Source organism: Stutzerimonas chloritidismutans (genome assembly GCF_051486945.1).
Lineage (GTDB): Bacteria > Pseudomonadota > Gammaproteobacteria > Pseudomonadales > Pseudomonadaceae > Stutzerimonas > Stutzerimonas chloritidismutans_B.
The window spans coordinates 574,714-631,885 of sequence record NZ_JAHVDX010000001.1 but is presented as its reverse complement, the minus strand read 5'-3'; the positions used below and the strand labels follow the sequence as shown (position 1 = coordinate 631,885).

Below are 57,172 nucleotides of genomic sequence, written 5' to 3'. Positions count from 1 at the left end.
GGTCTTGCCCTTGACCGCTTCCTTGGCGCCGGCAATGTCGTCTGCGGTGTACGGCACGCCTACGCTGCGCAGGGCTTCCATTTTCTTGGCAGTGTCCTGGCCGTCGAGCGTTTGCTCGACCAGCCACGGATAGGAAGGCATCTTCGACTCGGGTACCACGTTGCGCGGGTTGTACAGGTGTGCGCGGTGCCAGTCGTCGGAGTAACGGCCGCCGACGCGAGCCAGGTCCGGGCCGGTACGCTTGGAGCCCCATAGGAACGGATGGTCGTACACGCTCTCACCAGCGACCGAATAGTGGCCGTAGCGCTCGGTTTCGGCGCGGAAGGGGCGGATCATCTGCGAGTGACAACCGACGCAGCCCTCACGGATATAGAGGTCGCGGCCTTCGAGCTGCAGCGCGGTGTAGGGCTTCATGCCCTCGACCGGCTCGTTGACGGTGTCCTGGAAGAACAGCGGAACGATCTGCGTCAGGCCGCCGATGCTCACCGCCAGGATCATGAACAGGGTCAGCAGGCCGACGTTCTTTTCGAGTATTTCGTGCTTCTTCATCTCTCGGCTCCTCAGGCGATCTGCGCAGCGGCGTCATATTCGGCCGGCTTGGAGGCCTGCACGGTGCGCCAGGTGTTGTAGGCCATCAGCAGCATGCCGGTGAAGAACACCGCACCACCGATCATGCGCACCACGAAACCGGGGTGGCTGGCTTCCAGCGCCTCGACGAAGGAGTAGGTGAGGGTGCCGTCTTCGTTGATCGCGCGCCACATCAGGCCCTGGGCGATCCCGTTGACCCACATCGAGGCGATGTAGAGAACGGTGCCGATGGTCGCCAGCCAGAAGTGAGCGTTGATCAGGCCGATGCTGTGCATCTGCTCGCGACCGAATACTTTCGGGATGAGGTGGTACAGGGCGCCGATGGACACCATGGCAACCCAGCCGAGGGCGCCAGCGTGTACGTGGCCGATGGTCCAATCGGTGTAGTGGGACAGGGCGTTGACGGTCTTGATCGCCATCATCGGACCTTCGAAGGTCGACATGCCGTAGAACGCGAGGGAGACGACCAGGAACCGCAGGATGGGGTCGCTGCGCAGCTTATGCCAGGCGCCAGAGAGGGTCATCATGCCGTTGATCATGCCGCCCCAGCTCGGTGCCAGCAGGATCAAGGACATCACCATGCCCAGGCTTTGCGCCCAATCCGGCAGCGCCGTGTAGTGCAGATGGTGCGGGCCGGCCCAGATGTACACCGTGATCAGCGCCCAGAAGTGCACGATCGACAGGCGATAGGAGTAGACCGGACGCTCGGCTTGTTTGGGCACGAAGTAGTACATGATCCCGAGGAAACCGGCGGTGAGGAAGAAGCCCACCGCGTTATGGCCGTACCACCACTGGACCATGGCGTCGGTCGCACCGGCATACAGCGAGTAGGACTTCATCGCGGTCACCGGCACTTCCAGGTTGTTGACGATATGCAGGATCGCGACGGTCAGGATGAAACCCCCGAAGAACCAGTTGCCTACATAGATGTGCTTGACCTTGCGGGTCGCCAGGGTGCCGAAGAACACCACCGCATAGGCGACCCAGACGATGGTGATCAGGATGTCGATCGGCCATTCCAGCTCGGCGTATTCCTTGGAGCTGGTGAAGCCCAGCGGTAGGCTGATCGCGGCCAGCAGGATCACCAATTGCCAGCCCCAGAAGGTGAACGCGGCCAGCTTCGGCGCGAACAGGGTGGTCTGGCAGGTGCGCTGGACCGAATAGTAAGAGGTCGCGAACAATGCACAGCCGCCAAAGGCGAAGATCACGGCGTTGGTGTGCAAGGGCCGCAAACGACCGAAACTGGTCCACGGCAGGTCGAAGTTGAGTACGGGCCAGGCGAGCTGTGCTGCGATGAAAACGCCGAGCCCCATCCCGACGATTCCCCACACCACCGTCATGATGGCGAATTGGCGAACCACCTTGTAGTCATAGGCGGCACTGGTTGCTGTGTTCATGTATGGGCTTCCATCCACGGGTTAAGTGCAGTTTTTTGTAGCGTTGAAGCAGTCGGATCTTTCACTTGAAAGCGGGGGCAAGCATGGGGAAAGGGCAAATGGCCGGTATTGACGCTGATCAATGCGCGCAACCCGGTGAAAATCCATTCGTCCGCGTCGATCGGCCCGAGGGCGAGGCACGTGCGACCCTGATCCTGGCGCACGGTGCCGGTGCGCCGATGGACAGCCCGTTCATGCAAGACATGGCAGAACGCCTTGTGGCGCGGGACATTGCGGTGGTGCGCTTCGAGTTCGCCTACATGGCCGAACGCCGGGCGACGGGGCGCAAGCGGCCGCCGAATCCGCAGGCGCAACTGCTCGAGCGGTGGCGCGAGGTGTATGCCGACGTGCGACAGCAGACCGCAGGGCGGTTGGCCATCGGCGGCAAGTCGATGGGCGGGCGGATGGCGAGCCTGCTGGCCGATGAGCTCGGTGCCGATGCGCTGATCTGCCTGGGCTACCCGTTTTACGCAGCAGGCAAGCCGGAAAAGCCGAGGGTCGCGCACCTGGCCGCCATTCAGACGCCGACCTTGATCCTTCAGGGCGAGCGCGACGCTCTGGGTGATCGCGACAGCGTCGCCGCCTACGACCTCGCACCGGCGATCAGGCTCGAATGGCTGGCCGCTGCGGACCACGACCTCAAGCCGCTGAAACGCTCAGGACTGACGCATCAGCAGCATCTGGACGCTGCGGCCGATGCGATTGCGGCGTTCCTTGCTGAGGTCAACGGTTGAAGCGTTCCACCAACGCGTATTGGGTGTGCGCCGTGGCCGTCAGTTCTTCGGACAACAGCGCCGAGCTCTCGGCATCGCCTGCGGTCTGGTCGGCGAGCCGGGCGATGTTGCCCACGTTCTGGCTGATTTCCTCGGCGACGGCGCTTTGCTGCTCGGTTGCCGAGGCGATCTGCGTGCTCATGTCGATGATGCGCGCGACCGCTTCGCCAATACCGCAGAGCGCCCGGTCCGCATCAACGACCCGCTCGACGCCGGCGCTGGCATGCCTGCGGCCCGCTTCGGTGGTCTCGACCGCTTGCCGTGCCTGCTGTTGCAAGGTCTCGATGAGCCGGTGGATCTGCCCGGTGGCGTCGGCGGTTCGCTGTGCCAGCTGCCGCACCTCGTCGGCCACGACGGCAAAGCCGCGGCCGCTTTCCCCAGCGCGCGCGGCCTCGATCGCCGCGTTCAACGCCAGCAGGTTGGTCTGGTCGGCGATGCTCTTAATCACGTCCACCACCGTACCGATTTCGTTGCTGTTGTGTGCCAATGCCGATACGGCAGCGCCGGTTTCGGTGACGGCCTCGGCCAGTTGTTCGATGGCCTTGCGTGTATCTGAACTGATTTGCCGCCCTTGGGTGGCGAGTTGGTTGGCCTGTTCGGTGGCGTCTGCGGCAAGCGCGACGTTGCCAGCAACTTCCTGTGTAGTCGCGGCCATCTGCGTGATTGCCGCGGCAACCTGTTCAGTCTCGTGGTGCTGTCGCGACAGGCCGTCGGAACAGCTGTGAGCGAGCGAATCTGCCCGCTTGGCTTGTTGTTGCAGCTGCACGGCGCTGTCCTGCAGGCGCGTCAGGCAGGTTTTCAACCGTGCGTGCTCGCTGAGCATCGCCATCTCCAGTTGAGCTTCGACACCGTGGCTGTCGGTGTACATTCGGGCGATAAGCGGGTCGCTGGTGGATTGCTGCGCCAGGCGTAGCAGGCGGTTCATGCCGCGCATCTGCCAGTGGCGGCCGGCCAGGCCGAGCGGCACTGAGAGCAGTGCTGCCAGGGCGAAGCCCCAGCCGTGATCGAACCAGGCGCCGATCAGAAAACCGATCTGGCTGATAATGATGAAGGGTAACCAATTGAAGGCGACGGGCAGCCAGGTGTCGCGCCGAGGCACGCCGCTTTTGCCGGCATTCAGGCGCGCATAGAGCGCCTCGGCACGGCTGACCTGCTCACGGGTGGGCTTGGTGCGCACCGATTCATAGCCCACTACGTTGCGCTGGGCATCGAGCACCGGCGTGACGTAGGCGTTTACCCAGTAATGGTCGCCATCGATGCGACGGTTTTTGACGATGCCCATCCAGGGCCTGCCACTTTTCAGGGTGGCCCACATATGGCCAAACACCGCTGCAGGCACGTCCGGATGGCGAATCAGATTGTGCGGGGCGCCGATCAAGTCGTTGCGGTCGTAGCCGCTGACCTCGACGAAACTATCGTTGCAATAGGTGATCTTGCCGGTCAGGTCGGTAGTAGATATCAAACGCTGCTGGTCGGGGAACGCATACTCGCGCTGGGTGACGGGCTGGTTGTTTCGCATGTCGGACGCCTGGCGGGTGAAGGTGGCTCTGGCCACTTATCGAAAGTCGGTCACGTCTGCGCGACGTCCTCGGTAGGGGAGCACTGGCGCCCGCCGTGACCTTTTATATGTGCACCTTAACGGCCGCTTCGCGCTGGGCTGAAGGGTTGCATATGGCCATCCGGCCAATAAAAAAGCCCGTGGAAGCGGCGCTGCCACGGGCCGAAAAGGCTGCAGGGGTTGCCTGATCAGCCGTCGATCAACTGGCGCAGCACATAGTGCAGAATGCCGCCGGCCTTGAAGTACTCGACCTCGTTGAGCGTGTCGATGCGGCACAGCACCTGGAAGCTGTCCTGCGAGCCGTCAGCGCGCTCGACGTCGACCGTCAGCAACTGGCGGGGCTTGATGTCCGCGCTCATTCCGCGAATCGACAGCCGTTCGTTGCCGGTCAGACCGAGGGACTTGCGATTTTGGTCCCCGACGAATTGCAGCGCCAAGACACCCATGCCGATCAGGTTGGAGCGGTGGATTCGCTCGAAACTCTCGGCGATGACCGCCTTGACGCCGAGCAGGTTGGTGCCCTTGGCCGCCCAGTCGCGGCTCGAGCCGGTGCCATATTCCTTGCCGGCCACGACGACCAGCGGCACGCCTTCGCGCTGGTAACGCATCGCCGCGTCATAGATCGACATGCGCTCGCCGCTGGGCTGGTGCAGTGTGTCGCCACCTTCTTCGCCGCCAAGCATTTCGTTCTTGATACGGATGTTGGCGAAGGTGCCACGCATCATCACCTCGTGGTTGCCGCGGCGCGAACCATAGGAGTTGAAGTCCTCCGGCGGTACGCCCAGCTGCTGCAGGTAGACGCCCGCCGGTGAGCTTGCCTTGATGTTGCCCGCCGGCGAGATGTGGTCAGTGGTGATGGAGTCGCCAAACAGCGCGAGCACACGGGCGTGCTCGACATCTGCCGGGGGCTGCGGCGCCTGGCCGATGTCCTCGAAGAAGGGCGGGTTCTGCACATAGCTGGAGTTGCCGTTCCACTGGTAGGTGTCGCCCGGCGTGACGCGAATGGCCTGCCATTTTTCCTCACCGGTAAACACGTCGGCGTAGCGCCTGCGGAACATGTCGCCATCGATCAGCGAAACCGCCTCGTTGACTTCCTGGCTGGTGGGCCAGATGTCGCGCAAGTACACCGGCTGCCCGTCGTTGCCCGTGCCCAGCGGCTCGGAGGACAGGTCGATACGTGTCGTCCCGGCCAACGCATAGGCCACGACGAGCGGCGGCGAGGCGAGCCAGTTCGCCTTGACCAGCGGATGCACGCGGCCCTCGAAGTTGCGATTGCCGGACAGCACCGAGGACACCACCAGGTCGTTGTCCACGATGGTTTTGCCGATGGCGTCGGGCAGGGGGCCTGAGTTGCCGATACAGGTGGAGCAACCGTAGCCGGTGAGGTAAAAGCCCAGTTCATTCAGATAATTCGTAAGGCCAGCCGTCTTCAGGTAGTCGGTCACGACCTTTGAGCCTGGCGACAGCGATGTTTTCACCCAAGGTTTGCGCGCCAATCCGCGTTCGACCGCTTTTTTCGCTACCAGGCCGGCGGCCATCAACACGTTGGGGTTGGAGGTGTTGGTGCAGGAGGTGATAGCGGCAATCACCACCGAGCCATGCTTGAGTTCGAAGCTCTCGCCGGCAACGGGATAAGTCGCGTCGGCTTCGCTTTTCTTGCCGCCGGTTTCCAGCAACAGGTCGAAATTGCTGCCGATGTCGCTCAGCGCGACCCGATCCTGAGGTCGCTTTGGCCCAGCCAGCGAGGGCACGACATCGCCCAGGTCCAACTCAAGGGTGTCGGTGAAGATCGGGTCGGGCGAGCCGCTGTCGCGCCACATGCCCTGAGCCTTGTAATAGGCCTCGACCAACGCGATGCGATCCGGATCGCGTCCGGAGAGGCGCAGGTAGTCCAGCGTCACTTCGTCGACAGGGAAAAAGCCGCAGGTCGCGCCGTATTCAGGCGCCATGTTGCCGATGGTGGCGCGGTCGGCCAGGGGCAGCTTGTCGAGGCCGGGCCCGAAGAATTCGACGAACTTGCCGACTACCCCGTGCTTGCGCAGCATCTGCGTGACGGTCAGCACCAGGTCGGTCGCGGTAACGCCTTCGTTCAGCTTTCCGGTCAGGCGGAAGCCGACCACTTCGGGGATCAGCATCGACACCGGCTGGCCAAGCATGGCGGCCTCGGCCTCGATACCCCCGACACCCCAGCCCAGCACGCCGAGGCCATTGACCATGGTGGTGTGCGAGTCGGTGCCGACGAGGGTGTCCGGATAAACAAACGTCTCGCCGCCTTCGTCGCGCGTCCAGGCGACCTGGGCGAGGTATTCCAGATTGACCTGGTGGCAGATGCCGGTGCCCGGCGGCACGACCTGGAAGTTGTCGAAGGCCTGCTGGCCCCAGCGCAGGAACTCGTACCGCTCGCCGTTTCGCTGGAATTCGATGTCGACGTTCTGCTCGTAGGCGTGCTCGTTACCGAAGCGGTCAACCATGACCGAGTGATCGATCACCAGATCGACCGGCGACAGCGGGTTAATCCGTTGCGGATCGCCGCCGGCGCGGGACACGGCATCGCGCATGGCGGCCAGGTCGACCACGGCGGGCACGCCAGTGAAATCCTGCATCAGCACACGTGCGGGTCGGTACTGTATTTCTTGCTCGGAGGTGCGCGTCTTGAGCCACACGGCGAGCGAGGTAAAGTCATCGGCGCGCACTGTCACGTCGTCTTCCCAGCGCAGCAGATTTTCCAGCAGCACCTTGAGCGACGCCGGCAAGCGGCTGATGTCACCGAGCTGCTTGGCGGCTTCCGGCAGGCTGAAGTAGTGGTAGGTCTTGCCGTTTACCTCGAGGCTGCGACGGCATTTCAGGCTATCCAGGGATGGCATTCGTCTCTCCTTGGCCCGCACGGCCGGGCTAAATGGATCGGGAGCGTGTTCTTGAACCTAGCCCCTGGGGAACGGGTCCGCCAGGTGGCTGGCCGCCAGTCGGATGGCGCAGAGGTGGAGGCCGCGATGCATCTGGGCCGGCGAGGCGAGGGCTGGCCGGCGAGGCGCAGCGGAATCCAGCAACTGTTTAACTGGACCGGAGCAGCGAGCCTGGGGTTCCCCGCTCGGCTATCATGTGCGGCTTTTGTCGCAGGGCGTTTCGGCGCCCATCGCAGGATCCATTTGATGAACATACTTTTGCTGCACTGCCGCCCGGGATTCGAAAACGAGGCCTGTGCCGAGATTAGCGATCAGGCCGCGCGGCTTGGCGTGGCCGGCTACGCCAAGGCCAAGCCGGACAGTGCGTATGCAGAGTTCGTCTGCCAGGACGGGGGTGAAGCCGAGCGGTTGATGCGCGGCGCCCGCTTCGCCCGGCTGATCTTTCCACGCCAGTGGTCACGCGGCGAATGGCTCGTGCTGCCGGAGAGCGACCGCATCGGTGTGCTGCTGGAGCATCTTGATTCGCGTATGACCTTTGGCAGCCTGTGGCTTGAAGTCTTCGACACCAATGAAGGCAAGGAACTGTCGACCTTCTGCCGTAAGTTCGAGGCGCCGCTGCGCAAGGCGTTGGGGCAGGGTGGCCGGCTCGCGGCGGCAGAGGCTGGGCCCCGATTGTTGCTGGCATTCAAGAGCAGCCGGGAGGTTTTCGTCGGTATCGCCGAGGCGGGCAACAGCGCCATGTGGCCGATGGGTATCCCGCGGCTGAAGTTTCCACGTCAGGCACCCAGCCGCTCCACGCTCAAGCTGGAGGAGGCCTGGCATCATTTCATCCCGCGAGAACAGTGGGGCGAACGCCTCGCCGCCGGCATGACGGCCGTCGATCTAGGCGCTTCGCCGGGTGGCTGGACCTGGCAATTGGTCAATCGTGATATCGAGGTCATGGCCGTCGACAACGGGCCGATGAACGCCGAGCTGCTGGATTCCGGCCTGGTCGGGCATTACCGCGCGGACGGCTTCAGCTTCCGCCCCAAGCGCCCGGTGGACTGGATGGTCTGCGACATCGTCGAGAAGCCTGCGAAGAACGCGGCGCTGCTGGAAACATGGATCGGCGAAGGCCTGTGCCGCGAGGCGGTAGTCAACCTCAAGCTGCCGATGAAGCAGCGCTACGCCGAGGTCAAGCGCCTGTTGGAACGCATTGCCGACGGGCTTGCCGAACGTGGGGTCAAGGCGAGCATCGGCTGCAAGCAGCTCTATCACGACCGCGAGGAAGTGACCTGCCACCTGCGCCGCCTTTGACGCCGTGAGATGACCCGGACGCGTATCTGCGCGACAATCCCGCCCCTAATTGCTGGAGCCTGCAATGCCTGAAACAGCCGAAATGCCCGCCGATGCGGTGCTCGATGCCACCGGCCTGAACTGCCCTGAACCGGTCATGATGTTGCACAACAAGGTTCGCGCGCTAGCCGGCGGCGAGCTGCTAAAGGTCATCGCTACCGATCCGTCGACCCAACGCGATATTCCCAAGTTCTGCGTTTTTCTCGGCCATGAGCTGGTCGATCAGCAGGCTGACGGCGACACCTATCTGTACTGGATTCGCAAGAAAGCTGAGTAGGTCAGACGCAGGGCGGCAGGAAGGCCAGCTGCAGCCCGACAAACACCGTCGCCAGCGCCGCAATGAAGTGGATGCCCGAGGCGACCTTGGTCACGAAGATCTGGCGCTCGTTCAGGTCGTGCGGCGGGCGCGACAGTTTCCACGAGCGGTGGCCGAGAAACAGCAACAACGCCACCACGACCAAGGTCGCGACACCGAAGCTCGCGTTCAGCCAATTGAAGATGCCTTGCTCTGGGTTTGGCGGCGCAAATTCGCAGACCACCGCATGCGAGCCATACATGGCGGCGAACCACAGGCTCCAGATGGTCAGCCCGAACGGAATCTGGACGGGATGGAAGACTGAGGTGCGGTTGTACTTCATCAGGCACCTCCCCATGCCGACGGAAACAGGACGATGGCGGCATACGCGGCCCAGACGACGCCCAGGTTGTAGTACCAGAGCTGCTCCACCACGATCACCTCATAGGGTGCCTTGTCCCCGACATAGCCGTACATCACCCGCAGCGCCTGCAGGATGGTCAGGATGGTGGCGAGGCCGCAATGGATCAGGCTGTAAGCGAGGATGACGAAGATCACCGCGTCGTGCGCTGTTTCGGTCACCTCCAAGCCTGCTGAGAGCAGCACCCAGAGCAACAATGCGAACTGCACCAGCCCGATAGCTGCGATGGCACTCAGGTTCAGCATCAGACGCCCACCATTCCCGCGGCGCAGGCGGCCGGGCACCAAGCGCATCCACAGAGTGCCGCCGGTCAGCACGACGGCACTGGCCAGCATCAGCCAGCCGTTCAGGCTGGATGTTTCTGGCACCCGCCAACCTGGCGAAACGGTCCACAGGTAAAACCAGCCAAACAGCAGCGACAGGTACATGGTGCCGTTTGCCAGCAATGTGACGCCCATGCCCCAGAGCCCAGGGCCGTCGAATGTGCGCGAGTGCAAGGGAGGCTCGTCCGGTTGGGTCTGGGCATCGGGCGCGGCGGCGGGGTGCGCGCCGTTCTCCCAAGACCAGCGGAACAGCACCGCCAGCGTCGCCACGGTCGCCACCAGCGCGAGCCAGTAAACCTTATTCAGCAGGCTCAGGCAGAGCACGGCCAGGAACACCGACGCAATGAAGGGCAACCAGCTGTTGCCGGGCAAATGGATCACCTCGCGCACCTCGCCGGACAGCGGGTCCGAGCCCCAGGTCTCGCGTCGCCCATGGTCGATGGTCTTCAGCGCATGCTCGGCGCGGGCGATGCTGTGGGGCAGGTCAGGGTCTTTCCAGAGCGGATGGCGGTCGGTGACGTCCGGCAGGCTGACGAAGTTGTAGGGGCTGGGCGGCAGGCTGGTCGCCCACTCCAGCGTGTCGGCGTTCCACGGATTGGTCTTGGCGGGCTGGCCGAAACGGAAGTGCAGCACGACGTCCAGCAGGATGGTGCCGATCCCGATTGCCATGATGAAGCTGCCGATCGAAGAGATCAGGTTTGGAATGTCCCAGCCTAGCCCCGTGTCGTAGGTGTAGACGCGCCGTGGCATACCGATCAGCCCGGTCCAGTGCATGATCAGGAAGGTCATGTTGAAGCCGATGAAGACCAGCCAGAACCCCCAGCGGCCCAGTCGCACCGAAGGCATCCGACCTGAGAAATGCGGCAGCCAGTAATACAGCCCAGCCATCAGCGGGAAGAACATTCCGCCGACGAGTACGTAGTGCATGTGCGCGACGACGAAGTGAGTGTCGTGCACCTGCCAGTCGAAAGGCACCAGCGCAACCATCACGCCGGTCAGGCCGCCGCAGACGAAGACGATCAAAAAGCCCACCAGCCACAGCATCGGCACGTGATACACCGGCTTGCCCAGCCAGAGCGTGGCGATCCAGGCAAAAATCTGTACGCCAGTGGGGATCGCGACCAGCATGCTCGCCGCCGAGAAAAAGCCCAGCGCGAGCGCCGGAATGCCGACCGTGAACATGTGGTGTACCCAGAGCCCGAAGCTTAGGAAACCGGTGGTCAGCACCCCGAGCACGACCCAGCGATACCCCACCAAAGGCCGTTGGCAGAACACCGGCAGCAACGTCGACACGATGCCGGCGCCGGGCAGAAAGATGATGTACACCTCGGGATGGCCGAACAGCCAGAACAGGTGCTGCCAAAGCACCGGGTCGCCACCACGGGCGGTATCGAAGAAGGGCAAGCCGCCGGCGCGTTCCAGTTCCAGCAGGATGCTGCCCAGGATCAGCGGCGGGAAACCGAACACGATCATCAACGCCATCACCAGGATGTACCAGGCGTACAACGGCATCTTGTGCAGCGCCATGCCGTTGGTGCGGGTGCGCAGGATCGAGACGACCAGCTCGACGCCGGCGCTGACGGCGGAAATTTCGACGAAGGTGATACCCAGCAACCAGAAGTCCGAGTTCACGCCCGGCATGTGCGACGAGCTCGACAGCGGCGTGTACATGAACCAGCCGGCCTTGGGCGCGACGCCAAAGAACACGCTGGAAAGCAGGATGATGCCGCCGAACAGGTAGCAGAAGTAGCCGAGCGATGAGAGTCGCGGGAAGATCAGGTCGCGTGCGCCGATCATCTTCGGGATCAGGTACACCGCCAGGCCTTCCATCATCGGCACGGCGAACAGGAACATCATCACCGAGCCGTGCATGGTGAAGACCTGGTTGTAGACTTCCGGCTCCATCAGCACGTAGCCCGGCAGGGCAAGCTGGGTGCGGATCAGCATCGCCATCAGGCCGCCGATGAGGAAGAAGATGGCGCCGGTCACCAGGAAGCGCAGGCCGATGCTGGTGTGGTTGACGATGGTCAGCGCGCGCCAGCCGCGCGGGTTACCCCAGACGTCGTTGAACTGGTCGTGCAGCTGATCCGGGTCGGTGCAGGGAGCGGAATCCCTGAAGGATGAATTCATGGAGCGAGCGTCTCCAGCCAGTCGGCCATCTGGTCGAGTGTTTGGGGGGGAATGTCGTCGTGCGCGGGCATGGCATTGCCGAACTTGAGCGTCTTGTGCTCGCTCAGCCAGCGGCGCAGGCCTTCGCTGTCGTTCTCGATCACACCAGCGCCCAGGCTGGGGCGAGTCGCCAGATCGGTGAGGTCCGGCGCGCGATCACCTTCGCTGATGCCGGCCACGCGGTGGCATTGCCCGCAGCGGTCGCTGAACACCTGGCCCGCCTCGCCTGGCGGGCCATTGCTGAAACGCAGGTTTTCACGTGCGGTTATCCAGCCCTCGAAGTCGGCTTGCTCCATCGCCTCGACGTGCAGCTTCATGTGGGTGTGTTGCAAACCGCAGAACTCGGAGCACTGGCCATGGAAGACCCCGGCATGCCCGGCCTGGATGCGGATGACATTGGTGCGCCCGGGCAGCATGTCCATCTTGCCGCCAAGCCGCGGAATCCAGAATGAATGGATGACGTCAGCACTGGTCACCTGCACGTCGATCAGCCGCCCGGCAGGAATGATCAGCTGGTTGGCAGTCACCACTCCGCTGTCCGGGTAGCGCACCTCCCACCACCATTGGTGGCCCGTGACCTCAACCTTGAGCGGCTGCTCGCCCTCGACCGGTAACGGCATCATGCTGCGCCCGGTTGGAATGCCGAAAATGAGCAACACGATGATGCTCAGGCTGGGCAGTACGAGGCCGCCACCAATGACCCAGCGCCGGTTGATCCGTATCGCCTCGTCGGGGCTAGTCTCGCGTGGCTTGCGGGCCAGGGCATAGATCCAGATCGTACTGACCGCGACCAACACCAGCGTGGCGAAGGCGAACATCCCCCACCAGACGTTCGCCACCTGGCGCGCCATTGGACTAGCCGGGTCCAGTGCCGACAGCGGGCCCCCGCAGCCCGCCAGCAAAGGAACTGCCAGCGCCAGTGTGGTCCATTTCTGAAAGCGGCCGACTCGTTTAGCGAGGCGTCGCTTCTTCCCCGACCCCTGCTGGAGCGCCGAATGGCCCGTTACCGAGACTCCATCCATAGCCGTGCCGCAATCGCCGGCCACCCGCTGCACCCGATGCTCATTCATTTCCCTGTCGCCGCGCTGACCGGCTTGCTGCCAGTCGACCTGGCGCATATCTGGACCCTTGACGACTTCTGGTGGCGTGCGGGGCTTTGGCTGGCTGGCGTCGGTGCGCTGGGCGGTTGGGTGGCCAGTATCTTCGGGTTGATCGACCTCGTCAGCGTCCGCGAAATTCGGCAGAAGATCACCGCCTGGTGCCATGCGATCCTCGCCGTGATGATGCTCTCGCTGGCCTCGCTCAATTGGCTGCTGCGCTTTCAGAACGATGCGCAGAGCATGCAGTTCTGGGCGTTGTACCTGTCGGCGATCACGGCGCTGCTGATCTCCCTTGCTGCGTATCTCGGCGGCCGGTTGGTCTATGAGCATGCTGTCGGGGTCGACCTGGACAAGGCGTAAGCGCGGGACTAGAGGCGGCTGTCGTTCATTCATGGGCGGCATCGTCTCGGTCTAGAAGGGTTTGGCCAGTACCAGCCAGAGCGTCGCGGCAATGAACGTTGCCGCCACGACGCCCAGCAGGCGGCAGCGGATGCTCACGCTCTGCTCCGGCGCTCGCTCGATATGCAATACGAGCACCCCGCACAGCGCATGGCAAAGAACCATGCCCGCGACCGTGCTGAGCTTGACGATCAACCAACCGGCGACGATGCCGTCCTTGAGAAACAGCGCTGTGCCTGAGCCGATCGCAATGAGTGCCGCCGGCGTTCCGATGAGGTTGAACACCATGCGCGTCAGGTGCGCATGGTCTCGGTAAAAGAGAGGGTCACTGCGTCGGGTGCCCGCGGCTATCAGCGCTGGCAGATAGAGCAGCGTGCCGCACCAGCAGAGCAGTGCCGCGAAGTGCAGCAGTTTGAGCAAGGGCATTCATGTCTCCGTCCCGCCCGTGGCAAGTCAGAGTTGTGACACCCCGGTATCGGTGCGGTTCGAAGCAATTGGCGTAGCGCTGGCCAGGCGGCGCAGCGCTACGCGACAGAGGCGTCAGGCCTGGGCGTCGCGATCGGCTTGCCTGAACAGCTGGCTGCCGCAGCGGCTGCAGAACGCAGCGTTCGGTTCATGGGTGAGCTTTTCGCAGGTTGGGCAGCGATGCTGCAGGCTGTCGGCGCGCATCGCCGTGGCGAGCTCGGCCGTGAAAATGCCCGTGGGGACCGCGATGATCGAATAACCGGTGATCATCACGAGCGTCGCTACCGCCTTGCCGAGCGGCGTAAGCGGGACGATATCCCCAAAACCCACGGTGGTGATCGTCACGACCGCCCAGTAAATGCTCATCGGAATACTGGTAAAGCCGTTCGCCGGCCCTTCGATTACGTACATCAGCGTCCCGTACACCAGCACCATGGTCGTAACGCTGAGCAGGAACACGATGATTTTCTGTTTACTGCCGCGCAGCGCGACAAGCAGGAAATTGGCCTGGCTGAGGTACTGGGTCAACTTGAGCACCCTGAACACCCGCAGCATGCGGATCGCGCGGACCACCAGTAGATATTCGGCATCTGGCAGGAGCAGGGCGATGAATGCCGGCACCACGGACAGCAGGTCGATCGCCCCGTAAAAGCTGAACACGTATTTACGCGGCTCTGGGTGGCAATAGATACGCAACAGGTATTCGATGAGGAAGATGCCCGTGAACAGCCATTCCAGGCCGTCGAGCAACAGCCCGTAGCGCTCGCTGTAAAGGGCAATGCTGTCGAACATCACCACCACCAGGCTGGCGAAGATGACGACGAGCAACCAAGTGTCGAAGCGCCGGCCGGCCGGGGTGTTGGTGAAGAAAATGATGATGTACAGGCGCTCTCGCCAATGCATGGATCGGAGGGCGTCGTTGTCCATATGAGGCTCCCAGGAAATGTGCGGCCAGTATCCCCGACTTCGATAAGGGCGCAAGCGTATGGTTGCAGCAAAGCGCTCGCGCTGCTCTGGCTCAAGGCACGGGGAATTCATCCGGCTTGCGTCGGGTCAACCCTTCAGGCGGCAAGTTTTGCCACTCTTGATTTTCAGGAATAGTCTTAGCCTTGCGCATCAAGCCGTTGGAGAGCGACATGTCAGATTCGAAGTTGGTCGACCCGTTCGGCCGACGCATCACCTACCTGCGACTCTCGGTTACCGACCGCTGCGATTTTCGCTGCACCTACTGCATGAGCGAGGACATGGTCTTCGCCCCGCGTGCGCAGATTCTGACGTTGGAAGAACTCTACGCCGTCGCCGATGCCTTCATCAGCCTGGGTGTCAAGCGCATCCGCGTGACCGGTGGCGAGCCGCTGGTGCGCAAGGGCCTGACTGGCCTGCTCGCGCGCCTCGGTGCTCGCGATGAGCTTGAAGACTTGTCCATCACCACCAACGGCTCGCAGCTGCCTACGCTCGCACCGGCATTGAAAGCGGCCGGCGTGACCCGGCTAAACGTCAGCTTGGACTCGCTGCGCCCCGAGCGCTTCGCCGAACTGACCCGTCGCGACAAGCTTGCCCAGGTGCTCGAAGGCATTGAGGCCGCCCGTCATGCGGGTTTCCGCCGGATAAAGCTGAACAGCGTTATCCAGAAAGGGCGTAATGATGACGAAGTGCTGGACTTGGTGCGCTTTGCCGTTGAGCAAGGTCTGGACATCAGTTTCATTGAGGAAATGCCGCTAGGCCGGGTGTCGAGTCACGAGCGGGAAATCACCTTTTGCTCAAGCGACGAGGTGCGCGAGCGCATCGAGTCAGGCTATTCGCTTGTGCGCAGCAGCCACACCACTGGCGGGCCCTCACGTTACTGGCAGGTCGCGGGCAGTGAAACCCAGGTCGGCTTCATCTCCCCACATAGCAACAACTTCTGCGGCAGCTGCAATCGGGTACGTGTCACGGCTGAAGGTAAGTTGGTGCTGTGTCTAGGGCATGACGGCGCGCTGGATCTCAAAGGACTGATGCGGCGTTACCCCGGTGACAGTGATCGTCTGCGCCAGGCGTTGGTTGATGCCTTACAGCTCAAGCCGGAAAAGCATGAGTTCCGCACTGACGAGCAGGTTCAGGTGGTGCGCTTCATGAGCATGACTGGCGGCTAACGGCGCTATCGCGGCGGTGGTGAGCCCACTGCTCAATTGGCCGCCAGAGCTTGACAGCCTGTGCGTCAGCGCTGCTGGCAATCAGCAGGCACATGCTAGACTTCGCGGCTTTCTCCACGACGCGCCCCGATTTCATGCAGCCACAGGCGACTACCCATTTCCAGCCCGCGAGCCGATAGCCAGGAAGGCCCTCATGCGTCTGAAAAGCATCAAGCTCGCCGGTTTCAAATCCTTCGTCGACCCGACCACGGTCAGCTTCCCAAGCAATATGGCAGCGGTAGTTGGGCCCAACGGCTGCGGCAAGTCCAATATCATCGATGCGGTGCGCTGGGTCATGGGCGAGAGCTCGGCGAAAAACCTGCGCGGCGAATCAATGACCGATGTCATCTTCAACGGCTCGAACACGCGCAAACCTGTCACCCAGGCCAGCATCGAGCTGATCTTCGACAATTCCGATGGCACCTTGACCGGCGAGTACGCCGCCTTCGCCGAAATCTCGATCCGCCGCCGCGTGACTCGCGACGCGCAAAACACCTATTTCCTCAACGGCGTGAAATGTCGGCGGCGGGATATTACCGACATTTTTCTTGGCACCGGCCTCGGCCCGCGCAGCTATTCGATCATCGAGCAGGGGATGATTTCTCGGCTCATCGAAGCCCGCCCGGAAGATCTACGAAATTTCATCGAAGAAGCGGCCGGCATCTCGAAGTACAAGGAGCGACGCCGTGAAACCGAGAACCGCATCCGCCGCACCCATGAAAACCTTGAACGTCTGACTGACCTGCGAGAAGAGTTGGAACGGCAGCTCGAACGTTTGCACCGCCAGGCGCAGTCGGCCGAGAAATACCAGGAATACAAGGCTGAAGAGCGCCAGCTCAAGGCGCAGCTCTCGGCATTGCGCTGGCAGGCGCTGAACGAGCAGGTTGGGCAACGCGAGCAAGTGATCGGCGACCAGGAGGTCGGTTTCGAGGCGCTGGTGGCCGAGCAGCGCAACGCCGATGCGAGCATCGAGCGATTGCGCGATGGCCACCACGAATTGTCCGAGCGATTCAATCTCGTGCAGGGCCGCTTCTATTCGGTAGGCGGCGACATCGCGCGGGTCGAGCAAAGCATCCAGCACGGCCAGCAGCGCCTGCGTCAGTTGCAGGATGACCTGCGCGAAGCCGAACAGGCTCGGCTGGAAACCGAATCCCACCTGGGCCATGACCGCACACTGCTCGCGACGCTCGCCGAAGAGCTTTCCATGCTCGAGCCCGAGCAGGAGCTCGCTGGTGCTGCCGCCGAGGAAACCGCGGCCCAGCTCGAACACGCCGAGGCTGCAATGCAGCGCTGGCAGGAACAGTGGGAAGGCTTCAACCAGCGCAGCGCAGAACCGCGACAGGTGGCTGAGGTGCAGCAGGCGCGTATCCAGCAGCTCGAGCATGGGTTGGAACGGCTGGCCGAGCGTCGGCGCCGCCTCGATGAGGAGCGCGTTACGTTGAGCGCCGATCCGGAAGACGCCGCTATCGTCGAATTGAGCGAGCAACTGGCGACCGGCGACATGACGCTTGAAGGCCTGGCCGAAGCGCAGCAACAGACTGAGCAGCGGCTGGAAGAGCTGCGGCAACGGCTGCATGACGTCGGTCAGGCGCAACAGCAGGCGCAGGGGGAGCTGCAACGCCTGAACGGCCGCATTGCATCCCTTGAAGCCCTGCAGCAGGCGGCGATGGATCCGGGCAAAGGGGTGTCCGAATGGCTGCGCGAGCAGGCGCTGGATCGCTACCCACGACTGGCGGAAAGCCTGCGCGTCGAGCCGGGCTGGGACGTAGCGGTCGAAACGGTGTTGGGCGCTGATCTGCAGGCCATACAGCTCGATGACTTCGATGGTTTGGACCTGGACGGTTTCGAGCAAGGTGACCTGCGCCTGGTCAGCTTCATCAATGACGGCCGGCGTGTTGCTGGCAGTTTGCTGGAAAAGGTCGACTCGACGTTTGACCTGTCGCCCTGGCTCGGGCTCGTGCGCCCAGTGGAAGACCTGGCGCAGGCCTTGGCCGAGCGCGCTGCATTGGCGGATGGCGAAAGCCTGATCAGTCGCGACGGCTACTGGGTCGGTCGGCATTTCCTGCGGGTGCGGCGTGCCGGCGAGGCGGAGTCCGGCCTGCTCGCGCGCGGACAGGAGCTCGAGCGGTTGCAAGCTGAGCGCGAAGCGCGAGAAGAATCGCTCGCGCAGCTTGAAGCAGAACTCGACACCCTGCGCCACGCTCAGCGCGAGCACGAAGAAACACGTGAACGGCAGCGCCGGGAATACCAGGACCAATCGCGTCAGTTGGGTGAGCTGAAGGCTCGGCTTTCGGCAAGCCAGGCGCGTCTCGAGCAGCTCAGCCTGCGCCGGGTGCGGCTGGAAGCTGAACTTGCCGAGTTCTCTGAACAGCGGGACATCGAGACTGAGCAGCTCGGCGAATCGCGGTTGCGTCTGCAGGATGCGCTCGATGCGATGGAGCAGGACACAGAGCAGCGAGAGGTTTTGCTCGCCAGCCGCGACGACATTCGCGAGTCGCTCGACCGGATTCGTCAGGAAGCGCGGCAGCAAAAGGATCGTGCCCATCAGCTCGCCATTCGCATGGGCTCGATCAAAGCCCAGCACGATTCGACACGCCAGGCCCTCGAGCGGCTCGAACAGCAGTTCGAGCGAGCGGTGGAGCGCCGCGAGCAACTCAGCCTGAACTTGGAGGAGGGCGGCGCACCGCTCGAAGAGCTGCGCATGAAGCTCGAGGAATTGCTGGAACGTCGACTTGGCGTTGAGGAAGAACTCAAGCAGGCACGCCTCGCCCTCGAAGATGCCGACCGTGAGTTGCGTGACGCCGAGCGGCGCCGCAGCCAGGCCGAACAGCAGGCGCAACTGTTGCGCGGGCAGCTTGAGCAGCAACGTATGGAATGGCAGGGGCTGACGGTCCGCCGCAAGGCGCTGCAGGAGCAGTTGCAACTGGACGGCTACGACCTGCATGGCGTGTCGGCCACTTTACCCGCGGAGGCAAGCGAGGTGGAGTGGGAAGCCGAGCTGGAGCGCCTTGCCGCACGCATTCAGCGCCTCGGGCCGATCAATCTTGCTGCTATCGACGAATATCAGCAGCAATCCGAGCGCAAGCGCTATCTCGATGCGCAAAACGACGACCTTGCCGAAGCACTGGAAACGCTAGAGAACGTCATCCGCAAAATCGACAAGGAAACCCGCAACCGTTTCAAGGAAACCTTCGACCAAATCAACGGCGGGCTGCAAGCCCTGTTTCCCAAGGTTTTCGGCGGCGGCAACGCTTATCTGGAACTTACTGGGGAAGATTTACTCGATACCGGGGTGGCGATCATGGCGCGCCCACCGGGCAAGAAGAACAGCACCATTCATCTTCTGTCCGGAGGCGAGAAAGCGTTGACTGCGTTGGCGTTGGTGTTTGCGATCTTCCAACTAAACCCCGCGCCGTTCTGCATGCTCGACGAGGTGGACGCTCCGCTGGACGACGCCAACGTTGGGCGCTATGCGCGGCTGGTCAAGGAAATGTCGGAAAAGGTGCAGTTCATTTACATCACTCACAACAAGATTGCGATGGAAATGGCGGACCAGCTCATGGGGGTCACGATGCATGAGCCCGGGTGCTCGCGCCTCGTTGCGGTAGATGTAGAGGAGGCCGTCGCCCTTGCGGAAGCATGAGTGCATTCCCGGAGCGGGACGGCGCAAGCACCGCGTAGAACCTATAAAAGAGCGGGGGCGGGCGGTGCACATCGACCGTTCGTCGTGCTAGTTTAGAGCGCAATTTTTACGATGCGGAGCAGAGCCTGTTCAGCGGCTCGGAAACTGCGTCTTTATCTTCGATTTCAGGGGTTTGAGCATTAATGGATATCGGTCTGCGCGAGTGGCTGATCCTCATCGGCATCATCGTCATCGCTGGCATTCTGTTCGATGGCTGGCGGCGGATGCGCGGTAGCAAGGGCAAGTTGAAATTCAAGCTGGACCGCAACATTGCCAACAGTTTTCCTGACGATGATTCGAATAACGAGGTGCTCGGCCCCCCACGCGTGGTCAGCCGCAATGCCGAACCCTCCTTCGATGAAACTGACTTGCCTACGATGAGCGCTCGTGAACCTTCTCCAGTGCGCGAGTCTTCCAAGCGCCGCACCAGTGAGCCTCGGCAGGGTGATCTGCATTTTGCCGACGAGCCCGTGCCGACTCTGCTCGATCCGGTCATCGATGAGCATGAAGAAGAGGCGGAGCAGGATGAGACCGACCCGTCGCCGGTCGAAGAGGTGCTGGTGATCAATGTGATCTCGCGTGATCCGTCCGGCTTCCGTGGGCCTGCATTGCTACAGAACATTCTCGAAAGCGGGCTGCGGTTCGGCGAGATGGACATCTTCCATCGCCACGAAAGCATGGCTGGCAACGGCGAGGTGCTATTTTCCATGGCCAATGCCGTCAAGCCCGGCACCTTTGACCTCGACGACATCGACCACTTCACTACCCCGGCGGTCAGCTTCTTCCTAGGCCTGCCGGGCCCACGCCATCCGAAGCAAGCGTTCGACGTCATGGTCGCAGCGGCGCGCAAGCTTTCGTCCGAACTCAACGGCGAACTGAAGGATGATCAGCGCAGTGTGCTCACGGCCCAGACCATCGAGCACTACCGGCAGCGTATCGTCGAATACGAGCGCCGGCAGATGACACTCAAACGCTAAGCAGCATTCCACACCGGGCCATCGCGCCCGGTGTCGTTTATCTGGGGTGCCATGACAGTCGGTGTGCCGCAGACTGGTCCGCTCGAATCTCGCAAGACTGCCGTCACGTGCGCAATTCGTTAGAATCCGATGCCTCCCTATCAACCATGGCGCGCTGATGCAGTCCAAATCAGCACAGCCCCAGCTACGGCTCCGACCCATGCCTTCCGCCCAGACTGCTGCCGAGCGCATTGCCGAACTGCGCAGCGAAATCGACGCCCACAACTATCGTTATTACGTACTCGACGAACCCAGCGTTCCCGACGCCGAATACGATCGTCTGTTCAACGAACTCAAGGCGCTCGAGGGTGAGCATCCAGAATTGGTGACACCTGAGTCGCCAACCCAGCGCGTCGGCGGTGAGGCATTGGCCGCATTCGGTCAGGTTCGCCACGAAGTACCAATGCTGAGCTTGGGCAATGCCTTCGAAGAACAGGATTTACTGGACTTCGACCGTCGCGTTCGCGAGGGGCTGGATATGCCGGCCGGCGATCTGCTCGGCGATGGCGTAGCGGTGGAATACAGCTGTGAGCCCAAGCTCGACGGCTTGGCGGTCAGCCTGTTGTACGAAAATGGCCACCTCGTGCGTGGCGCTACACGAGGGGATGGCAGCACGGGCGAAGACATCAGTGCGAACGTGCGTACCGTACGCAACATCCCGCTTAAATTGCACGGCAGTGGCTGGCCGCAGGTCCTTGAAGTACGTGGCGAGATTTACATGCCCAAGGCGGGCTTCGAGGCGCTCAATGCCCGACAGCTCGAAAACGGCGGTAAGACATTCGCCAACCCCCGCAACGCAGCAGCCGGTAGCCTGCGCCAGCTGGATTCCAAGATCACGGCGAGCCGCCCGCTCGAGCTTTGCGCCTACGGCGTAGGGCGCAGCGACGGCGAGTTGCCGGGGACGCATATCGGCATCCTCGAGGCGCTCAAGGGCTGGGGGCTGCCCATCAGCCGCGAGCTGAAGCTCGCCCGTGGCGTGGCGGAGTGCCGTGCCTATTACCAAGCCATCGGCGAAAAGCGCGACGCTTTGCCTTATGAAATCGACGGTGTGGTGTTCAAGGTCAACTCGACCGCACAACAGCGTGAGCTCGGCTTCCGTGCCCGTGAGCCGCGCTGGGCCATCGCACACAAGTTCCCGGCGCGCGAGGAGGTGACTGAACTGCTGGATGTGGAGTTCCAGGTTGGGCGCACTGGCGCGATCACCCCGGTGGCGAGGCTCAAGCCGGTCCAGGTTGCCGGCGTCACTGTGTCCAACGCCACACTGCACAACATGGACGAGGTGGCCCGCCTGGGCGTGATGATCGGCGACAGCGTGATCGTGCGACGCGCAGGCGACGTGATTCCGCAGATTCTCGGAGTCATTGCCGATCGCCGTCCCGCGAATGCACGCGCCGTCTCGGTACCCACCGAATGTCCGGTCTGTGGCTCAGCGGTCGAACGTACCCAGTTGATCAAACGCAGCAAGGGACGGGAGTCGGTCAGCGAGGGCTCGATCTATCGCTGCGTTGGGCGTCTGGCCTGTCAGGCACAACTGAAGCAGGCCATTATCCATTTCGTGTCGCGCCGGGCGATGGACATTGACGGGCTGGGCGACAAGATCGTCGAACAGCTGGTCGATACTGGCCTGGTTTCCTCACCCGCCGATCTCTATTCGCTCACCTATGAGCAGGTGCTCGGGCTCGAGGGGTTCGCCGAGGTGTCCAGCCGTAACCTGATCAAGTCCATCGATGCCAGCCGCACGCCAAGTCTTGCCCGATTCGTTTTCGCCCTCGGCATTCCCGACGTTGGCGAGGGGACGGCCAAGCTTCTGGCGCGCTCACTTGGATCGCTTGACCGAATCAGCCGGGCGCTGCCGGACGTGTTGATCTACCTGCCGGACATCGGCCTGGAAGTCGCGCACGAAATTCACAGCTTCTTTGAAGACGAGCACAACCAGCAGGTCATCCGCCAATTGCGCGAGCGCGGCGTTGAGCTGCAGGAGGAGGGCGAGGTGCACGCCGAGTTTGCCGCCTGTGCGACGCTGGCCGGCCTGCTCGATAACCTGAATATTCCTTTTATCGCCACGACCGGGGCCAAGCGTCTGGCCGAACGGTTCGGCACGCTCGATGGCGTGATCGAGGCCGACTGGCTCGACCTGCGCCAGGTCGAACGCCTGAATGAAAAGGCCGCTCGCGCGCTACGCGATTACTTCGACGACCCCGCCAATGCCGCGCGCGCCCGCGCCGTCGAAGCCCAGCTTCGTGAGTTTGGCATGCACTGGCAAAGCGAACGGAAGGCGGCGGAAGGCCTTCCACTCGCAGGTCAGACCTGGGTACTCACCGGAACGCTGGAAAGCATGAGCCGTGACGAAGCCAAAGCAAAGCTTGAGGCGCTTGGCGCGAAGGTATCGGGGTCGGTGTCAGCTAAGACAACGGTCGTGGTCGCAGGGCCGGGTGCAGGTTCTAAGCTCGCTAAAGCCAACGAGCTGGGCCTCACCGTTGCGGACGAGGACGACTTCCTCCAGCGCCTCTCGAGCCTAGGGGCTTAACGACACCGAAAGGTTGGGCATCTATTGTCCGGCCTTATACCCAGCGATATTCACCGCGAGCCCGCCCGTAGGAGCCAGCTTGCTGGCGATCATGTCGCGTGGTCAGCGACTAGCCTCGCAAGCGGCTCTCCCGCCAGCCCAGCCCTCCCTGCTCCGACTCCTGACTCAAATCGACCAGCGCTACGTCTGCTGCCTTCTCAACATTTCCGTTTAAAGTTTTCCACCACCCGTCCGAAAATCTTCGCAGGCGGGCTCGTTTGCTAGCGCGCTCGCTGGTGTCGTACAGGTTGTTCTCGGGGCTTGCAAAAATTTTTCAACTGCCTCCTAAAGCTCACCGAAACGACGCCGATAAGCTAATCGAATGCGAACTCAATGGGTGCCTGGGCAAACAGCCGGCCCGGAGTCGCAAGCTCAGGCAACCAAAGTAACTAGCGCCCTTGGAGGCTCATCATGGCTCTTACAGTCAACACAAACATTGCGTCGCTCAATACTCAGCGCAACCTGCAATCTTCGTCCAGTGCGCTCAGCACCTCCATGCAGCGCCTGTCCACCGGTAGCCGGATCAACAGCGCGAAAGATGACGCGGCCGGTCTGCAGATCTCCAACCGTATGACGAGCCAAATCAATGGCCTGAATGTGGCTGTCCGTAACGCAAACGACGGCATTTCGCTGGCGCAAACAGCCGAAGGCGCGCTTCAGCAGTCCACAAACATCCTTCAGCGTATGCGGGACCTTTCGTTGCAGTCAGCGAATGGAACGAACGACTCGACCGACCGCAAAGCGCTGCAGAAAGAGGTTAGCGCGCTTCAGGATGAGCTTACCCGCATCGCCGACACCACCACATTTGGTGGGCGTAAGGTGCTTGATGGCTCGTTCACTAACGTGGACTTTCAGGTTGGTGCGAATGCGAATGAAACCATTAGTGTCTCGGTTGGTGCTGCTAGCGCCACCGATCTAGGCACCAATACGGTCAAAGGCCGTGCAGGCGCCGGCACAATGTTCGGGACCGCTACCGCCGCTGCAGCCGCCATTCCAGCCGCAGGTAACGGAATGACTGCAAACACCCTGACGATTACTGGTCCAGAGGGGCAGGCAACAACCGCGTCCGTTGGCGGCGCCGCGGGATCAAGCGCCTCTGCAGTCGCTGCGGCAATCAATGCGAAGGAATCTGAGACTGGAGTCAAGGCCGAAGCCAAGACCAAGGCAGTCCTCTCTGGTCTGGATGGCGTAGGCCAAGTCAGCTTCACATTGGCTGGGAAAGACGGGGCTTCCGCGTCGATATCTGCAAACGTGAGTGATGCTACTGATCTTTCAAGTTTGCGCGACGCAGTGAATGCCAAGTCCTCTACCACTGGCATTACTGCAAAGATTGACGATAAAGGGTCTCTCACTTTCGAGGCGAAAGACGGCAGTAACATTGGCATCTCCGACTTCGCTGTTGGGTCCGCAGGCAACCAGACCGCGACGCTTAAGTCGTACGATTTTGACGATAATGTGGTTAGCACCGAAACGCTGACTGAGGGCTCGACTGATTCCGTGCTCGTGAGTGGTGATGTTCGCCTAACGGCTTCGAGTGGCTTCAGCGTACAAGCCAGCACAGATGCTACGATCTTTGCTGCTACAGCGACTAACTCACTAAAGGAAACCGTTCAGTCGATTGACATTGGCGATGTAAACGGGGCGCAGAAGGCGATTAGCATAATCGACTCAGCACTGGCTCAGATCGACAATACTCGATCCAATCTTGGTGCTGTCCAGAACCGTTTCGATAACACTATCTCGAACCTGCAGAGTATTTCGGAAAACGTCTCGGCTGCCCGCGGCCGTATCCAAGACACCGACTTTGCAGCGGAAACCGCCAACCTGAGCAAGAACCAGATCCTGCAGCAGGCTGGTACCGCGATTCTGGCCCAGGCCAAGCAATTGCCGCAGGCGGTTCTGAGCCTGCTCCAGTAATCGAGCGAGAAAGGCGTTAGCGATGGGGGTAGGGTTAGCTCTGCCCCCATTGATTCATGAGAGGTGAATCAATGGACGTCGGAAAGATACCGGGCGGAGCTACATCGCCCATTACGGCTAGTTCTTCACCCAGCTTCTTAAAGGAAGTTGGGTTTTCTGCGTCTGGAAATCTGGATAAGCCGCAACAACCCGATGAGGCTGACAAACCAGTCGATATGATCGATTTGGTGGAGCGGTTTCGTTCACAAGTGCAAAGCATTCAGCGCGATCTGAATTTCAGTGTCGACGATTCAACCGGCGATGTAATTGTCCAAGTCATCGACGGTGACTCTGGAAGGGTAGTCCGGCAGATACCGTCGGAGGAAATTCTCCGGCTAACCGAGCGGCTGGACGAAATGCGCAGCTTGATGTTTGAAGCCAAAGCATAGTCGGTACGTTTTTTGTATCGAACTGATGGCTAACATTTTCTTGACGAGGTTATGGCTATGGCTGACGTAGGTATTGGTTCCGGTATCAACATCGGGAGTATCGTGTCCAGCATGGTCGCGGCTGAGCGTGCACCGAAAGAAGCGCAGCTCGCCACGCTCGAAAAAAAAACCACTACCCAAATCACCGCTATCGGCGCCTTGAAAGGTGCTATTAGCGATTTCCAGACGGCACTTGGCACATTGAACAAGGCCGATCTTTTTCAAGCGCGTTCAGCGACTTCCAGCAAGTCGGATCTGGTCGGGGTAACTGCCAGCACGACTGCCGGCGCCGGCACGTATCAGGTTGAAGTTAAAAGCCTCGCAACCAATAGCAAGGTAGCACTTGCCGCGGTTCAGAATTCCGCCGAAGCGCCCGCTGCCTTTGCTAGCGGCACGCTTGATATTTCCCTAGGCGTACCTGGATCTCCGCCCTCAAAAGAGACCTTTTCCGTCACGATCGACGAGAGCAATAACAGCCTTGCCGGCATGCGCGACGCGATCAATGAGGCCGGGAAAGAAAAAGGCGTTAGCGCCACGGTCGTGACTGATGAGTTTGGCTCTCGACTCATATTGACTAGCAATAAGACAGGTGCCGGTCGCGATATCACCGTCGCGGTTGCCAATGAGACGGCAGCCACAACTGGCCAGACCGCACTGTCTGCGCTTGCCTTCGACGGTAGTTCTTCCAGCACTGGGGGCGGAGCGCGAGTGCTTTCACAGGCCCAAAGCGCCGAGCTGTACGTCGATGGCTTGAAGGTCATCAGTGAGAACAACAAGGTCGACGGCGCAATCGAAGGCGTTACGCTCGATCTAAAGGCCAAGACTGTTGCCAGCGAGCCACTGACCATTACTGTCGCGGAGGACAAAGCCGGCGTTAAGAAGCAGGTCCAATCGTTCGTTGATGCGTACAACAAGCTTATTGGCGTGGTTAACGCACAGACGAAGGTAACGCCTGTTGGCGATGGGAAGACGCCCGTCACCGGCGCACTTGTCGGCGACGCAACGGCGCGTACGCTGCTCGGCACGATCCGCAATGAGTTGGTTAACACGCAGGGCGACGGTGCCATTCGTGCCCTGACCGATATGGGTATTACGACCCAGAAAGACGGCACGCTCGGCATTGACAGCACCAAGATGGACAAGACGCTGGCTAACAACTTCGAGCAATTGTCCGGGTTCTTCACGGGCGATACCGGGCTGGCTGCGCGGCTCGACGCGAAGCTCAAGCCCTATACCGAAACCGGCGGGATTCTCGAACAGCGCAACAAGGCGATGACCGAGACGATCACGAAGATCGACAAGCAGAAGGAAGATCTCGACCGTCGTATCACGTCGTTGCAGGAGCGGCTTCTCAAGCAATTCAACGCAATGGACACGCTGGTGGGCCAGTTGTCGAACACCTCTGCAAGCTTGTTGGCGTCGCTTGAAAACCTGCCTTGGGCAGCCAACAACTCAAAGAACTGAACTAGCTTTACGAACGAAACCGCCGCTTAGGCGGTTTTTTCGTTCTGGCCGCTCCGATTGCTATCAAGCTTGGGCGGCGTCGACCGATAAGCTGTACATGCAAACGATGTAGCAAGGGGCTTATCCAAATGTACGCAATGTCAGCAATGAAGCAGTATCAGCAGGTTGGCGTTAACGCCCAGGTAACCGAGGCTGATCCGCATCGCTTGATCCAGATGCTGATGCAGGGTGGGCTGGATCGTATCGCTCAGGCAAAAGGGGCGATGGAGCGCAAGGAGTTGGCTGAGAAGGGTGAGTTGATTGGAAAGGCCATCAACATCATCGGCGGTCTTCGCGACGTGCTGGACAAGGCTGCGGGCGGTGAGCTAGCGGATAACCTGGATCGACTCTACGAATACATGACGACCCGCTTGTTCGAGGCGAGCCGTCACAATGACGTTGACAGGCTGGATGAGGTGTCCGGGTTGTTGGCTGAAGTCAAGTCGGGCTGGGACGGCATAGCGGGTCAGGCGAGGTAAGCGACCTTTAATACTGCATACGCCTTAAACCAAGGGCACCGCTCGACAAGTTCGACGGTGCCGTTTTTGTTAGCGGTACTCGCAGAGATAGGCTGTATCGCTGGTAACCTTGAGCTGGAACTTGCTGTTGGCCGGCACGGTGAATTGACTGCCCGCAGCGAAGGTCTCGTAAACGCTACTGCCCGGAAGCTTCACGTCCAGGCTTCCCGCGACGACATGCATGACTTCGAGCTGGCTAGTGCCGAACTCGTAGTTGCCGGGCGCCATGACCCCAATAGTTGCTGGGCCTGCTGCCATCTCGAACGCGATCGACTTGACAGTGCCATCGAAGTACTCGTTTACCTTGAACATTGCAGTTGCCTTCAAGTGTGGAAAAGGGCGCTAAGTATGCCCAAGCGCATGGTGCGCGTCATCTGCGGACGTCTGCCGGAATGAGCGTGCCGAGGCTATTGGACGGCCTTATTATTGCCGCCGTTTTGGTCTGGAGATTGGCTGAATGGATTGTCGCGCGGGCTGTGGTGCTTGTTGTGTAGCGCCCTCTATCAGTACCCCGTTGCCCGGTATGCCAAACGGGAAAGCAGCAGGCGAGCGTTGCCTGCATCTCACCTTGACTAATCTATGTGGGATATTCGGCAGCGCTTTGCGTCCGCCGGTATGCGATGCGTTCAAACCGGATGAAACGGTTTGCGGCGCCAGTCGGGAGGAGGCCATACGGCTGCTTGGCTGGTTGGAGAATGAAACAAGTTGAGCAAACAAAAAAGGCTGCCCAGGGGCAGCCTTTTGCGTTACCAGCCGAACAATTAGCGCGGCATGTCGCGCTTCGGGTGGCCGGTATAGAGCTGACGCGGGCGGCCGATTTTCTGGCCGTTGGCGATCATTTCCTTCCAATGCGAGATCCAACCCACGGTACGAGCGAGGGCGAAAATCACGGTGAACATACTGGTCGGAATGCCGATAGCCTTGAGGATGATGCCCGAGTAGAAGTCCACGTTCGGGTAGAGGTTGCGCTCGGCGAAGTAAGGGTCGTTGAGCGCGATCTCTTCCAGCTTCATCGCCAGTTCAAGTTGCGGATCGTCGATGCCCAGTTCGCCTAGAACCTCATCGCACGTCTGCTTCATGACCTTCGCGCGTGGGTCGAAGTTTTTGTAGACACGATGACCGAAGCCCATGAGTTTGAACGGATCGTTCTTGTCCTTTGCCTTGGCCAGGAATTTTTCGATGTTGGAAACATCGCCGATCTCGTCGAGCATGGTGAGTACGGCTTCGTTCGCGCCGCCGTGTGCCGGGCCCCAGAGAGCAGCGATGCCTGCGGCGATACAGGCGAACGGGTTGGCGCCTGTCGAGCCAGCAAGGCGGACGGTGGACGTGGAGGCGTTCTGCTCGTGATCCGCGTGCAGGATGAAGATGCGATCCATAGCCTTCGCCAACACTGGGCTGATCGGCTTCACTTCACACGGCGTGTTGAACATCATGTGCAGGAAGTTTTCCGCATAGTTCAGGTCGTTACGCGGATACATCATCGGCTGGCCCATGGAGTACTTGTAGACCATGGCTGCGAGCGTTGGCATCTTGGCGACTAGGCGCACTGCGGAGATTTCGCGGTGATGCGGGTCGTTGATGTCCAGGGAATCGTGATAGAACGCGGAGAGGGCGCCAATGACACCGCACATAATCGCCATCGGGTGAGCGTCGCGGCGGAAGCCGTTCAGGAACGACTTAAGCTGCTCATGCACCATCGTGTGGTTCTTGACGGTGCTGACAAACTTAGCTTTTTCCTCTGCAGTCGGCAGTTCGCCGTTGAGCAGCAGGTAGCAGGTTTCCAGGTAGTCGGCCTTCTCGGCCAGTTGCTCGATCGGGTATCCGCGATGCAGCAAAACGCCTTTGTCACCATCGATATAGGTGATCTTGGATTCGCAAGAGGCGGTCGACATGAAGCCGGGATCAAATGTAAAGCGACCCGTGGAGGTCAAGCCTCGTACGTCGATTACGTCGGGGCCTACGGTACCGGTTAGAACGGGCAGTTCGATGGCGTCTGCGCCTTCGATGACCAACTGCGCTTTTTTGTCAGCCATGTATGGCCTCCTGTTTTATGCTTGGAATCATCATGGCCCCCCACGCAGGGCCCGCATCACTATAGTGAGATAAGCCACAAAGTCAATTTGCGCGGACCCTCGTCGCAGAGGGCGTTTGGAGGGTGAATTCGCTACACAGAACGACTGTTTACGGCATTTATATAGGGGTCGCCATCCGCCTTTAGTGGCACTTCACCACATTGTCATTAGCCACCTAACTGTTTATACTCGGAAACCGACCGGCAGGGGGCTCACAGGCAGTTTTCCTGTAGGTTGTCACTCGTGGGTGGCGGGTACCGCCTGGTGCTCTTCCCAACAACTTTGCCCTGCGTCTCGGGGCTCTCAAGTGTGAAAAAAAGCCGTGAAAAGCCAACGACCTGTAAACCTAGATATTAGGACAATAAAACTACCTATCACTGCCTATACATCGATCCTGCATCGTGTGTCCGGCGTGGTTCTGTTCGTCGGTGTCGCCATCCTGCTACTCGCGCTGGATACCTCGCTTTCTTCTGCCGAAGGTTTCGAAGAGGTGAAGGCGGTTCTGGGTAGTCCGCTGGCCAAGCTGGTGGTCTGGGCGCTGCTGTCGGCGCTTCTCTATCATCTGGTAGCTGGGGTGCGTCACCTGATCATGGATGCCGGGCATGGCGAGACGCTGGAAGGCGGCAAGCTGGGCTCGAAGATCGTCCTGGCCGTTTCGGCTGTGCTGATCGTTCTGGCGGGAGTGTGGATATGGTAACCAACGTCACGAACTTCTCGCGCTCGGGTCTTTATGACTGGATGGCTCAGCGTGTGTCGGCAGTTGTCCTCGCGGCTTACTTCCTATTCCTGATCGGATACCTGATTGCCAATCCAGGGCTTGAGTTCTCGCAGTGGCGCGGGCTGTTCTCGTCGAACTGGATGCGCATTTTCAGTCTTCTTGCATTGGTTGCCTTGAGCGTTCATGCATGGGTTGGTATGTGGACGATTTCCACCGACTACCTGACCAACATGGCGATCGGTAAGTGGGCTACCGGTGTGCGTTTCTTGTTCCAGGCAGTGTGTGGCATCGCCATGTTCACTTTCTTCGTCTGGGGCGTGCAGATTCTTTGGGGTATCTGATTCATGGCTAGCATTCGTACTCTTTCCTATGACGCCATCATTGTCGGTGGTGGCGGTGCCGGGATGCGCGCTGCACTGCAGCTGGCCCAGGGCGGCCACAAGACTGCGGTGGTGACGAAGGTATTCCCAACTCGCTCCCACACCGTTTCTGCTCAGGGTGGCATTACCTGCGCCATCGCTTCGGCTGATCCGAATGACGATTGGCGCTGGCACATGTACGACACCGTCAAGGGTTCCGACTATATCGGTGACCAGGACGCGATCGAATACATGTGCTCGGTAGGCCCTGAGGCCGTATTCGAGCTCGAGCATATGGGGCTGCCTTTCTCCCGTACCGAGCAGGGCCGCATCTATCAGCGTCCGTTCGGTGGGCAGTCGAAGGACTACGGCAAGGGTGGGCAGGCAGCTCGTACCTGCGCCGCGGCGGACCGTACCGGTCACGCGCTGCTGCATACGCTCTATCAAGCTAACCTAAAGGCTGGCACCTCGTTCCTTAACGAGTGGTACGCAGTCGATCTGGTAAAGAACCAGGATGGCGCGATCGTGGGCGTGATTGCGATCTGCATCGAGAACGGCGAGACGGTCTATATTCGATCCAAAGCCGTTGTGCTGGCGACCGGTGGTGCGGGCCGTATCTATGCCTCGACCACTAACGCGCTGATCAACACTGGTGACGGTATCGGCATGGCGCTGCGTGCGGGTGTGCCGGTACAGGACATCGAGATGTGGCAGTTCCACCCGACCGGCATCGCCGGTGCTGGCGTTCTCGTGACCGAGGGTTGCCGCGGCGAGGGTGGTTATTTGATCAATAAGCACGGCGAGCGCTTCATGGAGCGTTATGCGCCAAATGCTAAGGATCTGGCTGGTCGCGACGTGGTTGCACGTTCTATGGTCAAGGAGATTCTTGCGGGCAATGGTTGTGGTCCGGATGGCGACCACGTGATGCTGAAGCTCGATCACCTGGGCGAGGAGGTTCTGCACAGCCGTCTGCCTGGTATCTGCGAGCTGTCGAAGACCTTTGCTCACGTCGACCCGGTTACTGCGCCTGTTCCTGTCGTTCCGACCTGCCACTACATGATGGGCGGTATCGCCACCAACATTCATGGGCAGGCAATGACGCAGGATGCCAGCGGCAACGACAAGATCATCGAAGGTCTGTTCGCTGTGGGCGAAGTGGCGTGCGTGTCGGTTCACGGTGCCAACCGCCTCGGTGGCAACTCGCTGCTCGATCTGGTCGTGTTCGGTCGTGCGGCTGGTCTCCACTTGGAGAAGGCGCTCAAGGACGGTATCGAGCATCGTGGTGCGACCGAAACCGACCTCGACGTCGCTCTGAATCGTCTGTCCAGCCTTAACGAGCGCACTGCCGGCGAAGACGTCGCGCCGCTACGCAAGGAACTGCAGAGCTGCATGCAGAATTACTTCGGTGTATTCCGTACGGGTGAATACATGCAGAAGGGTATCGCTCAGCTCGCGGAACTGCGCCAGCGCATCGCCACGGTCAAGATTGCCGACAAGAGCCAGGCGTTCAATACGGCACGGATCGAAGCACTCGAACTGCAGAACTTGCTCGAGGTCGCAGAAGCTACTGCCGTCGCCGCTGAGGCTCGTAAGGAATCTCGTGGTGCGCATGCGCGTGAAGACTACGAAGAGCGTGATGACGAGAACTGGCTGTGCCACACCCTGTACTACCCGGGTGAGAAGCGCGTAGCCAAGCGCGCCGTTAATTTCTCTCCGAAGACTGTTCCGACTTTCGAGCCCAAGGTTCGGACTTACTGAGGTCGCCGATATGTTGCAAGTGAGTGTTTATCGCTACAACCCGGAAAAGGACGAAAAGCCTTACATGCAAGACTTCCAGGTCAATACCGATGGTAAAGACCTGATGGTTCTTGACGTGCTAGCGCTCATCAAAGAACAGGATGAAGGTTTCTCATACCGTCGGTCCTGCCGCGAAGGCGTTTGTGGTTCCGATGGCATGAACCTGAATGGAAAGAACGGTTTGGCGTGCATTACGCCGCTGTCTTCAGTGGTCAAAGGCAACAAACTGGTCGTTCGTCCACTGCCTGGTTTGCCGGTGATTCGTGACTTGGCCGTTGATATGGGCATCTTCTACAAGCAGTACGAGAAGGTTCGTCCGTATTTGATGAACGATACGCCTGCTCCGGCTATCGAACGTCTGCAGAGCCCGGAAGATCGCGAGAAGCTGGATGGTCTGTACGAGTGCATCCTGTGTGCATGCTGCTCGACTAGCTGCCCGTCGTTCTGGTGGAACCCCGACAAGTTCCTCGGCCCGGCTGCGTTGCTGCAGGCTTATCGTTTCCTGGCTGACAGCCGCGACACCGAGACCGAGAACCGCTTGGCTGCGCTCGATGATCCGTTCAGCGTCTTCCGCTGCCGGGGCATCATGAATTGCGTCAGTGTTTGCCCCAAGGGTTTGAACCCGACCAAGGCAATCGGCCATGTGCGCAACATGTTGCTGCAAAGCGCGACCTGATAGGTCACGGGTTCGCCGTTATCTAGGTAGCATCGGGTTCATAGCGTTACCGTGACACCTACGGCGCCAGCGTCAAACTCGGCGCCGTAGTTTTAGTAGGAATCTGGCTTACAAGGTCGGGTTCCACTCTGAAAATAAACGACCAGCAGGAGCATCCGAGGTGGTTCTCGGAAACTATCTGCGCGGTCCGTAGTGGCTTTACCTGAGTCGCTGCTACAGAACTTGGGAAGTCATGCTGCGGTCTCCACGCTGGTGGTGTCTCCTTATCGAAGGTGACCAGACATGCAAGAAAGCGTAATGCAGCGCATGTGGGACAGTGCCCACCTATCCGGTGGTAACGCTGCCTACGTGGAAGAGCTCTATGAGCTCTACCTGCACGATCCCAACGCTGTGCCCGAAGAGTGGCGCACCTACTTCCAGAAGCTGCCTGCTGCCGGCGGCGCTGCGTCCGATGTATCGCATTCCACAATTCGTGACCATTTCGTGCTGCTGGCCAAGAACCAGCGTCGTGCCCAGCCTGTTTCTGCAGGCAGCGTAAGCAGTGAGCACGAGAAAAAGCAGGTTGAAGTCCTGCGGCTGATCCAGGCCTACAGAATGCGTGGCCATCAGGCTGCACAGCTCGATCCCCTCGGTTTGCAACAGCGCCCTGTCCCTGCGGACCTGTCGATCAATCATTACGCACTTACCGATGCCGACCTGGATACTGTCTTCCGTACCGGTGATTTGGCAATGGGCAAGGACCAAGCGACTCTCCGCGAGATTCGCGAGGCGCTGCAGGACACCTACTGCCGTACTATCGGTGCCGAATTTACCCATATTGTCGATTCCGAACAGCGCAACTGGTTCATCCAGCGATTGGAAAGCGTCCGCGGTCGTCCTGCGTTCTCCAGCGAGATACAAGGGCATCTGCTCGAGCGCCTGACCGCTGCCGAAGGCCTGGAAAAGTATTTGGGTACCAAGTACCCGGGCACCAAGCGCTTTGGTCTGGAAGGCGGCGAAAGCTTGATTCCGTTGCTGGACGAGATCATCCAGCGCTCGGGCTCCTATGGCACCAAAGAAATCGTCATCGGCATGGCACACCGCGGCCGTCTGAACGTATTGGTCAATACATTCGGCAAAAATCCGCGTGACCTTTTCGACGAGTTCGAAGGCAAGAAGGTCGAAGGGCTGAGCTCCGGTGACGTCAAATATCACCAAGGCTTCTCGTCTAACGTGATGACGCCCGGGGGCGAAATTCACCTTGCCATGGCCTTCAACCCGTCTCACCTGGAAATTGTATCTCCGGTGGTCGAGGGTTCGGTGCGTGCACGCCAGGATCGTCGCTGCGATGCGGTAGGCGACAAGGTCTTGCCGGTCACCATTCACGGTGACGCTGCCGTAGCAGGGCAGGGCGTGGTCATGGAAACCTTCCAGATGTCCCAGACCCGTGCTTATCGGACTGGCGGCACGATCCGCATCGTGATCAACAACCAGGTCGGTTTCACGACCAACAAGCAGGAAGACGCGCGCTCCACCGAGTACGCGACCGATGTCGCGAAGATGATCCAGGCGCCGATCTTCCATGTGAACGCTGACGACCCGGAAGCCGTTCTGTTCGTCACGCAACTGGCTGTCGACTACCGCATGCAGTTCAAGCGTGACATCGTCATCGATCTGATCTGCTATCGCCGCCGTGGCCACAACGAGGCGGATGAGCCGAGTGGCACCCAGCCTCTGATGTACCAGAAGATCGCCAAGCAGCGCACGACGCGCGAGCTGTATGCCGACGCCCTGACCCAATCCAGCGTTTTGGACGGCGAAAGTGTGCAGGCTAAGGTCGACGAGTACCGCACTGCGCTGGATAACGGCCTGCATGTGGTCAAGAGCCTGGTCAAGGAGCCGAACAAGGAACTGTTCGTTGATTGGCGTCCGTATCTGGGCCATGCCTGGACTGCCCGCCACGACACGCGCTTCGACCTGAAGACGCTGCAGGAATTGTCGAACAAGCTGCTAGCTGTTCCGGAAGGCTTCGTCGTGCAGCGCCAGGTGTCGAAGATTCTCGAGGACCGCCAGAAGATGGGCGCAGGCGCGCTCGCGATCAACTGGGGTTACGCCGAGACGCTGGCGTATGCCACGCTGTTGTTCGAAGGCCATCCGGTTCGCATCAGTGGTCAGGACGTTGGCCGTGGCACCTTCTCGCACCGCCATGCGGCGCTGCACAACCAGAAGGATGGCAGCACGTACATCCCGCTGCAGCACCTCTACGAAGGCCAGCCCCGTTTCGACCTGTACGACTCGTTCCTCTCGGAAGAAGCCGTACTGGCGTTCGAATACGGCTACGCCACGACCATGCCTAATGCACTGGTAATCTGGGAAGCTCAGTTCGGCGATTTCGCTAACGGTGCTCAGGTCGTGATTGACCAGTTCATCACCAGCGGCGAGCACAAGTGGGGTCGGCTCTGTGGACTGACCATGCTGCTGCCGCACGGCTACGAAGGGCAGGGGCCGGAGCACTCATCGGCCCGTCTGGAGCGCTACCTGCAGCTGTGTGCCGAGCACAACATTCAGGTCTGCGTACCGACTACGCCGGCTCAGGTCTACCATATGCTCCGTCGCCAAGCGATCCGGCCTCTGCGTAAGCCGCTGGTAGCCCTGACGCCGAAGTCGTTGCTGCGTCATAAGCTTGCCACTTCGACTCTGGAAGATCTCACGCAGGGCTCGTTCCTGACCGTGATTCCCGAAGTCGATCCGATCGAGCCTAGCAAGGTCGAACGCATGATCATGTGCAGCGGCAAAGTCTATTACGACCTGCTCGACAAGCGTCGTGCTGAAGGACGTGAAGATATTGCGATCATCCGTCTGGAACAGCTGTATCCGTTCCCGGAAGAGGATCTGGCTGAAGTGCTCGCGCCGTACCAGAACCTCAAGAGCATCGTCTGGTGCCAGGAAGAACCGATGAATCAGGGGGCTTGGTACTGCAGCCAGCACCATATGCGTCGGGTTGCCGTTGCGCACAAGAAGGAACTCTTCCTGCAGTACGCCGGTCGTGAAGCTTCTGCCGCGCCTGCCGTGGGGTATGCGTCCATGCATGCCGAGCAGCAGGAAAAGCTGCTTCAGGACGCGTTCACCGTTTAATCATTCATTTGCAAGAGGCCGCGGTTCACGCGGCCTCGATGTAAAACCCGAATCAATAGGACCCCAGCTAATGGCTATCGAGATCAAAGCCCCCCAATTTCCGGAATCGGTTGCTGACGGCACCGTTGCGACCTGGCACAAGCAGCCAGGCGACGCGGTCAAGCGCGACGAGCTGATCGTCGACATCGAGACCGACAAGGTCGTGATGGAAGTGTTGGCCGAAGCCGACGGCGTGCTGACCGAGATCGTCAAGAACGAAGGTGACACCGTCCTCAGCGGCGAACTGCTCGGCAAGCTGGAAGCCGGTGCTACTGCTTCGGCTTCTTCCGCTCCGGCCGCCGCGCCTGCTGAGGCTGCAGCGCCTGCTGCAGCCCCCGCTTCATCGGCAGCGGCTGGTGGCGAAGATGCAATCCTGGCGCCGGCGGCTCGCAAGCTGGCAGAAGAAAACGGTATCGATCCAAATAGTGTCAAAGGCACTGGTAAGGACGGTCGAGTCACCAAGGAAGACGTGGTCGCAGCGATCGAGGCGAAGAAATCTGCTCCTGCTGCTGCGAAGCCAGCTGCCAGCGCGGCCGCTGCACCGGTCGCCGCTGCGGGCGATCGTACCGAGAAGCGTGTACCAATGACCCGTCTGCGCGCGAAAGTCGCAGAGCGGCTGGTCGAAGCGCAGTCGAACATGGCGATGCTGACGACGTTCAACGAAGTCGATATGACTGAAGTCATGGCGCTGCGTTCGAAATACAAAGACCTGTTCGAGAAGACCCATAACGGCGTTCGCCTGGGCTTCATGTCCTTCTTCGTCAAGGCTTCCGTCGAGGCACTGAAGCGCTTCCCGGCCGTGAACGCCTCGATCGATGGCACCGATATCGTCTACCACGGTTACCAGGATATCGGGGTGGCTGTCTCCAGCGATCGCGGCCTGGTCGTACCGGTTCTGCGTAACGCTGAGCTGATGAGCCTGGCAGAAGTCGAAAATGGTATCGCTACCTTCGGCAAAAAGGCTCGTGACGGCAAGCTGTCAATCGATGAAATGACTGGCGGCACCTTCACCATCACCAACGGCGGTACGTTCGGTTCGATGATGTCGACTCCAATCGTGAACCCGCCGCAGGCAGCCATTCTTGGTATGCACAACATCATTCAGCGTCCCATGGCGATCAATGGCCAAGTTGTCATCCGTCCTATGATGTACTTGGCGCTGTCCTACGATCACCGCTTGATCGACGGCAAGGAAGCGGTGAGCTTCCTGGTGACTATCAAGAACCTGCTGGAAGATCCGGCCCGCCTGCTGCTGGATATCTAACAAGCGTCACGGGCTGCATTCAGAAGGCTAGGCATATGCCGGGCTTGCTGACTGCGGCCTTTTGACTTTTGCTGCACGCACTCAAGAGGATTCCAAATGAGCCAGAAATTCGACGTCGTCGTCATCGGTGCCGGCCCCGGCGGTTATGTAGCAGCCATTCGCGCAGCGCAACTGGGTCTGAAGACCGCTTGCATCGAAAAATACCAGGGTAAGGAAGGCAAGACCGCACTCGGCGGTACCTGTCTGAACGTTGGTTGCATTCCCTCCAAGGCACTGCTGGACAGCTCCTACAAGTTCCACGAGGCCCATGAGAGCTTCAAGGTCCATGGCATCAGCACTGGCGAAGTGGCCATGGACGTTCCGACGATGGTGGCTCGCAAGGACCAGATCGTTAAGAACCTCACCGGCGGCGTTGCGGCCTTGTTGAAGGCGAACGGCGTCACTGTGTTCGAAGGCCACGGCAAGTTGCTGAGCGGCAAACAGGTCGAAGTGACTGGCCTGGACGGCAACGCCCAGGTACTCGGTGCCGACAACGTCATTCTCGCGTCCGGCTCCAAGCCCGTCGACATTCCGCCAGCTCCGGTGGACCAGAAAATCATCGTCGATTCCACCGGTGCGCTGGATTTCCAGAGCGTGCCGAAGAAACTGGGTGTCATCGGTGCCGGTGTGATTGGCCTGGAGCTGGGCTCGGTTTGGGCGCGCCTGGGTGCTGAAGTCACCGTGCTCGAGGCCATGGACAAGTTCCTTCCGGCCGCGGACGAGCAGATCTCCAAGGAAGCCTTCAAGGTCCTGAGCAAGCAGGGCCTGAAGATTCTGTTGGGCGCGCGCGTCACGGGTTCCGAGGTGAAAGGCGAGCAAGTCACCGTCAACTTTACCAACGCCGAAGGTGAGCAGCAGGAAACCTTCGACAAGCTGATCGTCGCTGTAGGTCGCCGTCCTGTCACCACAGATCTGCTGGCAGCCGACGCGGGCGTCGACATGGACGAGCGCGGCTTCATCTTCGTCGATGACCAGTGCGTGACCAGCGTACCTGGCGTGTACGCCATCGGTGACGTGGTTCGAGGCGCGATGCTGGCACATAAGGCGTCCGAAGAGGGTGTCATGGTCGCCGAGCGGATCGCTGGCCACAAATCGCAGATGAACTATGACCTGATTCCGTCTGTCATCTATACCCATCCTGAAATCGCATGGGTCGGCAAGACCGAGCAGGCATTGAAGGCAGAGGGCGTTGAAGTCAATGTCGGAACTTTCCCGTTCGCTGCCAGCGGTCGCGCCATGGCCGCCAATGACACGGCGGGGCTGGTCAAGGTCATCGCTGACGCCAAGACCGACCGCGTGTTGGGTGTGCACGTGATGGGGCCGGCCGCTGCTGAACTGGTTCAGCAGGGCGCGATCGGCATGGAGTTCGGCACGAGCGCTGAAGACCTCGGCATGATGGTGTTCTCGCACCCGACCATGTCCGAGGCGCTGCATGAAGCAGCGCTGGCGGTGAATGGCCACGCCATCCACATCGCCAATCGTAAGAAGCGCTAATCGCGCAGAAACGGCGATCTTCGCCTGGCTCTTCGGAGCGGCGAAGATCGCCGAATACCTTCAATGAAGGTATGACAGGTCCTTGAAAGGTATCTTGGATAGTTTTCAGCGACTTGAGGTGGACGCCGCGGTGCGCGGCGTCCGACGCAGATCTAAACCGAACGGTAGCTAAGATGAATCTTCACGAATATCAGGGTAAGCAACTGTTTGCCGAATACGGATTGCCAGTATCCAAGGGCTATGCAGTCGACAGCCCCAAGGAAGCGGCCGAGGCATGCGATCTGATTGGTGGTTCCGAGTGGGTCGTCAAGGCCCAGGTTCACGCCGGTGGTCGTGGCAAGGCGGGTGGCGTCAAGCTGGTGCGCAGCAAGGACGAAGCCCGTGCATTTGCCGAGCAGTGGTTGGACAAGCGCTTGGTCACTTACCAGACGGATGCCAACGGGCAACCGGTCAGCCGCATCCTCGTTGAAGCCTGCACTGATATCGACAAGGAACTGTACCTGGGTGCGGTCGTCGATCGTGCTACCCGCCGCGTCGTGTTCATGGCCTCCACTGAAGGTGGCGTCGACATCGAGAAAGTCGCACATGACACCCCCGAGAAGATCTTGAAGGCAACGATCGATCCGCTGGTCGGCGCACAGCCTTTCCAAGGTCGCGAACTGGCTTTCAAACTGGGTCTGAAGGGAGACCAGGTCAAGCAGTTCGTCCATATTTTCGTCGGGCTCGGCAAGCTCTTCGTCGATTACGACCTGGCCCTGCTGGAAGTTAACCCGCTGGTCATCAAGAAAGACGGCAACCTGCATTGCCTGGACGCCAAGCTGAACATCGATAGCAACGCCATCTACCGTCAGCCCAAGCTGCGCGGTATGCAGGATCCGTCGCAGGACGATCCGCGCGAGGCGCACGCTGCCAAGTGGGAGCTGAACTACGTCGCACTCGACGGCAACATCGGTTGCATGGTCAACGGCGCGGGCCTAGCGATGGGCACGATGGATATCGTCAACCTGCACGGTGGCAAGCCGGCGAACTTCCTTGACGTTGGCGGTGGCGCGACGGAAGAGCGCGTGACCGAAGCGTTCAAAATCATCCTTTCCGACGACAACGTCGCAGCCGTCCTGGTCAATATCTTTGGCGGCATCGTTCGTTGCGACATGATTGCCGAAGGCATCATCGGCGCGGTGAAAGAAGTCGGTGTGAAGGTACCGGTCGTTGTTCGTCTGGAAGGTAACAACGCAGAGCTCGGCGCCAAAATGCTGGGTGAAAGTGGTCTGAACATCATCGGGGCGACCAGCCTGACCGATGCGGCCATTCAAGTCGTCAAAGCCGCGGAGGGCAAGTAATGAGCGTCCTGATCAATAAAGACACCAAGGTTATTTGCCAAGGCTTTACTGGCTCGCAGGGCACCTTCCACTCCGAGCAGGCGATCGAGTACGGCACCAAGATGGTTGGCGGCGTGACCCCGGGCAAGGGCGGCACCACGCACCTTGGCCTGCCGGTATTCAATACGGTCAAGGAAGCCGTCGAGGCTACTGGTGCCGATGCGTCGGTGATCTACGTTCCCGCACCGTTCTGCAAGGACTCCATCCTTGAGGCCGTGTTCGGTGGCATCAAGCTGATCGTCTGCATCACCGAGGGTATCCCCACCCTCGACATGCTTGAAGTCAAGATCAAGTGTGACGAGATGGGCGTTCGCCTGATCGGCCCGAACTGCCCGGGCGTAATCACGCCCGGCGAGTGTAAGATCGGTATTCAGCCTGGCCATATCCACATGCCAGGAAAGGTCGGCATCGTGTCGCGCTCGGGCACCCTGACCTATGAAGCGGTCAAGCAGACCACCGACGCCGGCTTCGGCCAGTCGACCTGCGTAGGTATCGGCGGCGACCCGATTCCGGGCTCGACGTTCATCGACATCCTCAAGCTGTTCCAGGAAGACCCGCAGACCGAGGCGATCGTCATGATCGGCGAAATCGGTGGTTCGGCCGAGGAAGAAGCTGCGGCGTACATCAAGGCCAACGTCACCAAGCCGGTGGTTTCCTATATCGCAGGCGTGACGGCTCCGGCTGGCAAGCGTATGGGCCACGCGGGTGCGATCATCTCTGGTGGCAAAGGCACGGCTGACGAGAAGTTCGCTGCGCTGCAAGATGCGGGCGTGAAGACCGTCCGTTCCCTTGCCGATATCGGCAAAGCGCTCGCCGAGATTACCGGTTGGGACGTCAAGCAGGCCTGATTCGGGCTGCTTCAAAAAATGCCAGCCAGGCCTCGCCTGGCTGGCATTTTCGTTTATATCGCAGCCTTCGTTGTTGAGCGGCTGCAGGCGGCCGCTTCGGGCTCGCCTGGCATGCGCGTTTCCTTTATGGTGCGTCCTTTTTCCAAAGAGCGGCTCTACGGAACTGCCTGGCGCACCTGCGCCACCACTCAAAGCATCTGGTAATGAAACAATGATTCGATTGAAAGGCCTGGATTTATTGGCCCTGGGATTCATGACGTTTGCGCTGTTTCTAGGCGCCGGCAATATCATCTTTCCGCCCAGCGCGGGCCTCGCTGCCGGGCAGAATATTTGGGCGGCAGCGGTTGGCTTCCTCCTCACCGGCGTCGGCTTACCCTTGCTCACCGTTGTGGCGTTGGCGCGCGTGGGTGGCGGGATGGATCGGCTCACGGCGCCTCTTGGTCGCGGCGCCGGCGTCCTGCTCGCGGTAGCGGTGTATCTAGCCATCGGCCCATTATTCGCTACGCCGCGAACGGCAGTCGTCTCTTTTGAAATGGGCGTCGCGCCGTTCACAGGTGATGCCGCAGCGCCGCTTTTTGGCTATACGGTGGCGTTCTTCGCCGCAACGCTGTTCCTGGTGCTGAATCCCGGTCAACTGGTCAATCGGGTCGGCAAGTTCATCACCCCGGTATTGTTGGCTGCCCTGCTAGTGTTGGGTGGGGCAGCGTTGTTTTCGCCAGCAGGCGACATAGGCACGACAGTCGAGAGTTACCGTGCCAGTCCCATGCTCAAAGGGTTTCTCGAAGGCTACTTGACCATGGATACGCTGGGCGCCCTGGTATTCGGCATCGTGATTGCCACCGCCATCCGTGATCGTGGTGTGTCGGACGCCGCGCTCATTACCCGTTACTCCATGATCGCCGGTGCAATCGCGGCGATTGGCCTATCACTGGTCTACTTGGCCTTGTTCTACCTGGGGGCGACCAGCCAGGGCATCGCGGGCGATGCGCAAAATGGTGTGCAGATCCTTACCACCTATGTCCAGCATACCTTTGGCACGACCGGCAGCTTGCTGTTGGCTGTCGTCATCACACTCGCCTGTCTGACCACGGCGGTGGGCTTGACGACCGCTTGCGGTGAGTTTTTTAGCCAGCTGCTTCCGGTCAGCTATCGGGTGGTCGTGGTGGTGTTCACCGGGTTCAGCTTGCTCGTGGCGAACCAGGGCTTGACGCAACTGATCAGTGTCTCGGTGCCGGTGTTGGTCGGGCTCTATCCGCTGGCCATCATGCTCGTGGCGCTCAATTTGCTAGACCGGTGCTGGGTGTCGCCGAGCCGCATTTTCGTTCCGGTAATGCTCGTCACGCTGGTGTTCGGTGTCGTCGATGCACTTGCGGCCGCCGGTTTTAACGGATTGATACCAGCGTTTTTCGCTGAGCTTCCGCTGGCTGCGCAGAGCATGGGATGGCTGGCTCCGGTGCTGGTCACCCTAGTGCTTGCAATCGTCGTAGATCGGCTGCTCGGCGCCCGACGGGCATTGGCGTAGGCGGGGCATCTGCGCATGGGCTAGGGCGTTTCGCTCGCTATAATCAGGCCCATGCGTCCAAGGGGGTGCCATGTTCATACCGAGTCATTTACTGCCTCACATTGCTGCGGTCGCCTGGTTCATTGTGTGTTGGGTCGGCTACACCCGGTATGCGAGCTGGAAAGCGCGGGATACAGCCTGCCTGGCCAGCGTCCTGCATCTGTATCGGGAAGACTGGATGCGTCGGATGCTGCTGCGGGACAACCGCATCGCCGACGCGAACGTCATCGGCAACCTCGAGCGCAATGCGTCCTTCTTCGCATCCAGCACGTTGATCATTCTTGCCGGTGTCCTGACCGCCCTGGGTGCATCCGATCGGGCGGTTTCACTGTTAGCCGACCTGCCATTCGCGCAACCGGTAAGCCGGGGCCTTTCGGAGATCAAGTTGTTGGCGCTTGCCATGGTCTTCGTCTATGCGTTCTTCACCTTTAGCTGGTGCATGCGGCAGTACAACTTTGCCGCTGTGTTGGTGGCGTCTGCGCCCATGGCCGGCGAGCGCAACGTCAATGACCAGGAGCGCAGACTCTTCGCAGACCGAGCCGCTCGGGTGATCTCGATGGCGGCTAACCAGTTCAATTTCGGGCTGCGAGCCTATTATTTCGGGATGGCGACGCTTGCCTGGTTCGTAAACCCCTGGTTCTTCATGACCGTCACGGCGGGCGTGGTGATAGTGCTGTATCGCCGCGAATTCCACTCCGATGTGCTGGAAGTCATGGTATTCACGCCAACCTTGCCCATCGACCCGCCGAAGGAATAGGGCGGCCGACGCCGTGCCGGTAAGCTAGCCGCCCCCTGATAATCGGAACCCTCATGAGCGATAGCTTGATTCTGGAGCGCACCCAGCGCTTTCTGTCCTTGTTGCGTCATTGCCAGGTCCTGGGCATGCGTGTCGAACACGCCAATGGGAAGGGGCTGACGCTCTGCTTGCCGTACAGCGACAAAATCGTCAGCAACCCCGAAACGGGCTTCGTCCATGGCGGTGCGATCACGACCCTGATGGATACCACGTGCGGTATCTCGACGGTATGCGCCTTGCCTGAGCTGGAAATCTGCCCGACGCTGGATTTGCGCATCGATTACATGCATCCGGCCGAGCCGGGGCAGGATCTGTTCGGCTTCGCCGAATGCTATCGCGTGACGCCAACGGTGATCTTTACCCGTGGCGTTGCGTACCAGCGCGATATTGAACAGCCCATCGCGCATGTCGTTGGCACGTTCATGCGAATGGGCAAGGGCGTGATCGACCCCGGTGCTGGGGTGTCGCCATGAGCGCAATGAACCTCGAAGCCTTGGTCCGCGAGGCTCACGCAAACAACGACTATGACGCGCTCTTGCGAGTCGTTCCGTATGCACGCTTGATCGGCATGGAGTGCCTGCGCCTGGGTGACGAGATGGTTTTCCGTCTGCCTGGCAATCCCGACAACATCGGGAACCCGACCTTGCCTGCCATTCACGGTGGTGTCATTGCCGGCTTCATGGAGCATGCCGCCATGCTTCACTTGCTGATGTTCATGGGCTCGCCACATTTGCCCAAAATCATCGACTTCTCGATAGATTATCTGCGGGCCGGTCACTATCGTGACACCTTTGCCGCCTGCCAGGTCTGGCGTCAGGGTCGGCGTGTCGCCAACGTCGCCGTGACCGCCTGGCAAACTCATCAGGCCGAGCCCATCGCGACCGCCCGTTGCCATTTCAAGGTTGACGAGCCCTGACACGTCTGGCGGCACGCTTGCAGATGTTTCAAGGAAAGTGAATGGACGCGTTGCTGATTCTTGGTGGTTTGCTGCTCATCTTCGCCGGCGCCGTATGGCTCGTCGTGCTGGCCTTCGGGACTAGCCTGCTATGGGGTGTGGGCAGCTTGGTCCCTCCTGTGACGCTGGTTTATCTGGTCCGGCATTGGCGTACGGCGCGCAAGGCCGTCGGGTTATCGGCGTTGGGCTTCATACCCTTGGTGGTCGGGTTCTCTCTGCTTGCCAATCATCAGCCCGAGCGGCTGGCGGCAATCGTCAGCCTGCAATGGCTGGAGGCCGACAGGGCGGCGGAGCAGCCCATGCTGGCAGAGCTGAGCGGCGAATTGGACGGGCGCCCGTTCAAGCCTCGGACTGGCCATTTGATCAATGGCGTGTTGACACTCCGTGAAGGCGACACCCTGTTCGCTCGGCAGGAGGTCAATATCAGTCTTGGTGACGTTCGGCCCGGCGCGTTGCGTGTGGACATCTTGCCGCAGGATCCGGCTCCAACCCCCGAAATCGAGATCAGCTGGATGGACCATGACCAGGAATTGCCTGAGGCACGGCGCATCCGCAAGGGCTACACGCTGCATCTCGACCTGCAACCCACGCCCCCCAACAAGCTCGCCGGGGATTTTCATCTCGTGCTGCCCGCGCATTACCAGACAACCTTGAGCGGGCGAGTCGAGCTCTACACAGATGAGCTGCGTTACCAAGGCGACCGTGTGGATATGCGCCATGATTCGGCGGACACGCTGAAGCATGTGGCGCGCGATTATCTGCAGCGGCGCTTCCAGACTCGCGACGTAGAAATTCTTTCGATGTCCTCCGTCGTGTTCCCTGTTTCCGCCGCAGCCGTCTCGGTACAGGCCCGGGTCAACGGCGCATCTGAGCGATTGGACTTGCCGATGCGCAAGGAGGCGTCAGGCTGGGCAGTCGAAGGCGATACCTATGCAGCTTTGCCTGCGGCAGAAGAGGTGCCTGAAAAGGCTGCTCCTGCTGTTGTTGCGGAGGTAGAAACGCCTGCACCGCGTGTCGACCGGCGCCAACGCTTTTCCCTGGCCCGGCTGTTGCGCGAGCCGGGACGCTACGAGCGGCTGCAGGTCCGTGCTCAGACCCGCCGCGGCAATGTCGCCCAAGGGCGTTTCGTCGGCATCGATCGCGAGGGCAACCTGAACATCGAGTACTTCGTCCGTGGCGCCGGCCAGGCGACCTACAGCCTCGTGCCGGGTGACGTCGTCCGGTTGGAGCTGCTCGAGCCCTGATCCGCAGACCTTGAATTCTCCCACCTCGTCCCCATCTGCTTGTCATCGCCGCCACCGCGGCCCTTGCCATTGATGACGTGGAGTTAGCAAGACGATGAGTGTGGAGACTCAAAACAAAGAAACGCTGGGCTTCCAGACTGAGGTGAAGCAGTTGCTTCACCTGATGATCCATTCCCTGTATTCGAACAAGGAGATCTTTCTTCGCGAGCTGATCTCCAATGCATCCGACGCGGCCGACAAGCTGCGCTTCGAGGCGCTGGCCAAGCCCGAAATGCTCGAAGGGGGCTCAGACCTCAAGATCCGCGTCAGTTTCGACAAGGATGCCCGTACCGTCACCATTGAGGACAACGGTATAGGAATGAATCGCGAGGACGTGATTGCTCACCTCGGTACGATCGCCAAGTCCGGTACCGCGGACTTCATGAAGCATCTCACTGGTGACCAGAAGAAGGACTCGCATCTGATCGGCCAGTTCGGCGTTGGTTTCTACTCAGCGTTTATCGTTGCCGAACAGGTCGAAGTATTTAGCCGCCGGGCTGGCATGCCAGCCGAGGAGGGCGTCTACTGGTCGTCCAAGGGCGAGGGTGAATTCGAAGTCGCCAACGTCGAAAAGCCCGAGCGGGGCACGCGGATCGTACTGCACCTCAAGTCCGGAGAAGACGAGTTTGCAGATGGCTGGCGCCTGCGCAACATCATCAAGAAATACTCCGACCACATCGCGCTGCCGATCGAACTGCCCAAGGAGTTTCACGGCGAAGAGAAAGACAAGCCGGCCGAGCCCGAATGGGAAACCGTCAACCGTGCCAGCGCGCTCTGGACCCGTCCGCGTACCGAGATCAAGGACGAGGAATACCAGGAGTTCTACAAGCATGTCGGGCATGACTTCGAAAACCCGCTGAGCTGGAGCCACAACAAGGTTGAGGGCAAGCTCGAATACACCTCGCTGTTGTATGTCCCGGGCCGCGCGCCGTTCGACCTGTACCACCGCGAAGCACCGAAGGGCCTGAAGCTGTACGTCCAGCGCGTGTTCATCATGGACCAGGCCGACGAATTCCTGCCGCTGTACCTGCGCTTCATCAAGGGCGTCATCGACTCGAACGACCTGTCGCTGAATGTCTCTCGCGAGATTCTGCAGAAGGACCCGGTGATCGATTCGATGAAGTCGGCGCTGACCAAGCGCGTCCTCGACATGCTGGACAAGCTGGCCAAGGACAAGCCGGAAGACTACAAAACGTTCTGGAAACAATTTGGCCAAGTGCTCAAGGAAGGCCCCGCGGAAGATTTCGCCAACAAGGAGAAGATCGCTGGGCTGCTGCGATTCGCCTCCACCCAAGACACTAGCGGTGAGCAGAGCGTATCGCTGGCCGATTACCTGGCACGGGTCAAGGAAGGTCAGGACAAGATCTACTACCTCACCGGCGAATCCTACGCGCAGGTCAAGAACAGCCCACACCTGGAGGTCTTCCGTAAGAAAGGGATCGAGGTGCTGCTGCTAACCGACCGCATCGACGAGTGGCTGATGAGCTATCTCACCGAGTTCGATGGAAAACAGTTCGTCGACGTCGCGCGTGGCGACCTGGACCTAGGCAAGCTGGACTCCGAAGAGGACAAGAAAGCTCAGGAAGAGATTGCCAAGGCGAAGGAGGGGCTCGTCGAGCGTCTGAAGGCGGCGCTGGGTGATGAGGTAGCCGAAGTGCGGGTATCGCATCGCCTGACCGACTCGCCGGCGATTCTCGCGATTGGCGAGCAGGATCTGGGCTTGCAGATGCGCCAGATTCTTGAGGCGAGCGGGCAGAAGGTGCCAGAGTCCAAGCCGATCTTCGAGATCAACCCGGCTCACCCGTTGATCGAGAAGCTCGACGCCGAACCGGATGAGGATCGTTTTGGCGATTTGTCGCACATCCTGTTCGACCAGGCTGCGCTTGCAGCCGGCGATAGCCTCAAGGACCCTGCTGCCTACGTACAGCGTCTGAACAAGCTATTGGTGGAGCTATCCGCCTGAGTCCAGGGCTGCCGAGAGCAGCACTCGACATCGCTACAGGGCCCCACTTCGGTGGGGCTTTTGTTTTCCGGGCGATGCAGTACGGGCGTAACGAATCCGATTCTGTTCAGGCCAACGTGCATGCCGGGTAATGAACGGCATGCTAGCGAAGCGGTCTATCCGCTGGGCTATCAGGAGTAATTGGGTTGTCGAAACGTACCCCCTTCATCACTGCGCTTTGCCTGGCCGTTTCCATCGGCACGGCAGACGCACGGGATTATCGCTACAGCGACGCACACCTTCACTTCGTCGATTTTTTCCAAGAGAGCGATGGCATCGATAAGCTGCTCGAGGCGATGGACGAAGGGCGGGTCGATCACGTGATGATCAGTGGCATACCTGTCGCCAAAAAATGGCACGAAAACGAACCCAAGCGCCCGCGCTATTACGCCGGCGATGACGCGCCGGTTTATTGGTACAGCGCGACCGATGTTGTGGTGGCCGCCGCGGTCAAGGAGTTGGATGCGGAGCAGCGCAAGCGCTTTCATCCCTTCCTTTCAGGCTTCAACCCCAACGACAAGAATGCCGATGCGCATATCCGGCGGATGCTCGAACTCGATCCTGGCCTCTGGCAGGGTCTCGGAGAAGTGTTCACTCGCCATGATGACGTCACGGCGCTGACCGAAGGCGACACGCCGCGGGCAAATAACGAAGCGCTTACCCGCGTCTACCACCTTGCAGCAGAGTTCGACCTACCGGTGATGCTGCATTCGAACATCACCTCCAAGCGCGAGCGCAACCCGCTGTATTTAACCGAGCTCGAGGAGGCGTTGCGCAACCATCCGCATACACGCTTCATATGGGCGCATGCCGGCACCAGCATGGAAATCCACCGACACCAGGAAAAACTCGATTTTCTTCTGCCGACGGTGACCCGGCTGCTCGATGACTATCCGAACCTGTACATCGACTTGTCGTGGACCATGCTGCGGCCTTACCTGCTGGACAAGAATGGCAAGCCTGACGGCGATTGGCTCAAGTTGGTGGCGCGTCACCCGAGTCGTTTCATGATCGGTACAGACGTCGTGGGTCGCTTCGACAATCTCGCCAGCAGCATTGATGACTTCACGCCGTTTCTCGACGGGCTACCCGAGGACATTGCGCGCAAGGTGGCGCGGGATAATTTCCTCGAAGTATTGCCACGGCATGGCGCACGGCCCGAAGAGCCGGCTGCGCGCTAGGCAGTCGAGCCGACAAGGGCGTGCCGCGTCGATGTGACGGTGCGCCAAGGCTGGGCATAACGGGCCGACATGCGTACCATCCGGCGTTTTTCATCGCGCCAGTTCGCGGCCGCATGCATGGGCCCGGCGTCGCGGTTGATCCAATCCATACGCCGAGACCCGTCCAATGTCTAATTCCTCCAACGTCCTGGTGCGCGCCTACAACCGTGTTGGGCTCGTCACTCAGATCCTCGTCGGGTTGATAGCAGGCTGCCTGCTCGCATGGCTGTTCCCTCAAGCTGCGCTGTCGGCGAGCCTGCTAGGCGACCTCTTCGTGTCCGGGTTGAAAGCGGTTGCACCGGTGCTGGTATTCGTCCTGGTCACTGCCTCGCTGGCCAACCACAAACGTGGCCAGCCCACGCATATTCAGCCGATTCTGCTCCTGTATGCGCTGGGCACGCTCAGTGCTGCGTCGGTGGCAGTAATCGCCAGCGTTGCCTTTCCTACCACGTTGACGCTGGTCAGCCAGGCAAGCGATGCCGTTCCACCGTCCGGTGTTGGCGCGGTATTGAAAACCCTGCTGTTCAGCATCGTCGACAATCCGGTCCACGCGATCCTCAACGGCAACTTCATCGGCATCCTGGCCTGGGCCATTGGCCTTGGCTTCGCATTCCGGCATGCGCGCCAGGGCACGCGTGATCTGGTCGCCGACGTGGCCGATGGCGTCACGCTCATCGTCAAGGTGGTCATTCGTTTCGCGCCGCTGGGCATTTTCGGCCTGGTAGCCGGTACGCTGGCTACCTCCGGCTTCGGCGCGCTGGCCGGCTACTTCCAGCTATTGCTCGTGCTGCTGGGTGCCATGCTGTTCATGGCCTTCGTTGCGAATCCCTTGATCGTATTCTGGCAGATCCGCCGCAACCCCTATCCGTTAGTGCTGACGTGCCTGCGGGAAAGCGGTATCACGGCATTCTTTACACGCAGTTCGGCGGCGAACATCCCGGTCAACATGCAACTCTGCGAGCGGCTTGGCTTGCACAAGGACACTTATTCGGTGTCGATACCGCTGGGCGCAACCATCAACATGGGTGGCGCTGCGATCACGATCACGGTATTGACGCTCGCCGCTGCGAATACGCTAGGCATCGTCGTGGACGTGCCTACCGCCATCCTGCTGAGCCTGCTCGCGGCGATCTGCGCTTGCGGTGCGTCGGGCGTGGCCGGTGGTTCGCTGCTGCTGATTCCGCTGGCGTGCAGCCTCTTCGGTATCTCCAACGACCTGGCCATGCAGGTGGTAGCTGTCGGCTTCATCATCGGCGTTGTGCAGGATTCGGCCGAGACGGCGCTCAATTCCTCGACTGACGTGCTCTTTACCGCTGCGTCATGCATCGCGCATGGCGATATCGACGCGCAAGCTGACGTTGTCTGATCAAGTATTTAGGCCTCAGGAATGAAAAACGGCGCCCTATGGCGCCGTTTTTCAAGACCGCTGCATGGCTCAGCCGTTGTAGCGCTTGAGCACCAGGGTCGCGTTAGTACCACCGAAACCGAAGCTGTTGCTCATGACCAGGTCGATCTTCGCGTTCTCGCGGGTTTCGCGCGCGATCGGCATGTCAGCGACTTCCGGGTCCAGCTCGTCGATGTTGGCGGAGCCGGCAATGAAGTTGCCCTGCATCATCAGCATCGTGTAGATCGCCTCGTGCACGCCAGCGGCGCCCAGCGAGTGACCGGACAGGCTCTTGGTGGAGCTGATGGTCGGGATCTTGTCACCGAACATGTTGCGCACGGCCTTGATCTCGGCGACGTCGCCCACTGGCGTGGAGGTGCCGTGGGTGTTCAGGTAGTCGATCTCGCCATCAACGGTGGACATCGCCTGCTGCATGCAGCGCAGCGCACCTTCACCGCTCGGTGCAACCATGTCGTAGCCGTCGGAGGTGGCGCCATAGCCGACGATTTCTGCGTAGATCGTGGCGCCGCGCTTGAGCGCATGCTCCAGTTCTTCGACAACGACCATGCCGCCGCCGCCGGCAATGACGAAACCGTCACGCTTGGCATCGTAAGCGCGCGAAGCCTTTTCAGGGGTTTCGTTGTACTGGCTGGACAGCGCGCCCATGGCATCGAAGAGGCAGCTCTGGCTCCAGTGCTCTTCCTCGCCGCCGCCGGCAAAGACAACGTCCTGCTTGCCCATCTGGATCTGCTCCATGGCGTGGCCAATGCAATGTGCGCTGGTGGCACAGGCCGAAGCGATGGAGTAGTTGATGCCTTTGATGCGGAACGGGGTGGCGAGGCAGGCCGAGACGGTGCTGCTCATGGTGCGCGGAACACGGTATGGGCCGATGCGCTTGACGCCCTTGTCACGCAGGATGTCAATGGCTTCCATCTGGTTGATGGTCGAGGCGCCACCGGAGCCGGCAATCAGGCCAATACGCGGATTGGAGATTTCATCGAGATTGAAACCGGCGTCCTGAACGGCCTGTTCCATTGCCAGGTAGGCGTAGGCGGCGGCGTCACCCATGAAGCGCAGGACCTTGCGGTCGATCAGCTCTTCGAGGTTCAGGTTGACGGAGCCGGAGACCTGGCTGCGCAGGCCCATGTCGGCGTACGCCTGGTTGAATCGGATACCGGGGCGACCGGCACGCAGGTTGCCGGAGACGGTCTCTTTGTCATTGCCCAGGCAGGAAACGATACCCAGGCCAGTGATCACGACGCGACGCATGCGGATGTCCTTCAGAAGCTGTCGGTAGAGGTGAACAGGCCGACGCGCAAACCTTCGGCACTGTATATCTCGCGGCCATCGACGCTGACAGTGCCATCGGCGATGCCGAGGATCAGCGAGCGGTTGATGGTGCGCTTGATATGTATGTTGTAGGTGACCTTCTTGGCAGTCGGCAGGACTTGGCCGAAGAATTTCACTTCGCCTGAGCCGAGTGCACGGCCGCGGCCTGGATTGCCCTGCCAACCCAGATAGAAGCCAACCAATTGCCACATGGCATCGAGACCCAGGCAGCCCGGCATGACCGGATCGCCCTCGAAGTGGCAGGCGAAGAACCAAAGGTCGGGGTTGATGTCCAGTTCGGCAACCAACTCGCCCTTGCCGTACTTGCCGCCCACTTCGCTGATATGCACGATGCGATCGACCATCAGCATGTTCGGCGCGGGCAGTTGCGCATTACCGGGACCGAAAAGCTCGCCGCGGCTGCAACGAAGCAGATCTTCCCGAGTAAAGGCCTGTTGTTTGGTCATGCGTATTCCTCAATGGTCCCTACATGGAGGGCTTGCTGCTTTCATCCGAACCCGAAGCGAGGGTGGATCATGAAGACTAGTCGTAGACTGCAGCCTAACGCCGAAAGTCACAGCGCGAGGCAGGCGAGCCACTCGTTCGACTGGCGCGATGCCGACTACTCGCGCGCAAACGGGGCGATACTTTAACACTCCTGCGGCCATGACTACGACCTTGTGACACCTTGTCCCTTATAGACCATCGCCCAAAGGCCTTTGCGTCCAGCACGGACGAGCGGTGGCGAGGCTCGCTGAAACGCAGGGATCGCAGCTACTCCAGACGCTCATGGGCGGGGCGCTGGCTGCAGTGGCTGCGCTACGTATAATGCCAGGCACTGCCACCCGGTTGGCTCGATACGGAATACCCATGACTGAACAGCAACCCATCGCCGTGCTTGGCGGCGGCAGCTTTGGCACCGCGCTTGCGAACCTGATGGCCGAGAACGGCCATAGCGTTCGTTTGTGGATGCGCGATCCCGAGCAAGCCCGCAGCATTCGTGTCGATCGCCAGAACCCACGTTATCTGAAGGGTGTGAAGGTGCACGACAAGGTCGAGGCCGTCACTGACCTGCCACAGACAGTAGGCGATTGCGAGCTTGTGTTCGTCGCGCTGCCTTCCAGTGCATTACGCGCAGCGCTGGCGCCGGTTGCAGGGCGGTTGGCAGGGAAGATGCTGGTCAGCACGACCAAGGGCATCGAGGCGCAGGGGTTCAAGCTGATGAGCCAGATCATCGAGGAAATCGCACCGCAGGCGCGAATTGGGGTGATCTCTGGGCCGAACCTGGCACGAGAAGTTGCCGAGCATGCCCTGACGGCGACAGTGATCGCCAGCCATGACGAAGCCCTTTGCCGATCCGTCCAGGCTGCACTGCACGGCCGCACTTTCCGCGTTTACGCCAGTGCCGACCGCTTTGGTGTCGAGCTGGGTGGGGCGTTGAAGAACGTTTACGCAATCATGGCCGGCATGGCTGCAGCGCTGGGCATGGGCGAGAACACCCGCAGCATGTTGATCACCCGAGCGCTTGCAGAAATGACACGGTTCGCCGTGAAGCTCGGCGCCAATCAGATGACTTTTCTCGGCCTGGCAGGGGTGGGCGATCTGATCGTTACCTGTACTTCGTCCAAGAGCCGAAACTTCCAGGTGGGCTACGCCCTGGGTGAGGGGTTGAGTCTGGACGAGGCGGTGGCCCGGCTCGGCGAGGTGGCCGAGGGGGTCAACACCATCAAGGTCCTCAAGACGCGTGCCGAAGAACTGCAGGTCTACATGCCACTGGTCGCGGGTCTGCATGCGATCCTGTTCGAGGGGCGTACGCTGGAACAGGTCATCGCACTGCTGATGCGGGGCGAGCCCAAGACCGACGTCGACTTCATTTCAACCGATGGTTTTTGAGCACGACACTGGAGAGCTTCAATGAATAACCGTAACGCAGAGCGGGAGTCGCTGATCCTGCGTGCCATTTGGATGCTGGTGTTCTTCTTCGTCTGGCAATTTGCCGAGTTGGCGCTGCTGCTGGTGGTGGTCGTGCAGTTGTTGATGCGCGCGATCAAGGGGCAGGTGGACGAGAGCCTGCAACGCTTCGGCGATAGCCTCAGCCAGTACGTCGCGCAGATTGGTCGTTTCGGTACGTTCAATACGGATCGTAAGCCGTGGCCGATGTCCGATTGGCCGACAGCGCGTCCGGCGGACAGCGATGCGCCCGTTGTCACCCCCGGCAGCCCGAACGAGGAGCCGCGGGTATGAAGTTATGGCTGTTGCGACATGGCGAGGCCGAGCCGCGCGCTCGTACGGATGCAGAACGCAACCTCACCGAAACCGGGCGTGCCGAGGTTAGGAGCAGTGCCGAGGCGCTGCGTGAGGCGCCATTGCACGCCATCCTGGCGAGCCCTTACGCGCGGGCGCAGCAGACGGCGGAAATCGTGCGGCAGGTGATCGGATTCGAGGGGGCGATCGAGACAGTGCCTTGGGCGACGCCTGACTCAGACATCGGCGAAGCCATGCTGTACCTCGACCGGCGTAGCGAACGTACGCTGCTGCTGGTTACGCACCAGCCCTTCGTTGGCGCGTTAGGGGGCTGGCTCGTCAATGGGCATCGCGAAACGCCGCTGCCCATGGCGACCGCCAGCCTGGCTGAGCTGGACGGGGAGGAGATCGCAGCAGGTCTGATGCATCTGAAAGATCTTAAGCACCCCCGCTAGGCTTGTCGGCGGGTAATAACAACAAAAGAAGGAACGCAATATATGGCCATCTGGCAACGACAGCCTGATCTCGAACAACTCAACGGCAATCGGGCAAACACCATCGTCGATTTGCTCGACATCCGTTTCGAAGCGGTGGATGAAGACTCGCTGACCGGTAGCATGCCGGTCGATGCCCGGACGCATCAGCCGTACGGCCTGCTGCATGGCGGGGCGTCGGTCGTATTGGCTGAAACGCTGGGCTCGATGGCGAGCTATCACTGCATCGACCCAGCCCGTTTTTATTGCGTCGGGCTTGAAGTCAATGCCAACCATCTTCGCGGCGTGCGCAGCGGGCGAGTCTCTGCGGTCTGCCGGCCAGTTCATTTGGGGCGTTCGACTCACGTCTGGGACATCCGCCTGACGAATGAAGAGGGCAAGACGACTTGCATCTCCCGCCTGACAGTCGCAATCGTCCCGCTCGGCGAAGACGCGCCCCGGTCCTGATCGGCGAAGCCGGCGCCTTATTTGGCGCGTCCGCCGTTCATTCGGCCGGATTAGCGGATTGCCGCGAACGGAAGGGGGCCAGACAATGAGCGCTCCTTTCCGTCCGCTCTCTACCATGTCCCAGCGCATCTTCTTCGCCCATGCCAACGGCTTTCCGTCGGGCACTTATCGCAAACTGTTCGAGGCGTTGGAGCCGGACTTCAGCGTCACTTATCTCGAGCAGCACGGACACGACCCGCGCTTTCCGGTCGATGACAACTGGCAGAACCTGGTGCGCGAATTGATCGAACAACTGTCCGCGCTTGGCGAACCGGTGTGGGGCGTGGGCCATTCGTTAGGCGGCATGCTTCATTACCATGCCGCCTTGCTACGTCCTGACCTGTACCGTGGCGTGGTTATGCTCGATTCGCCCATGCCGACCTGGTTCGATCAGGCGGTGATCTGGGTAGCGAAAAAGCTGGGCTTCATTGACCGGCTCACGCCCGCCGGCCGCACCCTGGGCCGCCGCGAGGCGTTCAGCGGTGTCGAGGAAGCACGGCGCTATTTCGCCAGCAGACCGTTGTTTCGCACCTTCGATCCGGAGTGCCTGGACGCATACGTCAGCTGCGGCTTGCAACCGTGCGAACGCGGGGTTCGACTGCGCTTCGATCCGCAGACCGAGATCAGCATCTATCGCAGCGTCCCGCACGTCACGCCGGGTTGGCCGCATGCGCTGGCGATACCGTTGGCGGTCGTCCGTGGGCGGCAGAGTCGGGTCGTTTTACCTCACCATGCGTTCCTGCTACGCCTGGTTGCACTCGGCGAAGCCCACAGCATGCCTGGCGGCCATATGTTTCCGCTAGAGCGGCCTGGGCAGACGGCCCTGCTGCTGCGCGACCTGTTCGGCCGCTGGGCTGGCCCTGGTCAGCGAGGCGCGGCATGACATACGCATTCGAAGAGATTTGCCTGACGCTGCCGCACATCGAGGTGGCAGCTCATCTTTATGGGCCGGAGCAGGGCAGGCCGGTCATTGCGCTGCATGGCTGGCTAGACAATGCTGCGACGTTCTCGCGTCTCGCGCCGCTGCTCGAGGGTGTACGGATCGTTGCGCTGGACCTGCCCGGGCATGGCCATTCGGCCCACCGACCAGCCGGCGCCGCTTACAACATCTGGGATTACGCGCATGACGTGCTCCAGGTCGCGGGGCAGCTTGGCTGGCAACGGTTCACCCTGCTGGGGCATTCGATGGGGGCGATCGTGTCGGTGCTGCTGGCGGGCGCGATGCCTGAACGAGTCGAGCGGCTGGCGCTGATCGATGGGGTCATTCCGTACACGGGCGAAGCGCCGGCGGCGCCGCAGAAGCTGGGCGAGGCGTTGCGTGCGTTGCTGGAGGTCGATGATGCCCGCAAACCCGTCTATGCGAGCTTTGAACAGGCTGTCACGGCGCGCATGAAGGGCGTCGGGGCGGTTAGTCGCGAGGCGGCCGAGCGCCTCGCCCAGCGGGGATTGATGCCGGTGCCGGGAGGGTTGACCTGGCGCACCGATGCGCGGCTGATGCTGCCCTCACCTTTGCGCCTGACGCGCGCCCATGCGTTGGCTTTCGTCGAGCGGGTCGAATGCCCGGTGAGCCTGGTGCTCGCTGAACAGGGGCTGATGATCGAGCCGGCCATGCGCGAGCTGGTCGATGGCTTTCCGTTCGAGCGGCATCGCCTGCCAGGCGGCCATCACTTGCATCTGGACGATGATCAAGGCGCACAGGCAGTGGCTTCGGTCTTCAATTCCTTCCTTGGCCGCTGAGCCGTTCCGCAAGAATCTGTCGCAAAGCCTTGCTTGACTTGCTTTTAGCAACTGGTGAGGCTGACGCCTGGTTTCAACAAGTAGCCCCCGTACATGATCGGATCAACACCCTCCGCGCGACCATTGCCCAAGAGGCAGGTCGAGTCGGCCGGTTTGCCCGGCCACAGCGGTGTGTCGAGGAGCACAATGCGAGGTTCATGGATCGCCCCCTTGGCGCTGTTCAGTGCCGTCACTGTCGCGGCAGACCTGCCAGGTAGCCGCGATTTCGAGACGCTGC

At 60.6% G+C, this 57,172-nt stretch carries 50 protein-coding genes (2 of these 50 running past the window's edge); 37 read left to right on the top strand and 13 right to left on the bottom strand.

What is annotated here, in order from left to right:
- Both ccoO and ccoN read right to left on the bottom strand, forming a co-directional pair.
- Positions 1–549: the 5' portion of a cytochrome-c oxidase, cbb3-type subunit II gene (gene ccoO, locus KXR72_RS02715; protein WP_437419585.1), read on the bottom strand. Its footprint begins 63 nt before the window's first position; 549 of the gene's 612 nt are visible here — the first part of the coding sequence; its start codon is at positions 547–549; its stop codon lies beyond the left edge, outside the window.
- A gap of 11 nt (positions 550–560) precedes the next feature.
- Entirely contained in the window at positions 561–1,985 is a 1,425-nt protein-coding gene (gene ccoN, locus KXR72_RS02710) for a cytochrome-c oxidase, cbb3-type subunit I (RefSeq protein ID WP_437419584.1), read from the bottom strand.
- Between the two features lie 83 nt (positions 1,986–2,068).
- On the opposite strand from ccoN, the gene KXR72_RS02705 reads away from it, so the two are divergent.
- Positions 2,069–2,758: an alpha/beta family hydrolase gene (locus KXR72_RS02705; protein ID WP_437419583.1), complete on the top strand. Its 690-nt coding sequence runs from the start codon at positions 2,069–2,071 to the stop codon at positions 2,756–2,758.
- Here the strand turns inward: KXR72_RS02705 and KXR72_RS02700 are convergent.
- On the bottom strand, positions 2,748–4,316 hold the full coding sequence (locus tag KXR72_RS02700; RefSeq protein ID WP_437419582.1) for a methyl-accepting chemotaxis protein: 1,569 nt from the start codon (positions 4,314–4,316) through the stop codon (positions 2,748–2,750). The two genes, KXR72_RS02705 and KXR72_RS02700, sit on opposite strands and share 11 nt — an antisense overlap.
- A gap of 227 nt (positions 4,317–4,543) precedes the next feature.
- Positions 4,544–7,219, bottom strand: coding sequence for an aconitate hydratase AcnA (gene acnA, locus KXR72_RS02695; protein ID WP_437419581.1), 2,676 nt, complete (start codon positions 7,217–7,219; stop codon positions 4,544–4,546).
- A gap of 285 nt (positions 7,220–7,504) precedes the next feature.
- Between acnA and rlmM the strand changes: the two genes are divergently transcribed.
- Together rlmM and tusA are read left to right on the top strand one after the other, a co-directional pair.
- On the top strand, positions 7,505–8,554 hold the full coding sequence (rlmM, locus tag KXR72_RS02690; protein WP_437419580.1) for a 23S rRNA (cytidine(2498)-2'-O)-methyltransferase RlmM: 1,050 nt from the start codon (positions 7,505–7,507) through the stop codon (positions 8,552–8,554).
- 64 nt (positions 8,555–8,618) lie between these two features.
- A complete protein-coding gene (gene tusA / locus KXR72_RS02685; RefSeq protein WP_437419579.1) occupies positions 8,619–8,870 on the top strand; it encodes a sulfurtransferase TusA in 252 nt (83 codons plus the stop codon).
- 1 nt (position 8,871) lies between these two features.
- Here the strand turns inward: tusA and KXR72_RS02680 are convergent, their stop codons facing one another.
- From KXR72_RS02680 to coxB, 3 genes are read right to left on the bottom strand one after another with little or no spacing between them, the layout of a single operon-like run.
- Complete coding sequence (locus KXR72_RS02680; protein WP_437419578.1) at positions 8,872–9,231, bottom strand: hypothetical protein; 360 nt, start codon at positions 9,229–9,231, stop codon at positions 8,872–8,874.
- Positions 9,231–11,762, bottom strand: coding sequence for a cytochrome c oxidase subunit I (gene ctaD / locus KXR72_RS02675; RefSeq protein WP_437419577.1), 2,532 nt, complete (start codon positions 11,760–11,762; stop codon positions 9,231–9,233). The genes KXR72_RS02680 and ctaD overlap by 1 nt, the downstream gene beginning before the upstream one ends.
- Positions 11,759–12,652 carry a cytochrome c oxidase subunit II gene (coxB, locus tag KXR72_RS02670; RefSeq protein ID WP_437419576.1) on the bottom strand — a complete coding sequence of 298 codons (894 nt, stop codon included), beginning with the start codon at positions 12,650–12,652 and terminating at the stop codon, positions 11,759–11,761. The genes ctaD and coxB overlap by 4 nt, the downstream gene beginning before the upstream one ends.
- A gap of 144 nt (positions 12,653–12,796) precedes the next feature.
- Between coxB and KXR72_RS02665 the strand changes: the two genes are divergently transcribed.
- Positions 12,797–13,261, top strand: coding sequence for a DUF2231 domain-containing protein (locus KXR72_RS02665; protein ID WP_437419575.1), 465 nt, complete (start codon positions 12,797–12,799; stop codon positions 13,259–13,261).
- A gap of 51 nt (positions 13,262–13,312) precedes the next feature.
- On the opposite strand, the gene KXR72_RS02660 is transcribed toward KXR72_RS02665, so the two are convergent.
- Both KXR72_RS02660 and KXR72_RS02655 read right to left on the bottom strand, forming a co-directional pair.
- Positions 13,313–13,726, bottom strand: a complete 414-nt coding sequence (locus tag KXR72_RS02660; protein WP_437419574.1) for a CopD family protein — start codon at positions 13,724–13,726, stop codon at positions 13,313–13,315.
- 114 nt (positions 13,727–13,840) lie between these two features.
- On the bottom strand, positions 13,841–14,692 hold the full coding sequence (locus KXR72_RS02655) for an ion transporter (RefSeq protein ID WP_437419573.1): 852 nt from the start codon (positions 14,690–14,692) through the stop codon (positions 13,841–13,843).
- 209 nt (positions 14,693–14,901) lie between these two features.
- Between KXR72_RS02655 and moaA the strand changes: the two genes are divergently transcribed.
- The 8 genes from moaA (at position 14,902) to fliS (ending at position 27,566) form a co-directional block, all read left to right on the top strand.
- Positions 14,902–15,897: a GTP 3',8-cyclase MoaA gene (moaA, locus tag KXR72_RS02650; RefSeq protein WP_437419572.1), complete on the top strand. Its 996-nt coding sequence runs from the start codon at positions 14,902–14,904 to the stop codon at positions 15,895–15,897.
- Between the two features lie 193 nt (positions 15,898–16,090).
- Positions 16,091–19,579, top strand: coding sequence for a chromosome segregation protein SMC (gene smc, locus KXR72_RS02645; protein ID WP_437419571.1), 3,489 nt, complete (start codon positions 16,091–16,093; stop codon positions 19,577–19,579).
- A 182-nt stretch (positions 19,580–19,761) separates the two neighbouring features.
- Complete coding sequence (gene zipA / locus KXR72_RS02640; RefSeq protein WP_437419570.1) at positions 19,762–20,595, top strand: cell division protein ZipA; 834 nt, start codon at positions 19,762–19,764, stop codon at positions 20,593–20,595.
- 199 nt (positions 20,596–20,794) lie between these two features.
- Positions 20,795–23,161: an NAD-dependent DNA ligase LigA gene (ligA, locus tag KXR72_RS02635; RefSeq protein WP_437419569.1), complete on the top strand. Its 2,367-nt coding sequence runs from the start codon at positions 20,795–20,797 to the stop codon at positions 23,159–23,161.
- Between the two features lie 450 nt (positions 23,162–23,611).
- Complete coding sequence (locus KXR72_RS02630) at positions 23,612–25,117, top strand: flagellin (RefSeq protein WP_437419568.1); 1,506 nt, start codon at positions 23,612–23,614, stop codon at positions 25,115–25,117.
- A gap of 71 nt (positions 25,118–25,188) precedes the next feature.
- Complete coding sequence (locus tag KXR72_RS02625) at positions 25,189–25,545, top strand: flagellar protein FlaG (RefSeq protein WP_437419567.1); 357 nt, start codon at positions 25,189–25,191, stop codon at positions 25,543–25,545.
- A gap of 57 nt (positions 25,546–25,602) precedes the next feature.
- A complete protein-coding gene (fliD, locus tag KXR72_RS02620; RefSeq protein ID WP_437419566.1) occupies positions 25,603–27,048 on the top strand; it encodes a flagellar filament capping protein FliD in 1,446 nt (481 codons plus the stop codon).
- 128 nt (positions 27,049–27,176) lie between these two features.
- A complete protein-coding gene (fliS, locus tag KXR72_RS02615) occupies positions 27,177–27,566 on the top strand; it encodes a flagellar export chaperone FliS (protein ID WP_437419565.1) in 390 nt (129 codons plus the stop codon).
- 69 nt (positions 27,567–27,635) lie between these two features.
- Here fliS and KXR72_RS02610 read toward each other — a convergent pair whose 3' ends face one another.
- Entirely contained in the window at positions 27,636–27,917 is a 282-nt protein-coding gene (locus KXR72_RS02610) for a pyrimidine/purine nucleoside phosphorylase (protein WP_437419564.1), read from the bottom strand.
- Positions 27,918–28,062: 145 nt separating this feature from the next.
- Here KXR72_RS02610 and KXR72_RS02605 point away from each other — a divergent pair, with 145 nt between their 5' ends.
- A complete protein-coding gene (locus KXR72_RS02605; RefSeq protein ID WP_437419563.1) occupies positions 28,063–28,314 on the top strand; it encodes a YkgJ family cysteine cluster protein in 252 nt (83 codons plus the stop codon).
- A 52-nt stretch (positions 28,315–28,366) separates the two neighbouring features.
- On the opposite strand, the gene gltA is transcribed toward KXR72_RS02605, so the two are convergent.
- Positions 28,367–29,638, bottom strand: a complete 1,272-nt coding sequence (gltA, locus tag KXR72_RS02600) for a citrate synthase (protein ID WP_437419562.1) — start codon at positions 29,636–29,638, stop codon at positions 28,367–28,369.
- A 361-nt stretch (positions 29,639–29,999) separates the two neighbouring features.
- Between gltA and sdhC the strand changes: the two genes are divergently transcribed.
- The 17 genes from sdhC (at position 30,000) to sstT (ending at position 50,587) form a co-directional block, all read left to right on the top strand.
- Positions 30,000–30,374: a succinate dehydrogenase, cytochrome b556 subunit gene (sdhC, locus tag KXR72_RS02595; protein WP_437419561.1), complete on the top strand. Its 375-nt coding sequence runs from the start codon at positions 30,000–30,002 to the stop codon at positions 30,372–30,374.
- Positions 30,368–30,736, top strand: a complete 369-nt coding sequence (gene sdhD / locus KXR72_RS02590; RefSeq protein ID WP_437419560.1) for a succinate dehydrogenase, hydrophobic membrane anchor protein — start codon at positions 30,368–30,370, stop codon at positions 30,734–30,736. The genes sdhC and sdhD overlap by 7 nt, the downstream gene beginning before the upstream one ends.
- A 3-nt stretch (positions 30,737–30,739) precedes the next feature.
- Entirely contained in the window at positions 30,740–32,512 is a 1,773-nt protein-coding gene (gene sdhA / locus KXR72_RS02585) for a succinate dehydrogenase flavoprotein subunit (RefSeq protein WP_437419559.1), read from the top strand.
- A 10-nt stretch (positions 32,513–32,522) separates the two neighbouring features.
- The gene (locus KXR72_RS02580; RefSeq protein WP_437419558.1) at positions 32,523–33,227 is read left to right on the top strand and encodes a succinate dehydrogenase iron-sulfur subunit; all 705 of its coding nucleotides are present in this window, start codon (positions 32,523–32,525) and stop codon (positions 33,225–33,227) included.
- 282 nt (positions 33,228–33,509) lie between these two features.
- Positions 33,510–36,341 (top strand): 2-oxoglutarate dehydrogenase E1 component, encoded by a 2,832-nt coding sequence (locus KXR72_RS02575; protein ID WP_437419557.1) that lies wholly within the window; start codon positions 33,510–33,512, stop codon positions 36,339–36,341.
- Between the two features lie 70 nt (positions 36,342–36,411).
- On the top strand, positions 36,412–37,644 hold the full coding sequence (gene odhB, locus KXR72_RS02570; protein ID WP_437420362.1) for a 2-oxoglutarate dehydrogenase complex dihydrolipoyllysine-residue succinyltransferase: 1,233 nt from the start codon (positions 36,412–36,414) through the stop codon (positions 37,642–37,644).
- Positions 37,645–37,740: 96 nt separating this feature from the next.
- The gene (lpdA, locus tag KXR72_RS02565; protein ID WP_437419556.1) at positions 37,741–39,177 is read left to right on the top strand and encodes a dihydrolipoyl dehydrogenase; all 1,437 of its coding nucleotides are present in this window, start codon (positions 37,741–37,743) and stop codon (positions 39,175–39,177) included.
- A gap of 173 nt (positions 39,178–39,350) precedes the next feature.
- Positions 39,351–40,517, top strand: a complete 1,167-nt coding sequence (gene sucC / locus KXR72_RS02560; protein WP_437419555.1) for an ADP-forming succinate--CoA ligase subunit beta — start codon at positions 39,351–39,353, stop codon at positions 40,515–40,517.
- The gene (gene sucD / locus KXR72_RS02555; protein WP_437419554.1) at positions 40,517–41,404 is read left to right on the top strand and encodes a succinate--CoA ligase subunit alpha; all 888 of its coding nucleotides are present in this window, start codon (positions 40,517–40,519) and stop codon (positions 41,402–41,404) included. Before sucC ends, sucD begins: the two co-directional genes overlap by 1 nt.
- A gap of 211 nt (positions 41,405–41,615) precedes the next feature.
- Positions 41,616–42,926: a branched-chain amino acid transport system II carrier protein gene (gene brnQ, locus KXR72_RS02550; RefSeq protein WP_437419553.1), complete on the top strand. Its 1,311-nt coding sequence runs from the start codon at positions 41,616–41,618 to the stop codon at positions 42,924–42,926.
- 70 nt (positions 42,927–42,996) lie between these two features.
- A complete protein-coding gene (locus tag KXR72_RS02545; protein ID WP_437419552.1) occupies positions 42,997–43,722 on the top strand; it encodes a DUF599 domain-containing protein in 726 nt (241 codons plus the stop codon).
- A 53-nt stretch (positions 43,723–43,775) separates the two neighbouring features.
- Entirely contained in the window at positions 43,776–44,234 is a 459-nt protein-coding gene (locus tag KXR72_RS02540; RefSeq protein ID WP_437419551.1) for a PaaI family thioesterase, read from the top strand.
- A complete protein-coding gene (locus tag KXR72_RS02535; protein ID WP_437419550.1) occupies positions 44,231–44,677 on the top strand; it encodes a PaaI family thioesterase in 447 nt (148 codons plus the stop codon). Before KXR72_RS02540 ends, KXR72_RS02535 begins: the two co-directional genes overlap by 4 nt.
- A 41-nt stretch (positions 44,678–44,718) precedes the next feature.
- Positions 44,719–45,960 (top strand): MFS transporter, encoded by a 1,242-nt coding sequence (locus KXR72_RS02530; RefSeq protein ID WP_437419549.1) that lies wholly within the window; start codon positions 44,719–44,721, stop codon positions 45,958–45,960.
- A gap of 94 nt (positions 45,961–46,054) precedes the next feature.
- Positions 46,055–47,962: a molecular chaperone HtpG gene (gene htpG, locus KXR72_RS02525; RefSeq protein WP_437419548.1), complete on the top strand. Its 1,908-nt coding sequence runs from the start codon at positions 46,055–46,057 to the stop codon at positions 47,960–47,962.
- Positions 47,963–48,168: 206 nt separating this feature from the next.
- Positions 48,169–49,182 (top strand): amidohydrolase family protein, encoded by a 1,014-nt coding sequence (locus KXR72_RS02520; protein ID WP_437420361.1) that lies wholly within the window; start codon positions 48,169–48,171, stop codon positions 49,180–49,182.
- A gap of 166 nt (positions 49,183–49,348) precedes the next feature.
- Positions 49,349–50,587, top strand: coding sequence for a serine/threonine transporter SstT (gene sstT / locus KXR72_RS02515; protein ID WP_437419547.1), 1,239 nt, complete (start codon positions 49,349–49,351; stop codon positions 50,585–50,587).
- A 69-nt stretch (positions 50,588–50,656) separates the two neighbouring features.
- Here the strand turns inward: sstT and fabB are convergent, their stop codons facing one another.
- Both fabB and fabA read right to left on the bottom strand, forming a co-directional pair.
- Positions 50,657–51,874, bottom strand: coding sequence for a beta-ketoacyl-ACP synthase I (fabB, locus tag KXR72_RS02510; protein WP_437419546.1), 1,218 nt, complete (start codon positions 51,872–51,874; stop codon positions 50,657–50,659).
- A gap of 11 nt (positions 51,875–51,885) precedes the next feature.
- Positions 51,886–52,401 (bottom strand): 3-hydroxyacyl-[acyl-carrier-protein] dehydratase FabA, encoded by a 516-nt coding sequence (gene fabA / locus KXR72_RS02505; RefSeq protein ID WP_021207858.1) that lies wholly within the window; start codon positions 52,399–52,401, stop codon positions 51,886–51,888.
- Positions 52,402–52,804: 403 nt separating this feature from the next.
- Here fabA and KXR72_RS02500 point away from each other — a divergent pair, with 403 nt between their 5' ends.
- The 7 genes from KXR72_RS02500 to KXR72_RS02470 form a co-directional block, all read left to right on the top strand.
- A complete protein-coding gene (locus tag KXR72_RS02500) occupies positions 52,805–53,827 on the top strand; it encodes an NAD(P)H-dependent glycerol-3-phosphate dehydrogenase (protein WP_437419545.1) in 1,023 nt (340 codons plus the stop codon).
- A 21-nt stretch (positions 53,828–53,848) separates the two neighbouring features.
- Positions 53,849–54,178, top strand: coding sequence for a DUF4389 domain-containing protein (locus KXR72_RS02495; protein ID WP_437419544.1), 330 nt, complete (start codon positions 53,849–53,851; stop codon positions 54,176–54,178).
- On the top strand, positions 54,175–54,633 hold the full coding sequence (sixA, locus tag KXR72_RS02490) for a phosphohistidine phosphatase SixA (protein ID WP_437419543.1): 459 nt from the start codon (positions 54,175–54,177) through the stop codon (positions 54,631–54,633). The genes KXR72_RS02495 and sixA overlap by 4 nt, the downstream gene beginning before the upstream one ends.
- 42 nt (positions 54,634–54,675) lie before the next feature.
- Positions 54,676–55,119 (top strand): hotdog fold thioesterase, encoded by a 444-nt coding sequence (locus KXR72_RS02485; protein WP_437419542.1) that lies wholly within the window; start codon positions 54,676–54,678, stop codon positions 55,117–55,119.
- Between the two features lie 115 nt (positions 55,120–55,234).
- On the top strand, positions 55,235–56,041 hold the full coding sequence (locus KXR72_RS02480) for an alpha/beta fold hydrolase (protein WP_437420360.1): 807 nt from the start codon (positions 55,235–55,237) through the stop codon (positions 56,039–56,041).
- Positions 56,038–56,895: an alpha/beta fold hydrolase gene (locus KXR72_RS02475; RefSeq protein WP_437419541.1), complete on the top strand. Its 858-nt coding sequence runs from the start codon at positions 56,038–56,040 to the stop codon at positions 56,893–56,895. The genes KXR72_RS02480 and KXR72_RS02475 overlap by 4 nt, the downstream gene beginning before the upstream one ends.
- A gap of 186 nt (positions 56,896–57,081) precedes the next feature.
- On the top strand, positions 57,082–57,172 hold the start of the coding sequence (locus KXR72_RS02470) for a DUF4892 domain-containing protein (RefSeq protein ID WP_437419540.1). Its footprint extends 713 nt past the window's final position; 91 of the gene's 804 nt are visible here — the first part of the coding sequence; its start codon is at positions 57,082–57,084; the stop codon falls past the right edge of the window.

What these genes read in the sequence shown, in the direction of transcription:
- rlmM (WP_437419580.1), top strand. Translation starts at nt 7,505, where the DNA reads ATGAACATACTTTTGCTGCACTGCCGCCCGGGATTCGAAAACGAGGCC.
- ccoN (WP_437419584.1), bottom strand. Translation starts at nt 1,985, where the DNA reads ATGAACACAGCAACCAGTGCCGCCTATGACTACAAGGTGGTTCGCCAA.
- sixA (WP_437419543.1), top strand. Translation starts at nt 54,175, where the DNA reads ATGAAGTTATGGCTGTTGCGACATGGCGAGGCCGAGCCGCGCGCTCGT.
- odhB (WP_437420362.1), top strand. Translation starts at nt 36,412, where the DNA reads ATGGCTATCGAGATCAAAGCCCCCCAATTTCCGGAATCGGTTGCTGAC.
- KXR72_RS02610 (WP_437419564.1), bottom strand. Translation starts at nt 27,917, where the DNA reads ATGTTCAAGGTAAACGAGTACTTCGATGGCACTGTCAAGTCGATCGCG.
- gltA (WP_437419562.1), bottom strand. Translation starts at nt 29,638, where the DNA reads ATGGCTGACAAAAAAGCGCAGTTGGTCATCGAAGGCGCAGACGCCATC.
- lpdA (WP_437419556.1), top strand. Translation starts at nt 37,741, where the DNA reads ATGAGCCAGAAATTCGACGTCGTCGTCATCGGTGCCGGCCCCGGCGGT.
- sdhA (WP_437419559.1), top strand. Translation starts at nt 30,740, where the DNA reads ATGGCTAGCATTCGTACTCTTTCCTATGACGCCATCATTGTCGGTGGT.
- KXR72_RS02530 (WP_437419549.1), top strand. Translation starts at nt 44,719, where the DNA reads ATGGACGCGTTGCTGATTCTTGGTGGTTTGCTGCTCATCTTCGCCGGC.
- fliS (WP_437419565.1), top strand. Translation starts at nt 27,177, where the DNA reads ATGTACGCAATGTCAGCAATGAAGCAGTATCAGCAGGTTGGCGTTAAC.
- KXR72_RS02540 (WP_437419551.1), top strand. Translation starts at nt 43,776, where the DNA reads ATGAGCGATAGCTTGATTCTGGAGCGCACCCAGCGCTTTCTGTCCTTG.
- KXR72_RS02535 (WP_437419550.1), top strand. Translation starts at nt 44,231, where the DNA reads ATGAGCGCAATGAACCTCGAAGCCTTGGTCCGCGAGGCTCACGCAAAC.
- KXR72_RS02480 (WP_437420360.1), top strand. Translation starts at nt 55,235, where the DNA reads ATGTCCCAGCGCATCTTCTTCGCCCATGCCAACGGCTTTCCGTCGGGC.
- coxB (WP_437419576.1), bottom strand. Translation starts at nt 12,652, where the DNA reads ATGGCGCGCCAGGTGGCGAACGTCTGGTGGGGGATGTTCGCCTTCGCC.
- KXR72_RS02630 (WP_437419568.1), top strand. Translation starts at nt 23,612, where the DNA reads ATGGCTCTTACAGTCAACACAAACATTGCGTCGCTCAATACTCAGCGC.
- fliD (WP_437419566.1), top strand. Translation starts at nt 25,603, where the DNA reads ATGGCTGACGTAGGTATTGGTTCCGGTATCAACATCGGGAGTATCGTG.
- KXR72_RS02500 (WP_437419545.1), top strand. Translation starts at nt 52,805, where the DNA reads ATGACTGAACAGCAACCCATCGCCGTGCTTGGCGGCGGCAGCTTTGGC.
- KXR72_RS02580 (WP_437419558.1), top strand. Translation starts at nt 32,523, where the DNA reads ATGTTGCAAGTGAGTGTTTATCGCTACAACCCGGAAAAGGACGAAAAG.
- KXR72_RS02700 (WP_437419582.1), bottom strand. Translation starts at nt 4,316, where the DNA reads ATGCGAAACAACCAGCCCGTCACCCAGCGCGAGTATGCGTTCCCCGAC.
- acnA (WP_437419581.1), bottom strand. Translation starts at nt 7,219, where the DNA reads ATGCCATCCCTGGATAGCCTGAAATGCCGTCGCAGCCTCGAGGTAAAC.
- KXR72_RS02665 (WP_437419575.1), top strand. Translation starts at nt 12,797, where the DNA reads ATGGCCCGTTACCGAGACTCCATCCATAGCCGTGCCGCAATCGCCGGC.
- KXR72_RS02680 (WP_437419578.1), bottom strand. Translation starts at nt 9,231, where the DNA reads ATGAAGTACAACCGCACCTCAGTCTTCCATCCCGTCCAGATTCCGTTC.
- ctaD (WP_437419577.1), bottom strand. Translation starts at nt 11,762, where the DNA reads ATGAATTCATCCTTCAGGGATTCCGCTCCCTGCACCGACCCGGATCAG.
- ligA (WP_437419569.1), top strand. Translation starts at nt 20,795, where the DNA reads ATGCCTTCCGCCCAGACTGCTGCCGAGCGCATTGCCGAACTGCGCAGC.
- htpG (WP_437419548.1), top strand. Translation starts at nt 46,055, where the DNA reads ATGAGTGTGGAGACTCAAAACAAAGAAACGCTGGGCTTCCAGACTGAG.
- tusA (WP_437419579.1), top strand. Translation starts at nt 8,619, where the DNA reads ATGCCTGAAACAGCCGAAATGCCCGCCGATGCGGTGCTCGATGCCACC.
- KXR72_RS02485 (WP_437419542.1), top strand. Translation starts at nt 54,676, where the DNA reads ATGGCCATCTGGCAACGACAGCCTGATCTCGAACAACTCAACGGCAAT.
- KXR72_RS02660 (WP_437419574.1), bottom strand. Translation starts at nt 13,726, where the DNA reads ATGCCCTTGCTCAAACTGCTGCACTTCGCGGCACTGCTCTGCTGGTGC.
- KXR72_RS02705 (WP_437419583.1), top strand. Translation starts at nt 2,069, where the DNA reads ATGGGGAAAGGGCAAATGGCCGGTATTGACGCTGATCAATGCGCGCAA.
- KXR72_RS02475 (WP_437419541.1), top strand. Translation starts at nt 56,038, where the DNA reads ATGACATACGCATTCGAAGAGATTTGCCTGACGCTGCCGCACATCGAG.
- sdhD (WP_437419560.1), top strand. Translation starts at nt 30,368, where the DNA reads ATGGTAACCAACGTCACGAACTTCTCGCGCTCGGGTCTTTATGACTGG.
- sucD (WP_437419554.1), top strand. Translation starts at nt 40,517, where the DNA reads ATGAGCGTCCTGATCAATAAAGACACCAAGGTTATTTGCCAAGGCTTT.
- KXR72_RS02575 (WP_437419557.1), top strand. Translation starts at nt 33,510, where the DNA reads ATGCAAGAAAGCGTAATGCAGCGCATGTGGGACAGTGCCCACCTATCC.
- moaA (WP_437419572.1), top strand. Translation starts at nt 14,902, where the DNA reads ATGTCAGATTCGAAGTTGGTCGACCCGTTCGGCCGACGCATCACCTAC.
- smc (WP_437419571.1), top strand. Translation starts at nt 16,091, where the DNA reads ATGCGTCTGAAAAGCATCAAGCTCGCCGGTTTCAAATCCTTCGTCGAC.
- sucC (WP_437419555.1), top strand. Translation starts at nt 39,351, where the DNA reads ATGAATCTTCACGAATATCAGGGTAAGCAACTGTTTGCCGAATACGGA.
- zipA (WP_437419570.1), top strand. Translation starts at nt 19,762, where the DNA reads ATGGATATCGGTCTGCGCGAGTGGCTGATCCTCATCGGCATCATCGTC.
- fabA (WP_021207858.1), bottom strand. Translation starts at nt 52,401, where the DNA reads ATGACCAAACAACAGGCCTTTACTCGGGAAGATCTGCTTCGTTGCAGC.
- sstT (WP_437419547.1), top strand. Translation starts at nt 49,349, where the DNA reads ATGTCTAATTCCTCCAACGTCCTGGTGCGCGCCTACAACCGTGTTGGG.
- KXR72_RS02495 (WP_437419544.1), top strand. Translation starts at nt 53,849, where the DNA reads ATGAATAACCGTAACGCAGAGCGGGAGTCGCTGATCCTGCGTGCCATT.
- KXR72_RS02605 (WP_437419563.1), top strand. Translation starts at nt 28,063, where the DNA reads ATGGATTGTCGCGCGGGCTGTGGTGCTTGTTGTGTAGCGCCCTCTATC.
- KXR72_RS02655 (WP_437419573.1), bottom strand. Translation starts at nt 14,692, where the DNA reads ATGGACAACGACGCCCTCCGATCCATGCATTGGCGAGAGCGCCTGTAC.
- brnQ (WP_437419553.1), top strand. Translation starts at nt 41,616, where the DNA reads ATGATTCGATTGAAAGGCCTGGATTTATTGGCCCTGGGATTCATGACG.
- fabB (WP_437419546.1), bottom strand. Translation starts at nt 51,874, where the DNA reads ATGCGTCGCGTCGTGATCACTGGCCTGGGTATCGTTTCCTGCCTGGGC.
- KXR72_RS02545 (WP_437419552.1), top strand. Translation starts at nt 42,997, where the DNA reads ATGTTCATACCGAGTCATTTACTGCCTCACATTGCTGCGGTCGCCTGG.
- KXR72_RS02625 (WP_437419567.1), top strand. Translation starts at nt 25,189, where the DNA reads ATGGACGTCGGAAAGATACCGGGCGGAGCTACATCGCCCATTACGGCT.